We start from the raw sequence: 57671 nt of genomic DNA on the forward strand, positions 1-57671 counted from the left end.
AAGTCATTTACACAAAAATATTGACAGTCCCAAAAGAAGTGCATAGCTTTTCACGTAAAAGGGACAAACTCCCACCTGTCCCTAAAGGTTTATCTTCTTCTACAAAATCTAATCGATATTGCTTTACTGCTTCATTGAAGTAGGACTTAATCATATTCTTTTTATAATTAACCGTCATATAGAATTGCATAACACCAAATTTGACAAATCTATTCATGATTCGCTCAACAATTGGCGTATCCCCAATTGGCACCAGCGGCTTAGGTAAAATCTTTGTATATGGATATAATCGTGTTCCTTTTCCACCAGCCATAATAACTACTGGAATATCAATTTTATTAAATCTATTTAATACACCGTCGATAGTTTCATTCCAAAATATTATATCTTTCACTTTGTTTTTGTCATCTACAACAGGAATGGCATCAATAAATTTAGCTTTCATAATGCCGAACGCTTTTTTCTCCTCACCACATTTAACCACGTATGGATCCGTGTTCATAATATTGGATACTTCCTCATTTAAATCTCCACTTTTCAGTATCCATCTTCTGAAATCACCATCTGTAATGACTCCGCTCAATGTTCGATTTTCATTAGCAACAAGAAGTATTTTCTTTGATGTTACATCTCTTTTTTTTATGGCGTCTTTGATTGATACATCTTCACGTATAATAAGCTGCTCAACATCAACCATGATGATCACTCCTAGCTTGTATAGAAGTTAAACAATTTACTACTGAATCAACCTGCTCCTCAGTAAGGTTTGAACTGCATGGTATATTAATAACATTTTCTACATAATAATTTGCTTTTTCTATTTGATATGCTTGATTATTCTTATATGGTTTTTGTTGATGAATTAATCCCCATATAGGCCTTGTTTGAATGCCTTTATTATGCAAGGAAGTGATTAATTCATCGCGCTTTATCCCATAGGCCTTTCCGTCTACGATTAATGAATAAAACCAATAATTAGGCCTAGTACTATAATTAAATTCCAAAAGCCGTAACCCAGGAATGTCCTGTATTTTTTCTTGATATAAATAATAATTTCTTTCTTTGACCGCAATGAATTGCTCTAATTGTTCTAACTGCGCTAATCCAATTGCAGCTTGTACATTTGTCATTCTATAATTATAACCAACTTCATTATGTGTATAATACAGCCCATCATCCTTGGCTTGGGTGGATAAGTACTTAGCTTTATCCATTAAATTTTGGTTAGCTCCTACTAGCATGCCGCCTCCGCCAGTAGTAATAATTTTGTTACCATTAAAGGAATAGACGCCAAAGTCGCCAACAGTTCCAGCATATTTACCCTTATATTTCCCATCAGTGTAATAGCTGCCTAAGGATTCTGTGGCATCTTCAATTACTTTAATATTATATTTTTGAGCAACATTCATTACTCTTTCCATGTCTAGTAGATTACCAAAAATATGTACTACTAAAATGGCTTTAATTCCTTTACCTGTCTTTCTATTTATAAGCTGACCATTATCTACCTTACATTCCTGTTCAACGAATCTAATTAATTTGTCGGTATCCATGTTTAACGTATCATCACAGTCCATAAAAACAGGATCTGCTCCACAATATGTAACAGGGTTTACAGCCGCGATAAATGTTAATGAAGGTACAATCACTTCATCATTCGGGCCTACATCACTTAATTTTAATGCCAAATGTAACCCTGCTGTGCCACTTTGACAGGCTACCGCTTGTTCAAGATGAAGATAGCTTGCTATACTATCTTCAAATTTATTTATATAAGAACCACCCGTTGATACCCACTCTGTTTCAACAGCATTTGTTACATATTCTAATTCTCTTCCCTTTAAATTTGGGACTGAAAGAGGAATAAACTTTTGTGCCATTGTTCTCCTCCTATATGTTGTAAATGGTTGTTTTATATTTATCTAAATTATGTTTAAAAAACTCGATTGTTTCAGCTAAACCTTGTTCAAAAGAGTATTGAGGCTCCCAATCAGTTAGACGTTTTATTTTCTTATTAGAACCTAATAGTCTATTCACTTCACTATTTTCAGGTCTAAGTCGTTGCTCATCACAGACGATTTTAGCATTTGGATTAATTTGCTTAATCAGCTCTTCGGCAAGCTGACCAATCGAAATTTCTTGTTCCGTTGCAATATTAATTTCTTCACCAATAGTTCCTGTCGATTTAGCTATTTCGATAAAACCCTTTGCAGTGTCCTTTACGAAATTAAAATCTCTTGTCGGTGTTAATGAACCTAATTTAATCTCCTCTTGTCCAGCAAGTAATTGTGTAATAATAGTAGGTATGACAGCTCGCGCTGATTGGCGTGGACCGTATGTGTTAAATGGTCTTACAATCGTAATAGGCATATTAAAACTTCTGTAGAAAGATTCCGCTAATCGATCAGCGCCGATTTTTGTTGCTGAATATGGTGATTGTCCCTGGAAAGGATGCTGTTCATCTATCGGAACGTATTGTGCTGTTCCATATACTTCTGAAGTAGACGTCATTAACAACCTTGAAGTACCTAAATCTCGCGCAGCCTGTAGAACGTTTAAAGTCCCTTTTATATTTGTATCTACATACGTATCGGGAGAATGATAACTAAATGGAATAGCGATTAAAGCAGCTAAATGATATACTTCATCTACTCCCTTCATAGCTTCTTTTACTCCATTTGGGTCCCTAACATCACCTGTAAATACCTCAATTTCACTCATTATTTCTTTAGGGAGTGTGTCTAGCCATCCCCATGAATTAAAGGAATTGTAATAAGTAAAAGCTGTTACTGTATGTCCTTGCTTTACTAATTCTTCCGTTAAGTGGCTGCCAATAAATCCATCAGCACCTGTTATTAATACGTTTGCCATCTTCTCGCTCCTATAATAAATTGTAAGTTGAACACCAAAATCTAAAATTAAATAACCGTGCCAAGAACAGACACGGTACACTTTAACGAACTATATACGGATCAATTAAAGCATTCATACTATGATGCCAATTCTCAAATTGTGGTGTAACATGTTGCTGTATTAAATCCCTTTTGTCATGATTTGATTGCTTTTCAAACCAACTCGACATCAATTGAACCAGTTGTTGGAATGCATTAAATTGTTTCTCTAGCTCCTCTTTCGAATCAGTAAATAGCTTTGAGATCGTTTGATTTCCTCGATTAATTTGTTGTAATGCCGAAATAATATCGGAAAATACCACATCTACTTGTGGAGATACATCATTTATTAAATTACGCTCAATATACTCTAGACCTTCTCCTATAGTTACTAAAAGATCCGTATACTGTTTTATAAAGATTTGTTGTTCTGCTGTCAGGTTATTCAAATACATCACCTATTTCTTTTTATCTAGAAACATTCCATCATAATTACTTACGCTTTTATATGGATTAATATATTTCTTACTAGTTGTTTTCGTCCTCTTTAAACGAGCTATTTCGCTTTTAACATACTTTAAATGCTCATTTAAGTTCTTCTTAATATACTCATCCATAGCCAAGATTTCCTTGCCTTTAACTTGACCTTCTTCAGTTTCTGGACGCTTAATATTTAATAATATTTGTTCACGTTCAGCTAGTAAATGCTGAATTTTTTCCACATGCTCTAAACGTTCTTCTTCGACAGGTTGCCTTTGTAAAAGGTGATATAAAGATAGTGTTATATCGTAAAACCTATTTAACCGCTCCATTATACGTTACCAACTATCCCTTTTTGCTGATTTTTTGTTAATTTTATTACTTCTTTCCACGTATCACGAAACTCAACAACAAATCCTTCTACTTCATCTAAAATTTTTACATCATTTTGCATGTTTGCTTCTAACAAACGATGATTCAAATATTCATATAGCGGCATTATTTGCTTCGTAATTTCATACTCTGGATCCATTGTTATCATTAGTTCACTTACAATGTTTTGTGCTTTTTGAATATACATATTTTTCGATTCATAATTACCTTCTTCTATTCCTCTTTTTGCTAATTTAATAAATTTCAAGCATCCATTATATAGCATTAAAGTTAACTCGCTCGGTGATGCTGTTTGAATAGAATTATTTTGATATTTTTCATGTACCTGTGTTGACATTCCATCATTGCCCCTCTTTAGCCAAATTGCTGCATTAAATACATGGATTGGGAATTCATTTGTTGAATCGCCTTCTCCATTGCAGTGAACTCACGCCAATATCGATTTTCAACTTTTGTCAACCGACCTTCAAAGTCATTCATTTCGTCTTTTAAATCTCTCATCTCTCTGCCCATTGAATAACTAGAATCAACCATGGAAGGCTTTCCGGCTTTGCGTTCAATTTTTTTCATTGTGTCATATGCCGCATCTTGTAATTTATCAGCAATTCCATCTATTTCTCCTTCACCAACAAACAGCTTTGTTACTGATTCTGGATCTTCTGTAAGCGCCGAACGTAATTTCTCTTCGTCGACAACTAGTTTTCCATCACGATTTTCAAAAGATGTGGTAATACCTATTTCTGTTATATTAGAATATTGACCAGAAGTCTTTACTGATTCATACCATTCTACTCTCATTGTAGATAAGGCTCCTCCTAAAATAGGATCATTATATAAAAGACCCTTTTTAGCCTGTTCTTCCCATAGTTCTATCTCTTTTTCATCCATTTCTTTTCGTTGTGCTTCCGTTAATGGTTTAAACTCTCTATTTGGCTTCTCAGAAATACCTTTTTGAACTTCTTCAACAAATTTGTTATACGTGTCTACAAACTTCATAATGCCTTCAACAGCTCCATCAACATCATTCGTTACGTTGATATTAACTGGGTCTGCTGTCACTTTATTCAATTTAAGCTCCATACCATTTATCGTATATTCATTGTCATGTGACGTAATCTCCATTACCCCATTATAGGTAAACTTAGCATCTTGGCCACCATTTTCATTGCCAAGCTGTAACGTATTAGTTAAAAAGTTAACGTTATCGCCTTCAAATGTCATTTCGCTACCTTCAGCATTATAATTACCTGCTTCTGTACGCTCCATCATAATCTTATCTGATGACTCTTCATAGAAAACTCGTACACCAATATCTGCATTGTTCATTTCTTGAAGAACATCATTCAATGATTTATCACCAGTTATTTCAAACGTATGCGACTTCTCTCCGTCCTTCGTATGCGTTTTTATAGTAAATGAACCTTCACTAAAGCCATTAGCAAAATCTTGTTCACTTAACTTACCGTCTGGATCAATCTTTGTAGTCCCTGAAATAGATCCATCACTCACTCGATATGCTTGTGTAGCAAGTTGAGTTACATGAATGCTATAGTTTCCATTTCCAGCATTTGAGTTTGCATTAACAGTAACTGATTCTGGATTCGAAGAACTTGCTATCTTATTGTTATATGAGGATTGATATTTCATTTCCATCGCTAATTTCTCAAGTTCTGCCAGCTGTTTATTTACTTCTCTATAGGCATTTCGTTGCCACGTTAAATACGTTTTCTCTTGCTCCATTTTATCCAAAGGAATTCGCTCTGCTGTCATTAAATCCTTAACAATACTATCAATATCCATTCCTGTTGCTAATCCACCAACGCGCATCACACGCCACCACCTTTATATTTTCTTATCGACTAAAAATCCCATTAATTCTGCCATGGATGCATACAAATCTAGCATTTTCTTAGGTGGGATTTCTTTAATAATTTCTTCTGTATTAGAGTCAATAATTGTTACATAATATTCCTCTAACTTATCATGGAACTCAAACCGAATTTCTGACAATGAAGGTTTCAAAAAATTATTCAGGCTATCCACAATGGAGCGAGCCTCTTCTTTATTTATACCCTTTTCATTGGTTACTTCTTTCTTCTCTTTCACAAACGAGTGATCATCATTCATTGCCTCTGCTGTTGAAACAATAATGTGATCAGCACGCTGCAGGAGGTGTGACCCAGATAACATTTTTCCTATGTCCACTGCCATTAACCCCTCTCATCAGCCCTGTTTATATTTTATATCGGGAACCTATGATGAGTTATTAAGGAAATAAGGTTAAAAAAATGTTTTTTGGTTAAATTCATTCATAAAAAAATCCTTATATACTGGTATGCAGTGGAATTAATGCTCCAGAGCCCCATATATAAGGTGGAATAAGGAATACTTTATTAATCATTCCGTTACGAATGTACTTCATTTTTTAATTCTTTTCTTAGCTCCATAAATTTAGTATCATTCATGATTAATTCGACATGTTCTATTATTATTTGAATTAACTTAAAGAACTCTATAAAAATATATTTCTTATCTTCATTTGTATATTGTTCTTTGTCTAATAGAAATTCAAATACGTTATTAATACGGTTCACGATAAATGAAATTTGGTTTAAAATCACATCTTCCAAAATAGGCATTGATCGAATTGCCTTTAACATTTCAAGCATCTCGATAAGCTTACCATCTGATATATAATCATTTTTACTAAAGCGAACTAATTGAGCTTTAATTCGTCGAAGTTCATTGTGTAACTCATCTAGCTCTTTCACAATAATCGATATTTCATTAAGCGCTTCAGAAGTTACAACTTTAGGATTTAAGTTAAGAGCTACTTCTTCTCTTTGAGTTCTCACTTTAATTTCCTCGTATGATATATAAGGAACATGATCAATTTTCGCACCGTATTTCGCCAGATTATATACACGTACTTTATTTAAATCAAATAATTTTACTAACTGATTAAAGCTTTGCAAAAAGGAATATAATGGATACGTCGTTCCTGACTTACCACCAGCATTGTTATCGATATATAAATCTATGTTTTTATTATTTTTATCCACAAACTCGCCTTCAGCAGCCTCATCCGCATAATACTGATTATTTTCTAGCGCTAAATCTTGTCCTATTAAGTAGATTTCCGAAAACCCTAAATAATACATAACTTGTAGAGTAAAAACCGCTACAGAAGGACCAGAATAAAATGTGTTCAAATCAGGTCTTGCTTTACTCGTAATACCTTCTACAGACTCAGGAACCAATATAGCATCTCCAGTATGGTATTTTAATATATTTGAATTCACAATACTTCCAACAATTAACTTACCATTATATGAATACTCTTTAAAATGCGCTTCGTAATTAATGTCAGCTGAATCAAAGCTGGTCACAAAGTCTGGCGTAATATCATTTTTTAAAAGCAATTTCATTACAGATCCTACAGCAAACACATGAGCACCTTTTTGCAACTCTTTAATTTCTGGAATTAATTTTGAAGCGGAAGGTCCGGCAGATACAAGCACTCCTCGTTGACCTTTAAACTTATCTTTAAATTCTTCAAATAAAGATAAAGAATAGCTATACTTTAAATTTAGTAATGGTTCTATTAACCAGTCTTTTTGAAATAACTGCTGTGTATTTTGGTTCATCTTTAATATTCGTAAGCCGTTCTTCAACTGTGATATGACTTCTTTCAAGAAATCAAGGTCGGTTTTCTCATAGTTTGGATGAATATGTAATTCTATATCTACCCCAATAAACTTAGCCAATATAGATTGAAAGTCTAATATAGGTACTTCTCGATCCTTGGACTGTAAAACAGTAATATGATTAGCATGGACAAGCATTGCTTTTATTTCATCACCTATTACCACTTCACTGTAAGGTTCAATAATGATCATATGTATAATTTTTGATGGATTATTAATGAAATTTTTTACAATTTCACCATTTCCGATGCCTAGCACAATCATTACTTTCACTTGTTCTCTATGGGGATACAAAAATTGATCCATTTCAGAAACGCTATTTGAGATAGAATTTAGCGGCACACGCTTCTTATAATCAGAAAAAACGTTAATAATATTTCCTTCTTGATTAACTTCTCTTGCTATTGTGTATGGCATATAAGTTACCTTTCTTAAAATAGTATGAATAGAGCTGGTATACAATACCAGCTCTATTTTATAGATGTATTCCTCCTAAGAGAAAATACGATATTTTGTTTAAATTAACGTAATAATTGAAGTACGCCTTGTGGCTGTTGGTTCGCTTTAGCAAGCATAGCTTGAGAAGCTTGAGCCAAGATAGAAGACTTCGTTTGTTCCATCATTTCTTTCGCCATATCTACGTCACGAACACGAGATTCCGCAGCAGTTAGGTTCTCAGAAGATGTACCAAGGTTGTTAATTGTATGCTCTAGGCGGTTTTGAACAGCACCTAAGCTAGCACGCTCAGAAGATACATTGCTAATTGCAGCATCTAAATTAGAAAGCGCAGCGTTAGCACCTGTTTGTGAACCAATGTCAATTCCATCTACACCTAAACCAGACGCTGTCATAGTTGAAATAGTTACAGACATATTTTGTCCTATGTTAGCACCGATATGGAATTTACCAGAGAATGAACCATCAAGTAAGTTTTTCGTGTTAAATTCAGTATTCTCACCGATACGAGTCAATTCTTCGTTTAGTGCTGTAATCTCTTTCTGTAACTCTGCACGGTCCTCATCAGTGTTCGTATCGTTGGCAGATTGTACAGAAAGCTCACGCATACGTTGTAGGATTGCTTCACTTTCGTTTAGCGCACCTTCAGCAGTTTGGATTAAAGAAATACCATCTTGAGCATTACGTTGAGCTTGATCCAAACCACGGATTTGTCCGCGCATTTTCTCAGAGATTGCAAGACCAGCTGCATCATCCGCTGCTTTGTTAATACGTAGACCAGAAGAAAGCTTTTCCATAGATTTACTTTGCATGTTGTTTGCTGCAGAAAGTTGGCGGTGAGTGTTAAGAGCCGCAATATTGTGATTAATAATCATATTCCTATTCCTCCTTGAATAATCAGGTTCACGTCCATATGAACCTATGTAAGTATTTAGCCAAACATTTATAAGTCGGCCGCCTTATAAACTTGGCTTCTAGTTGTAATATCGGTTATTGGAGCGGATTGTTTAGTCTTTTTTTGTTTTTTTTAATAGATTTACTAGATCATTTGACACAGTAGTAGCCGCTTGGTTTTCTTGTTCAATTTTCTTGTATATTTCTTTGCGATAGATGTCGATGTCTTTCGGCGCATCGATACCTATCTTTACTTGTTCGCCTTCAACAGCGACTACTTTAATTTCGATATGATCGCCAATTTGAATGGATTCGTTTACTTTACGATTGAGAATGAGCATCAGCATGCACATCCTTTCCATTCGGCATAATAGGGTGCTTCGTTGTGTAGAGGGTGTCAGTTAAAATCATTTGCTTCCCTTTGTTGTTCGTATGGTTCACGATGATAGGTGCTTGTAAATTGGCAGTTGTGCTCGCAAATGGGTCTTGTAGTGTTAAAACGGTGAATACGGTCACTTGCTGCTTCGTTTCAATTTCTAACGAATTTAACGTACTAGCATCAATGGTAAACTCGTAATCCTTAAAGAAAACATATGGATTCGTCACGATTAAGGCTACATTCGCATTTTGCACAGATTGCATCGATTGGTAAATTCCCGCTTCGTCAATCGGCAATAGAATAAACTGCTGTTCTTGTTCAAAGCCTGGTAATCCGCTCGAAAAGTGAAATACGTCATCTTCGTTTATTTCTACTTGACCGAATAATTTCGTTTCAATTTGCATAATACCATCCTTTCTAAATCGTTATTTCAAATCCTTGTGTTCCTTTAAATGTTAAACCTTTGACGTCAAGCTCAACGGATGGATATTGTTCCATTTGCATGAATACATTCCCACGTTCATATGTCAATCTCGGCTGTTGAGGTGTTATTTCAATTACAGGTTTGTTCGGCTCCGTATGGATTTCCGCACTTCCTGGTTCATACTGAATAGACACAAGTTTATGTACAGGTATGCCACCAGGTTGCATATCGAAACGCAAAATGCTATTGCGCTCTGCTTGATTAGCAATCGGGTTCCCGCCGTTTTCAATTCGCATTAACTCATCGCCTTCTTGAGCATCTTTAGCAATTCCTTCAAGTACACTTTGTTTACCAAAAGCAGCAAAATCCTCTGAACGTTTTAATATCCCTTTCAGGTCAAGATTGTGCCACGCATTCGTTTGATCAATCGTTAACTTGGATGGGTGTTGCTTCATCGATTGATCAGCTTGCGGCTGCTCGATACGCATCTCCGCTTGTGGTTGTTCCATTTTCAATGTAGCATTTCGAGTTTGTAAACCGAGTTTCGCATCAGTCGTACGTATTTGCATTTGTGGAAAATTCATACTTCTTCCTCCTCTCTACTAGGAAAGAAAAAGCTACCTGTTTAATCAGATAGCTTATCGTAGAAAATCGACTAATGTAGGTTGAATGATTCTAGAGCCAGCACTCAATGTTGCCCGATGGACACTTTCTTGAATTTTTAAATTCATAATAACTTTAGTGATGTCCGCATCTTCAGCACCCGATAAATTCTTCGTTGCTGTTACTTCATTTAAGCTAACGCGTTTCTCCATAAGTTCTACTCGATTCATACGGGCACCAAGGTCAGCACGAGCATTGACGAAGTTATCCTTATGCTCTTGTAAATCTGCAATGGATTCATCAATGTTTCCTTCTCCAGTCCCTTCTAGACGACCGATGAACGTATCAATATCTTTGAATAAATCCTCTCCGAACACGATAGTAGGATCTGTGTTGACTTGCATTTCAATACCATCAGATACTTCAATCGTAACAGCTTCAGAGTTATCCGAAACTTGAAGGTCAGGGTTTTCCGTAATCGGTTTATTCATCGTATCATTACCGTTAAAAATGTACTTCCCGTTGATTTGTGTATTACCAATATCCTTTAAGTGATCCTTTAATTGACGTACCTCTTCCGCTATATTGTCTAGCTGATCTTGCTCATACGTACCATTACTCGCTTGCACTGCTAATTCGTTTAATCGTTGAATCGTTTGTGTCGCTTCATCTAATGCCGCATCCGTGCTGTCCATCCATTTATGCACTTCACCAATGTTCCGTTCATATTGCTCGACACCGGATAGATTCGAGCGATAATTCATCGCTTGCATAGCTGACACAGGATCGTCGGATGGTTTGTTGATTTTCTTACCAGTTGCAAGCTGCATTTGGTATTGATTCATCTTCGCATAACTATTATTCATATTTCGAAGCATGTTGTTGGATAACATATTCTGTGTTACACGCATGGCTTATTCCCCTACCTTCCTACGCGGCCCATGCCGTTAATAATCTTATCTAATGTTTCATCAATCGTTGTTAAATTACGAGCCGCTGCGTTATACGCGTGCTGGAACTTAATCATGTTAGACATTTCTTCATCTAAAGATACGCCGCTAACAGATTGGCGACGAGTACCTGCCGATAACCTTAGCGTCTCAGAGTTATGTCGTAAGCGTTGTGCCTCAGAAGATTGAATTCCCATTTCACCAATAACGCCTTGGTAATAGCTATCAAATGTCGAATCTGGTTCGCCATCGCCGTCATAATCTAGTTTCTCGTTGCGGACATCTGCTAACAGTTGTGCGTTACCACCATCACCCGAATTCATGGAAGCTGCTGCCGCAATGTTATTCGGGTCGTCTATAATGTCATCAGACACTCGTATGCGATCAGCAAATCCTTCTACATCATCTGGCTCGTCAAAGAAGTTAATCTCTTCATCTGCACCATTTTGTATTTCATTTAGGCCATATCCACCACGATGCACTTCATTAAATGCCTTAGCGAATGTATACGCCATTGTATCAAGTTCATCCATCATATCTGGATATGTACCTACCGCTTCTCCGTCCACATCCATACCATACGTCTCCATCAGCCCTAGTAACTTACCTTCTGAAGCGAAATGTTGAGCCTGCACTGAACTTCCGCCAAGCTCCAATGTACGAACAGAATCCTCATTTCCATCCATATTAATGGATAATTCATTATAGCCGTTTGTTCCATCAACAAGCGGAATACCATTTCCTTCTGCATCAGTAAAAATAGGATTCCCTTCTGCATCCACAAATTCTACTGTGTACGTACCTTCCGTTATGGCGGAGGCTTTATCACTCGTTTGCGTTTCCGTTACTTTTATATTGCCGTAATCCGACAACTTGTCTACTAAGCGATCTCGCTCATCATATAAATCATTCGGCACATATCCGTGTGCTTCTACTTCAGATATTTCTTTATTTACTTCATGAATTTGTTTTGCTAAAGAATTTATTTCGTTTTGAGCAACTTCTAGTTCATTTTTATAGTCATTTCGGATTGAAGTTAAGGAGCCGTATAAAAAATTAAACGTTTCCGCTACTGCAATCCCACGCTGCTTCACTTGCGCTCTAGCTCCAGCATCCTCTGGGTTATTGGCTAAGTCCTGCCACGCCTTCCAGAACTCATCCATCGTTTTTGATAGTCCGAAGTCAGAAGGCTCATTCATTACCTCTTCCATTTTTATAAGCCCTTCTGATCTGGTATGATAGTACCCTACTTTAGAGTTCTCTAATCGGTATTGCTCATCAAGAAACTGATCACGTACACGTTGTACCGATCCAATCTCTACACCGGAACCGACTTGTCCTGGAATTTGCGGACGGTTGCGTGATGCCGGAGGATATGGTCCTGTTTGCTCAAAGTTCACACGTTGTCTTGAATATCCATATGTGTTTGCGTTTGATATGTTATGTCCAGTCGTATATAAAGCAGATTGTTGGGCGTACATACCTCGTATCGATATTTCTAAGCCTTGAAAAGTTGACATCTCCTAACTCCCTCTCCTTACGCTTTGGAATCGAATACAGACGTCTTCGGTGCTTCAGACGCGCTGTTTCGTTGATTGCTATAATTTAAATTCTTCATAGTTGGTTGCAATAAATTTAACGAAAGCTCTATATATTGCAAGGACTGCCTTGTTATTTCTTGATTTAATTGTTCCTGTTGTTTAATTTCAGCAATGAGGGGAACGAAACGATCATAAAACTGCTGCAAAAGTTCATTTTCCTCGCCTTTTACATATGTAAGGAGCGTCGTCAAGGTTGGCTCTTCATTAGATAATTCTTGTGAAGATAACCATTCTTCGACGAGCTGCTGACGTTTCTGTTCTATTTGTGTAATGGCTTGTATATACTTGCGCTCTTTCACAAGAAGAGGTTGCAATGCTGTCGTATCGTCTCCTTGCAAAAGGGTCGTCTTCTCTTTCGATAAACGATAGAATTGTTCGTGCAACGTGTATAGCTTATCCAATGTAGCTATGATAGATGGTATGGACATGCTATATGCCCTCCTTTAGAATTACTTCCAAAATGAAATCATGTTCTTTGCTGTTTTCTTCGCATCTACATGATATTCACCGGATTGCACTTGTTGTTTCAATTGCTCAATGCGATGCTGCCGTGCTTCTTGTACTTTATTGGATTGTTGTAAATGCTTTGCCTTATTCGATATCTCCACTTTATCGTTAATAGAGGGCGCTTGCTTCATGCGCTGCTGTTGTTGCAGTTGCTTTTGATAGGGATTTAAATTGGTGTGGCCTGGTCCGCTTACTTTCATGTCTTTCACCTACTCTCTCGTATAATGTTTCACCGTTTCTTCTACCTCTATTATCGGAAATTGTAAAGAAAAGTTTAATTAATTGTGTCTGTTCCTTGAAGAGATTCCTGAATAATACGTGTTTTGTCTATGCTCGCTTTCTTTATTCGCTTTATGGACTTCTTCAATTTCTTTCTCTCGTTGTAAATCAGATTTTATTTCATTCGTACATGATCGGCACAGCTTACCTTCCTTAATTGGTCCACCGCATTTATAGCATGGATACGTTAAATTAGGGAAATTCCCTGTATGGAGCCGCTTCTCATTGACAAATTTCATAATAACATCTCGACTAACTCCTGTCGCTTCCACTACTTCATCAATGGTGGCCATACGATTTTCTTTTTTGCGAATAAACGTATACACCTTATCGAACATAGCCTCTTCCTCTTGATAACACGCATCACAAACAGACTTGATTCCCTTCACAAATAACACATTACAGTTCGGACAATTTGCTATTTCACCCATAGTTTCTTCCTCCTATACCTCTATATCTATAATGTATATATCGACAAAATAGGTCATTTGTTTAAAGCGATATTATCCACGGATCAATGTAAATGCTTCTACATGAGGACAACCGTTTTGCTGCAAGGTTTCCGCTGCAAATTGTAACGTTCGACCTGTCGTGTATATGTCGTCGATTAGTACGACAGGCTTGTAAAAAGGGGAAGGTTGTTCAAATGGGTTCGCTTGATTCATTCGTTGTTGGCGAGATTTTTTTGATTGTTTTTCCGAACGGATGCGTTGTAAAGGTTGTTCAATTGGAGCATGTAACATCTGCGCAATCATTAACGCTTGATTAAATCCTCGCTCTGCTAACCGCTCTTCACTTAACGGAATAGGGACTAGCACCACTTCTGTTGCTTTATAGTAAGCAGAAAAAACCTCGCTCGCTTTCTCCTCAAATACGTTGCCTAGCACATAATCCCCTCGAAACTTCCACTTTGCCACTACTTCCTTCATCCAGTCATTGTACGAATATACAGAAACATTGCGCTTCAAGCTAGCACCATTTTCATTCCAGCGTTGACAATCGATGCATACTCCTTTTTTCTCCATCGGCCGATAACATTGTTTGCACGTTGCTCCTTTAATCCGTTCGAATTGACTTTCACATAATTCGCACAGCACTCTTTTCTTCACTGGAGCTAGAAATGTGGACCATACAACATTTGGTATGAGCTCTTCATCACACCATAAACAATGCATGCTAGTTCCCTCCTTTACGAGCTCGAATGTTCATCGCCTCTATTTCACTTTTGGCCGCTAGCATTGCTTCCGTCTTGCCCTGATGGAAAAAGACGACATCACCATCTGGGTCTTGCGCACTCCGGCCAGCTCGTCCAGCAATTTGAATCAATGCCGCTTCATCAAATACGTGATGACCAGCGTGAAGAACGGCTACATCAATAGAAGGAAAAGTTACTCCGCGCTCCAATATCGTCGTTGCAATGAGCAAATTGAACTTCTCGTTACGGAAATCAGCAACTTTCTGTTCTCGCTCAGGGTCTTCACTGTGGACGAAAATCGCTTCATGTAGTAACGGCGCTAATTGCTCTGCCATGTTGATGGTTGGTACAAATACAATGACACGCCGCTGCTTCTCGCGCTTAGTGATAATCCATTTTCGAAAAGAGAAAGGTAGTTGACCGTTGACAATGGCTTTTTCTGTATCAAAACTATTCATGAATTGTGGGACAGGTAACGGAAAACCATGATAACGTTGAGGAACGAAAACGGTGGGGAGCTTGTTGAAGGAGGATAACAGCTTCATTTTCCATCTTGGAGTGGCCGTTAAGTACAAAAGGGCAGAATCTGGGCGCTGCGCTCTTTTGGCTACATGTTGCAAATTGCGATCAGCATGGTACGGGAAAGCATCCACTTCATCTATAATCATGACATCAAAAGCATCTGCGTACTTCATTAATTGATGTGTGGTCGCAATGACGAACAACGCTCCTTTATCCACATCCTCAGTTCCACCATACAAGGCGACGATATCCACATGTGGAAAAGCAGCTTGTAGCCTAGGTTTTAATTCACGGACGACATCTGCTCTAGGGGTAGCAAGACAGACGCGTAATCCAAGCGAAAATGCGTGTTCTAATCCAGGAAACAGCATTTCTGTCTTACCAGCTCCACACACTGCCCACACGAGCTGAGACCGCTTTTCCGTTATCGCTTGTACAATCGCTTCTGCACCTTGTTGTTGATAACGACTTAACGTCCCTTTCCAAGTGCAAGCGTTTGCAACTTTCGACCATACTGGTTGGCCACCTGTCCACAGCCACAAGGAAGTGCAGGAAGTAATCCGTCCCATTTCAATACAGACGCGGCAATAGTAACATGGATTACCGCATGGACATGGCCACGGTACGATATGACGTTGCGTTTTGTTGCCACATTTACGGCAAGCCCATCCCCACCAATGCTTTTCCATAGCTGGTATAGTAGTGAGCAAGCCGTTAGATAGGAAATCATGTTTCTGCTTAGGTGTTAAAGGAAGCTGATGTTCTAGCCAAAGCCTGCCAGCTAATTGCTTCGCTTCTGATCGTTCAGACGTTAATAACGTAGAGGGAATCCAATCGAAAGAGGGGGTAAATGAGGATAACATGTGGATAACTCCTTTATTTACTCTTATAATGAAACGCCATGCAACGCTACGGGGAATGCATGACGTTCTATGATGAGGTTATTTTTGATACCAGCCGATGCCTAGGGCTCCTTCACCGAGGTGTGTCCCAATAACTGGTCCGAAATAGCTTATTACAAACTCCACATGTGGATAAGATGCTTGCAATTCAGCCATCAATTTCTCTGCGTCTTCTTCCCGATTGGCATGTATGATAGTCGCCTTCATTGGCTTACCTTCTGCCGCTACTTCTTCAAGTAGACCTTTTACACGCTTCAAGGCTTTTTTACTTGTGCGTATTTTTTCGTATGGAACAATCTTTGTATCGACAAAGTGAAGAACAGGCTTAACTTGTAAGAGACTGCCAACTACTTTCTGTGCTCCGCTTAAACGTCCACCTCGATGTAAGTGCGTTAAATCATCGACCATGAAATAGGCACGAAGCGATTGTTTCATTTCCTTTAGTCGCTGCATAATTTGCTCAGGTGTTGCGCCGTTTTCTGCCATTTCCGCTGCTTCTAATACGTAAAATCCTTGGGCCATGCAACTAATTTCAGAATCAAATACGTGGACTTGTATATCGTCAGTCATTTCTCCAGCACTTACAGTTGATTGGTACGTTCCACTTATACCACTAGATAAATGAATGGCTACAACGGCATCGTAGCTCTGAGAAAGTTGCTCTAATTTTTCTGTGATTATCCCAATAGACGGCTGTGACGTTTTCGGTAAATCATCTGCGCCACGCACCATATCATAAAAATCAGCAGATGTCAAATCTATTTCTTCTCGATACGTTTCATTCCCAAAAGTAACACTCAGAGGAACCATATGGATATGGCAACGCTCCCGGACTTCTTGCGGAATGTAAGCCGTACTGTCCGTTAAAATTGCTGTTTTCATTATATCTTTCTCCTTATTTCTACTTTTCGAATCTATATATACGATGTGGATTGTAGGTGGTTAAACTCTTTTTTTATTTTACAGTAATTGTGGAAACTTTGCATCATGCTATTTCGGTTTATTTAGAAGTGGTGGGAATTTTTTTGAAGGATACACAAATCATGCTCTAGAAAGATTTCTCTTCCTAGAGCATGATTGCTTACTTTTATAATACTTTTACCCAGCCTTTCTTAATCGCTGTTACAACGGCTTGTGTACGGTCGGTTACGCTCATTTTCTGCAATATATTACTTACGTGGTTTTTCACCGTCTTCTCACTTATATAAAGTGACTCTGATACGCCTCGATTACTCTTGCCGTCCGCTAGTAACTGCAACACTTCACATTCTCTACGTGTTAATAAGTGCAAAGGCTTGCGGTATTCAATTGTATGAGTAACTTCTGAAGAATTCTTTGTTGAGTCCTCGGTTAGACGACGATATTCTCTTACTAAGTTATGCGTTACTTTCGGGTGAAGGTATGAGCCCCCTTCGTCAACTACCTTAATCGCCTCAATTAACGTGTCAGAATCCATTTCCTTCAATAAGTATCCTTGCGCACCAGACTTCAATGCGTGGATAACGTAATTCTCATCGTCGTGGATCGATAAAATAATAACTTTCAAGCGTGGAAATTTCTCAAGTAGTTGTGCTGTTGCCTCGACCCCGTTTACTTCTGGCATGTTGATATCCATCACTACTACGTCTGGATTCGATTGTTCCACTAATTCTACAATATTACGAGCGTCGTCTCCTTCTGCTACTACTTCAAAAGAAGGTTCAAACTCTAATATACGCTTCACACCTTCACGAAATAATTTATGGTCATCAATTAATAATAATTTTGTACTCATGTATTAGCATCCTCCCAAATCCATCTCTAGCTTTTATACAATGTGGAGTGATTTCTAGATATCCCCTACTAAATTGTTCTATTTATCTCGTTCCCCAGCATTTAATCCCATTATTTGAAAAAAGTAACCATCTATATTTATTATATAACAAAGGCATTAGAATAAATAGTAATACCTATTCGTAAACATTTATTGGAACTTCAATGTGCACCATAGTCCCTATACCTAATTTCGAATCGATAACTATTTTCCCACTTAACATCTCCACTCTTTCTTTCATACCAATAATGCCAAAAGAATTTTCAGTTTTCTGCGTCGAGTCGAAACCTTTCCCATCATCTCTCACTATAATCGTTACATTGCTTTTATTTATTTCGATTTTGACGTCAATTTTACTAGCTTCTGCATGTTTAATAGCATTTTGCGTTGCTTCTTGTACTAAACGGAAAAAAGCAACTTCATATTTGGAATGCAGACGCTTGTCGCTTCCTAGACTGGTAAAATAAACAACGGTATTATTATACTCTTCTATATTCGCTACGTACTTCTTTAATGTAGGAATTAGACCTAGATCATCTAACGCCATTGGACGTAAGTCATAAATAATTCTTCTTACTTCATACAAGGCCGAGCGCACCATTTTTCGTACGTTCTTAATTTCTTGCAATGCCTCTTCTGGTCCTCTTTCTTGATGGATTCGTCCAATAAGTTCTGATCGTAACATAACGTTTGCTAGCATTTGCGCAGGTCCGTCATGAATTTCTCTTGATAGCCGCCTCCGCTCTTCTTCTTGTGCTTCTATAATTTTCAGACCGAATGCTTGCTTTTCCCTTGCATCTTCAAGCTTTTCTGACACGTCACGAAAGTCTTCATTTAAGTAATGAAGCACGACGGATATTTTTGCACCAAGTGCTTCAGCCCGTTTAAGCGTATCTTCAATTCGACGTAGCCTAAGTTCCAAATCATCTCGTTTGTCACGCAACTGTTTTTCTTGCTCACGTTTAACGGATAATTTCATTTGAATTTGATGAGTATGTTCATAAACTTCATGAACTTCCTCTTCAGAATATTTATCAAAGTATTTGCTTACTTCAGAAAGGCGTTTACGAGAAAGACTCGCTTTCACTTCTAATTCGTCTCGTTCTTCAATGACCATCTTCACAAGCCGCTTCGTTTCTTGTAATTCTGCTACTGTTTCTTCTAGTTCATTTCTCGATTGTTCACCAATATGGAATATTTCATCTTTGCTATTTGTTACGGTCTCAATCATTTCGTTAATAATGGAATCTAGTGCTTTCTCATTGGATTTTCTTTGGGACATATGAACGTCCTCCTCCATATGTTCACATAATTATTCGTTCTTAAAGGGGTAAATTAAGGGGGTTTATGTTTGTAATTTTAGGTTTTTTACTAATTATAAGGATATAGTTAACCTTCTACCCTATCTAGTGAACGTATTGTCGTATCATGCTCTTAACTTTATAATGAAGTGTTAGGAGGGTAAATGCAATGTTAAATAACTATCTTACCGTAAAAGGAGAAGGTTCTGGAGAGCTTATTATTCAGAAGTCTCGCTTTATCGGCTATGTGAAACGAGTGGAAACAGAGGAAGATGCTAAAGCTTTCATTCAGCAAATAAAGAAGAAACATTACGATGCAACCCACAATTGCTCTGCCTATATAATCGGGGAACATGATCAAATTCAGAAAGCCCACGACGACGGCGAGCCGAGCGGAACTGCAGGAGTACCTATTTTAAATGTACTTAAACAAAAGGAATTGAAAGACACCGTTGTTGTGATTACCCGTTACTTTGGAGGAATTAAATTAGGGGCAGGTGGGCTTATTCGCGCTTATTCGAATGCCACGTCAGAAGCACTTGCTACTACTGGTATTGTGAAGCGGCAACTGATGCGCACGATGACCGTTACTGCTGATTACACGTTGTTAGGTAAATTAGAAAATGAACTTCGTGCGAGTACGTACCAAATACAGCATATTGACTATGTAGAGAACGTTCATCTCCATGTATATGTAGAGGAAGGAAAGGAGCAGTCGTTTACGGATTGGATGATTAACTTAACGAATAGCCAAGTAGAGATTACCCAAGGCGACGTTTCTTATATGGAAGAACTCATGCAATAGGACAGGTCGCTAATCCCTGTCCTTTTTGCAACTCCATATATTTCTCACTTGATAGGTAGATTGATAGATGTATTCCTTTGCTCGCTCCATGCATTCCGTTAACGTAGCCGGGCCTGGAACGATAGAAAAACAGGCTGTAAATCGGTCATTCAACTTCGTACGATCACCTGCAAGACTTCCAGATAAAAGGATTGTGGGAACGTTGTGTTCACGAGCCAGTTCCGCTACATAACTGGGCGCTTTTCCATAAGCTGTCTGATCATCACTTTGTCCTTCTCCAGTAATCACCACATCTGCATCTTCAATCGCCTCTTTTAATCCAATCATTTCAGCGACAAGGTTGGCTCCAGAACGAATTTCTCCACCTAACACCATTAAGGCAAAGCCAAGTCCTCCTGCCGCTCCTGCTCCAGGCTGCATCATTAGTGATTGGCTGCATTTCGCCTCAACACATGCACCATAGTGCGCCAACGCTTCATCATACCTACGCACTTGCTCGCTGGTGGCTCCTTTTTGCGGGCCGTACACATAGCTTGCTCCTTTAGGTCCTGTTAGTGGGTTCTCAACATCAGAAGCAATATAGATTACCGATTGATGTAACTTCTCATGGAGGCGGGAGAAATCAACCGTTTGCACATCAAAGAGATCCACTCCATAAATGCCCACTTCATCTCCTTTACAATCGTATGCTTGCATTCCTAAAGCTTGTAGCATACCTAAGCCACCATCATTACTAGAGCTACCACCAAGGGTAATCATAAGATTCGTACACCCTGAATCCAGTGCATGAGCGATCATTTCTCCAATACCATAAGTTGTCACGTGATCCGGATGACGATGTGATGCAGGAACCAGGAGCAGGCCAGCAACATTGGCACACTCTATTACAGCTGTTCCGTCTCGTAACAAGACATACCAGCTCGTGCGTTTTTCCCCTAATGGACCTGTACAAGATACATATACTTTCTCGCCACCTGCACTATACAACATACTTTCGAGGGTTCCTTCTCCTCCATCTGCCATCGGCTTACACACAACGATATCGTTTGGATTACCGGCATGAATGGCTTTCTTCATTTGCTCGCAAACTTGAATCGATGATAAACTTCCCTTATAAGAGTCAGGAGCTAAAACAATATGCAATCCATTCCCTCCAATCTTTCATAGCGCTTCTTTGCTATGAATGAACTACTTTACGTTTTTGTAAAATGGGCTCAAACTGAGATACTGGTAATGGTCTAGCAAAATAAAAACCTTGTAACTCGTCGACTTGCTTTGCTTTTAGAAACTCATATTGCTCGATCGTTTCTACACCTTCAGCAACTACCTTCGTCTCGAGATCATGGGATAGTTGAATAATCGACGATACAATGATGTTATTTTGCCCTTTTCCTTCGTTTAAGCCTTGAATATAACTTTTGTCGATTTTCACTTTATCGCGGTCGATTCTTTGAAAATATTGTAACGATGTAAAGCCTACACCAAAGTCATCAATCGTCATCTTCATTCCAAGCTTTTTTAATTCTTTCGCCAATTGGTTCACTAACGTTTCATTCATAAACGATGTCTCTGTCAACTCCATCTCTAACCACTTTCCGTGGACGTTGTGCTTCCTTAATTCCCCTTTAATCGTGCAAATTAAATGTTGTTTATATAAGTGAACCGGAGAAATGTTAAAGGAAACAGGACATAACGGAAACCCGCGCCTAGACCAATCCTGTAATTGCCGACACACCTCAGCAATAACCCAGTTTCCAATATCAATGATGAAATCGCCTTCTTCTGCAATAGGAATAAATTCACTTGGGGGGATGACACCAAGCTCAGGGTGATTCCATCGAATGAGCGCTTCTGCTCCTTGCAATGTTCCTTGTATGTCGACTTTTGGTTGATAGTGAAGTTCGAATTGATTGAACTTAATCGCATGTCGTAAATCTCGTTCAATCGCAATTTGTTTAAAACAAATCGCATCATCTGAATTAGGATAAAAAAAGTACCTATCCTGTCCAGATTCTTTTCCACGATTACATGCCTTACGTGCGCTTTGCAATACCTCGTCACACGTCTCGCCATCTCGCGGATAAAAACTCACACCAATATTACAACTAATTTGAAGCCTGTACCCTTGTACAGTCATTTCTTTCTTTATTTCATTATGTACTCGTTCACATCTATCAACCATTGCTTCATCACTACCATGCTTAACGAGTGCAACCAGCTCATCATCACTAATACGCGCGAGTATGAAGGGCGCTGGAAATCCTTTTTCTAACCGTCTAGCAATCATCTGAATGACTTCATCTTTCAAAGCATAGCCGAAGGATTCTTTCATCTCTTTCATCCGCTGCACTTCTATTAAAAAGAGTGCCATTGGTTGTTGCTGCATTACTTGCTTTTGAAATGTTTCCTCAAGATAGTAGCCGTTCCCTAATTTCGACAGGCGATCATGTCGAATCGAGTGCTCTAATTTCTGCTCATATAATTTACGATCGGTAATATCTAACATAATCCCCATCAAGGATACCAATTCACCATTTTCATCCACTTTTGGTATCGTTTGATCCTTCACCCATCTCACTTTCCCTGTGGAGGTTACGATGCGATATTCATGGTTAATCTCTTGCCCGACATGTAGTGGTGCTTGCATATCAAGCACGCGCTGCCTGTCATCAGGGTAAATGCATTTTTTCCAAAGAAACGGGTCGTTCTGAAATGCTTCTGTTGGCGTTTCATACAGATGCTGTACCCCTTCCGAACAAAAAGTCACTTGATTGTTCAAGTAATCAAATGCCCACACACCAACGTTTAAACTGTTATAAATGTTGGTAATGCGTTCATTCTGTTTATTTAATTCTTTTCTCATTTGATCATATTCCGTAATATCGTAAACAACACCAAACAAACGCACTACTTGACCTTGCTCCTTAATGGCATAAATGTCTGACTCTATGGTCAAGGTGCGCTCATCATTTATACGCTGTATACGGTATTGCACATGTTGAGCTTCTCCCGTACAAAAAGTATGTTCCACCACTTGCTTCATTCGTTCTTGATCATCAGGATGAATGCGATTAAAAAACCAGTCAGATTCCACTTCTGCTGCTTGCTTGTCATTGAACCCATAAAGGTAGTAATGGTAGGCAGAGCTATTCATCTTATCTTTAAGTACATCATAGTCCCAGCTACCTACTTTTGCGATTTGTTGCGAGTAATACAAATGTGTTTTTTCCATCTGTAGTTCTGCTTGTAATTGGTGCACATCCGTCACATCATGTAGCGTCATTATGACCGATTGCACTTCGCCTTGCACCTTTAACGGAACGTGTTTGACGTCTGCTATTGTGCCGTCGTTTATCGTGATGGTCGTGCATGTTAGCTCGCCATGGATCGCATTACGAAAATCCGCCAATAAAGTAGGTTGGTCACGGTATATCTCATCTATTAAATCCTTTTGATTACACATGACTACTTTTCGCTCTCTATTTAAGATGTATGTCGGTATCGTGGAGGCATAGACATACGAAGCAATCCACTCTATTCCACCAGAAACCTTATGATTATCTGCAATATGCTGCCATAAAGTGTCTTCCTGTTCAACAGAAGATCCCTTCCTTCGTTCCATATTCCATCCTCCATTTGCTAACATAATTGAAATTCAAGCGTGAATAGACTGAATGAATCGGTAATATTCTTTTGGCAATTGGATGCGGTTCCATTTCTTTAACTAGAATACCACCTAGCGTTCCTTCCATTCTTTTTACTATCATACTATGAAAAAAACAGCTACACACTATGATTCTTTGAAAATGAGTCGCTTTTTGTCAAATTGCGCAAATATTACTATGCATATAATGGCTAGTAATGCACCGAAACTATCAAGCAACACATCTCCTACATAAGGCGTGCGATTAGGGGTAATCCCTTGATGTAACTCGTCTAAAGTGGCATACACAACCGTAAGCAGAAACGCCAAAGACATTCGACGCAAGACTTTCTGCTGATTCCGTAACGCTATATAAAAGAAGCAACACAACATATAGAAGCTGACGACATGGGCTCCTTTTCGGACAAAGAATTCAACAAACCCTTCTATTCCAAGCTCTGCAACACTTACCACACTTCGATGATACGTAAACTCCACCCATCCTACATAAGGCTCCAGAAAGGATAAATCCACATAAGAACTTAGAAATGGTTTCATATTCTGTTGCTCATATGGGGTAGAAGAAGAATAGAATAAAACCGCCATCCAACTAATTGGTAACAACCAATACATGTATCTTTTCAATTTATGTACCCCTTTATTTATTTTTGGAGTCGATTTCAAAATTCCAACATCCTTATTGAAATCGTAACAAATCTAGGTGAGTAAGAACAGTTGATTTCCAATTCTGGAGGACGCTTGCTGCGGGAGCGGCCCTCTATCCTCTTCGTGTGCTTTGCTACCTGTAGGGTCTCATAGGTGCTGAAGTCGCCACCTTACATTCCAATCAAGCGGCATAAGTTTCTTCTCTTAAAAACATTCGAACAACACTTACCACATTCGTCTGGATATTCTATTAAACGAAACAATGATGAAACTAGTTATTTTGCCATGAAAAAAACACCAATATTATAGCGATAAGCCAATGTTTTTGTTGATTGTAGCTAATAAGCAAAGAAAGCTATCATTACACTTCCTACTTGCCATGTTACCATCCTATAATTTGTTCTACTTGTTGCTGCTCTTCATTGGAAAGCTCCTGCCACGCCGGCACAGTGTCAAAGTGAAACCCTTGTTTAATTTGGAGGGATGGAAGATCTATGTCCGCATGTAAGGAGAGCATGTCTGAAACCGTCATATTGGTTTCGAGCTCGTTGTACAAATTCGTTAAAGCACTAAGCGTAGACAAGGAAGGGGATTGTAACTGCTTCATTACTTCTTCTAGCGATGAAGATTGTAACGATTGTACTAGTGGGTGCTCCCATATACTTTCATCCATGCGAATGTAATAGTCGATTGGATAGTTTATAGTATTCTCTATTGTTTGGACCAAGTCATTCGTAGGAAGGTCTCCATTTATTTTTTCGATATTCGATACGTAAAGGGTACCTGCTGGATGGAACGTGAGCATCGTTACAGAAGGAGTTGAGTCTGAATGCTCTTCAACCATCACCAAGGAAATAGTGTCCGTTGTTTCCTTTTCTTCAGGAGGGGATTCTTTCTGTATATCTGTCCAGAAATTTTCATTTATCGTTATACCGATAATGAAGATTAAGATCGCAATGCTGAATAGGGATTTTTTAATACGTGTTCTCACGTTTTATCGACCTTTCGCACTTTTTATCATCCATTATAAACAGAAATTTAGTAAATTATACTAAAATAAAATTCATTTCACTATTTAAAACGCTATCATTATCGTTTAGAATGAAGATTATATAAATCGACATAAAGGATGTTGGTAGATATGTTTCGTATACTAGGAAAAAAGAACGAGGAAAAGCAATGTTTTTTCCATCAAAATCATGAGACGGGTATCATAAATATACCGAATGATTTAATGAAACAAGCAAGAATGATTGAATTAACACAAGAAGATTTAGCTACCATTAAGTCCCTGCAACCAATTGTGAAAGAGCACATTCAAGAAATTACGGATGGTTTTTATAACAATATAATGGAGCAACCAGAATTAAAAGCAATTGTTAGCGAGCATAGTACGGTGGAACGGTTAAAAAAGACTCTAACTGTTCATATAGAAGAATTATTCCATGGAGTGTTGGACCAAGCTTTTATGGAGAAACGATACCGCATTGCACTCGCCCACGTGAAGGTCGGCTTACTTACGAAATGGTACATTGCCGCCTATCAGAAAATGCTCACCTTATTAGTTGAAGTTTTTCAGAAGCATATCTTCCGTGCCGATGAACTAGCTCGGGCAATCGCAGCTGTAACAAAGCTCATTAATTTTGAACAACAGATTGTACTAGAAGCGTATGAACAAGAGCATGAGCGTATTCGACAGGAGCATGAAAGTCAGCGAGATCAATTGGAGGTTCAATCGGCTTCCATTGCGGAAGAACTTGCTGCGATATCTGAAGAAACAAATGCTTCTATACAGAGTTTAGTTGGACAATCACATAACGTCTTAGAAATGGCTCATACTGGCATGGAGCTATCGAAAAAAACGCAACAAGCATCACAAGAAGGAAAGCAACAATTAGATTTGCAAAATGACAACATGCAAAATATGAAATCTAGCATGACAGAAATAAGTAGCAATGCGAAGAAATTAAATGAAGTGTCCAAGCGTATTACCGAAGTAATTGACATTGTAAAAGGAATTGCAGAGCAAACAAATTTACTTGCATTAAATGCGTCGATTGAATCTGCACGTGCTGGTGAGTTTGGGAAAGGGTTTGCCGTTGTGGCAGAAGAAATCCGCAAGCTATCCGAACAGACGAAGGAGTCTACCGCTACGGTATCACAGCTCATTCAAGAAGTGCACGAGCAAAGTGATCACGTTACTACATCTGTTGAATCTATTGAACAAGTCGTCACATCTGAGCGAACGATATTAGCGAAGACGGATGAATGTTTCGTTAACATATTAGAGGATACAAACGATACGCTGAAGCAAAACCGAGCGATTGATAAGGAAGTGGAGCAATTACTTGAAGTGATTAAAGGCATTGAGCAAGCTTCTAGTGAAATCGCTGCTTCTGCAGAGAAATTAACGTACAACCTCTAAATAAAAATACGTTAATAAGCACACGATTTAAAATCGTGTGCTTATTTATTATACGAATTGATATAAATGACGTGGCCTTCCTTTTTTGCCGTATTCAGACTGGATATTCACTTCCCCCATCTCTACTAAGTAATGCAAGTAGCGATGTACGGTTTGGTAAGAGACAGGTAATTCTTGCTGTAATTCAGTGATGGTTTTGGGTTCTGTTTGCTTGCGTAAATGGGTTGTAATTTGCCTCAATGTATCTTCATTAATTCCTTTTTCAACAAAGGCGCTTAATTGATTGTCCTGCAGCTTAGCCATCTTTATATTCAATCGAATGCGTGAGATTAAATCAGGGGCTTTAAACGATTTATCTGCAAAATCTGTCGCTCCCGCTTCATTGAACTTTATCGCTGTTTCCATCTGACTATCTTCCGCAATCGCGATGATGGGTACATTCGAATCCTTCTTCCGTAACTCTTTCACCGTTCGCAGGCCATCCCATTCTGGCATATGATCATCCACCATGACCAGTTGATGCTTGCCTGGATAAAATGCATCTGTTCCCTCTTTTCCATTCGAATATTCTTCTACATTCCAACCGCCAACTTTGCACGTTTCTCGTATGGTGAAACGAACATCTTTATTATCATCAATAACCAGAATCATGTCTGTACCTCCTTATAACGTGTTACCAATATACTTTAACACATAAAAGCATAAAATGGCTAAAGTTTTTTAAAAAAATTCATTTTCTCTTTAGAGATGATAGTTATTTCGCTTTGTTGTGTATGAAATATGCGATACAATGTCAGTATTGTACTAGAAGCGGTTTATAAGTAAAGGAGTTAAAAACGATGATTGAGATTACGGCATCGGAAATTCTAGAGTTAAGCGGTTGGCTAACGTACAAACGAGGAGCAAGCTATTATGAAAAAGCAGCCGTTAAAAAGCTTGAACAAGTAAATCATGCCCAAACACCTTTTATACAATTTCATGCACAGGTAGCTGGGAACCGTTCAACACCATATCATGTGCACGTACAATTCTTTAAAGGTTCTGGGAGTTATTTGTCATCCAGTTGTAGTTGTCCCGCCTTTGAAGATGGAATGTCTGAATGCAAGCATATTGTCGCTGTATTAATGGAAATAATGGAGCACTATACTTCCAATAGGTCAGTATGGAAAAAACAACAAACCGCGATGAAAGAACGCATTCCTTCCCTCCGAGAAATACAGGAGGCTACCTCTTTCGTCGATCATCTAATTGAAAACGCAACAACGGAAGACGACGTTATGACGCAACATAAAGAGCCATTACAGATGCAATTTGAATTAAAAGGCTTATCAGCAACATTCTCAACTCCCACCCTATCGATAAAGGCAGGGACCTCTCGATTATACGTAGTCAAAGATATAAGTACATTTATAGAAGCTTGGGAGAACGAAGATGAAGTGTATTTCACCAATCATTATACGTATGATCCGAAGCAGCAAATTATGGCAAAGGAAGATGCTGAAGTATTAACTTATTTAGCACCACTTGTTAAAAGCTTACAATTCTTTCGAGATTATCATCATACTCGTGAGAATAACAAAGAGCTTACCATACCCGAACATTTCATGGAAGGGCTGCTCGAACGGCTAGAATTATGTGAAGATGTACGGGTTAGTCAGCATTCTCAATCATATCCTTACTGTGTCAAACACCACACCTTTCCAGAGACATTTGCATTAGCAAAAGAAGGCAATTATTATGCGTTCATGATTAAAGACAACGGTTTTATTAGCAAACAAATTGCAGATACGTCTTATTTCCTTAAGGATAATATACTTTATAAAGTGAATCATTCTATTCGTTCTACTGTTATTCCTATTTATCGTCATTTGTCACAATCATTAAACCACACACAACTTCTCAAGCAGGAACACGTCGAGCAACTAGCGGGGACACTTTTCCCTGTATTAGAAGCGCACGATTTATTAGAGATAGACCCTGCTATTAAGAATGACCTGAAACGAGAAGAGTGTAAACCAATAATGGAGTTAGATAAGCATGATACAGGTTTACGGGCCCTTTTGCTGTTTCAATACGGCGATGAAGTGATGAATCCTTTCCTCGAAACGGGGCGAGATTCCGAGCAAATGATTGCCCGCAATATGCAAAAGGAACGACACGTCATGCGCTTAATTGAACAAGCGAATTTTCATTGGAATGGGGAAGTGCTTTCTTTACAAGGTAGCTATAATCTAGGTATGTTCTTTTATGAAATTCTACCTGAATTAGAAAAGCATGCAACTGTAGTGAAGTCAGCGGAAGTGGTTGACATGTACCATGATCTCCCTCCTGACATGCCGTTCTCCTTTGATATAGATGAAAGCCATGGTTGGTTCGACATTCGCTTTCCGACAGAAGATATTTCCGATGAGGATATTCGAGCTCTGTTTCAATCATTGAAAAGCCGAAACAATTACTATCAACTCCATAATGGTAAGATTGTAGACTTAGAAGCAGAGGCGTGGTCCAACACCCGCTCCTTAATAGAAGAGCTGCAGTTAGACGAGGAATCATTTGAGGATGGAGTTATCCACTTGCCGAAATACCGAGCATTGCAAGTAGACACTTCGCTGGGAGTTCAACAAAGTGAGGCGTTTGGACAACTCGTAGAAGCCATTAAACACCCAGAAACATCACATGAACAACTACCTAGTTCCTTGCAAGCTGACTTACGTGATTATCAACTACGCGGTTTCCAGTGGCTCCGTTCGTTATCACGACACGGCTTTGGCGGCGTGCTAGCAGATGAAATGGGATTAGGTAAAACGTTACAAGGTCTCTCGTATATATTAGCAGGACGACAAGAACGACCTGAAGCAGATCCATTTCTCGTTGTTGCCCCTTCTTCTCTTATTTATAACTGGGAGCAAGAAGCAGCCAAGTTCACGCCTAGCCTACATGTACGAGTGATAGCAGGTGCCAAGGAAGAACGACGCGAGCAATTAGCAAACTTAGAAGGCGTAGACTTAATTATTACTTCTTATCCTATATTACGACGAGATATTGACTTATATCAGCCGTACTTTTTCCAAGGTGTGTTATTAGATGAAGCTCAATCGTTCAAAAACTACACATCTCTTACGTACAAAGCCGTTCGTTCTATACGTGCTGAAACGGCATTCGCCTTGACAGGGACACCTGTGGAAAATCGTGCAGAAGAGTTATGGACGCTATTCTCCGTTGTAATGCCAGGATTATTATACGATCGCAAAACATTTAAACAGGTGCCACAATCCATGATTAAGAAGAAAATATCACCATTTGTTTTACGTCGCACAAAACGAGAAGTATTAACTGAGCTACCAGACAAAATTCAGACAACGCGCTACACAGAATTATCGAAAGAACAGCGCCAATTGTACGTCGGCTATTTACAGGAGATCCAACAACAAACGAAAACGCAGCTAGAAACTGGTGGATTACAACAAAACCGCATGCAAATATTAAGCAACTTAACCCGTTTACGCCAGCTTTGCTGTCATCCATCCCTATTCGTAGAAAATTACCAAGGAGAATCAGGGAAGCTCGAAGAATTACGAACATTTATACAAGAAGCACATGAAAACGGTCAACGTCTATTGATTTTCTCTCAGTTCACTTCCATGCTTCAATTAATCGCCGACATGGTTGAAAAAGAAGGACTGTCGTATTATTACTTAGACGGCTCCACCCCTTCCCAAGAACGTCTCGCTATGTCGAATCAATTTAACGATGGCGAAAAGGACCTCTTCCTGATCTCCTTAAAAGCAGGAGGAACAGGATTAAACTTAGTTGGAGCTGACACCGTGGTATTATACGACTTATGGTGGAACCCGGCTGTCGAACAGCAAGCAGCAGACCGCGCCCACCGCATCGGCCAGAAGAGCACCGTACAAGTTGTCAAAATGATCGCCCAAGGCACGATTGAAGAGAAAATACAAGCACTGCAAGAAAAGAAACAAGACTTGTTCGACACACTCATTCAATCAGGAGAAGGAAACCTATCCGCCTTAACAGAAGAGGACATTCGAGAAATATTAAGTATATAAAAGAAATCCACTTGGTTTTATGTCAAGTGGATTTTTTATTTAGAAAAATAAGATAATAAGTTTTGATTATTCCGAATACATTGTATAATTTCCTACTATACCATGAGAAGGGAGAAAAAACTTTGAAAGCATTAGAGAAAATCAGCCAGTTTATGGGGAATACGTTTGCCATTTGGGTTATTGCCTTTGCAATTATCGCTTATTTGTTCCCGATTGGATTTACATGGATTGTTCCCTATATCGTGCCACTGCTCGGATTCATTATGTTTGGCATGGGACTATCATTAGCTAAAGAAGATTTTCAAGAAGTGGCTCGCCGCCCAAAAGATATCGCAGTTGGCGTTGGTGCCCAATTTCTCATTATGCCCCTTGTAGCATTTGGCTTAGCAACTTTACTACCGCTATCCGATGAAGTAGCTGCGGGAGTCGTACTCGTTGGATGCTGCCCTGGCGGAACATCCTCCAACGTTATGACGTATTTATCTAAAGGCGACACCGCGCTCTCTGTCGCCATTACAGCCGTCTCCACTTTACTAGCGCCTATTGTCACACCAATTCTCGTCTTCATATTAGCGAGCCAATGGATGCCTGTTTCCGCAAGCAGTTTATTTTTATCCATTGTAAAAATCGTTCTTATCCCTATCGTGCTAGGATTTTTGTTGAAATCATGGCTTGGATCCAAAGTGGAAGCAGGGGTAAAGGCATTACCACTCGTATCCGTCATCTCTATCGTTGCCATTGTCACTGCAGTCGTAAGTATTAATCAAGAACAAATAGCAAAAACAGGCGCTCTTATTTTTGCCATTGTTATGATACATAACATATTAGGCTATGCAATTGGTTACGGATTCGGCAAGTTGTTCGGCATGGACACTACCAAACGGCGAGCAGTTTCCATTGAAGTTGGCATGCAAAATTCCGGGCTCGGATCCACATTGGCGATCGCACATTTGAGTCCGTTAGCTGCCGTACCTAGTGCAATCTTCAGCGTATGGCACAACATTTCAGGACCTATCATTGCAAGTATGTTTCGAAAACAGAAAAAAACCAATCATGCTTCCTCATAAAACGACGAGCACATTTCGTCGTTTTATTTTTTCTTATTGTATTGTTCGTGCCATTGCTGAAATAGACGATAATCCTCTTCTACATGTCTTTGATAAAAGGTCGACCAAACTTGCAGCTCCTTGACAAAACCGTCCTTATCGTCACCTATCGCTTTTAAGATTTCTTCTTCACTATGGTATTCCAGAAGTCCATTATCTATATCTTCATCTGCTCGAGCATGAATTTTGGCTGTGATTTTGCCCATAATTTTCACCGTTTTATCCATATCATCATAATCTTGCAAATGACTCTCCTTTAAATCCTTATCATAAGCCGAGCGCTCTCTCACATAGAAGTCTCGCCCATTCATCGTGAAATACCCTAAATAAGGATCTGCCATATGGTGCATCGCCTTTTGCGTATCCATTACACGCTCCCCTTGATGCTGGTGCAACGTTTCTTCATAAGGAAAAAAATAAGCAGGGATAGGGGTCCGTGCTTCCTTCGCTTCTAAAATAATATCATCAAAGTGAGCATCGTCATGCGTCCCTTCAATTAAAATGTAAAAACGCTTTAAGCCGGTAGAACCAATACCTGTGCCTATCTTCTTCACAATATCTTTAATTTCATAATGCTCTTCGTCGTGAAAATGCTTAGCAGGTATACTTTCTAAATACTGTCCCCAAGCTCGTTTGATTGCTTTAAACTCATTGTTAGAAACAGAGGAAAGCTTGATCTTCTCCCGATTAAACACTCGCTCCCCTTCATCATTAATCATCGTTTGCTTTTCTAATTCATGCGTAGCCTTGCGCTCTTCTAACTTTTTCAGCGCCTTCTTAATCGCACTTTTTGTATGTTCAACCGTAAAACGAGTCGTCACGGGATTTTCCTTACGCTCAGCGAACTTCTTAAGCTGCTTACAATACGCCTTCGCATATCTCGCTACAAAATCATCCTGATTCGATTCACTAAACCCGAGTTGATTTGCAAACAAGCGAATACTTACGACCATACGAAGCACATCATACAAATAAGAACCAAGATATCCCTCATCAAAATCATCTACATCAAACACAATTTCCCCTTGCTCATTCTGAAACGCGCTGAAATTGTTAAAATGCAAATCACCCATAATCCAGGTTGGTTTATCATTGGGAGTATGATAAGAAAAAGGAATATTCGATACATCATAATAAAATAAATACGCACTACCACGGAAAAAGCTAAACGCATCCGCCACCATCTTCTCATACTTCAAACGCCTCGCCGACTGACTTAACTCCATAATTTCCCCATCAAACTGCTCTAAAATGGTCTTTAACCGTTGCTCTCGTAACAAACTTTTCGTATGCATAATCCGGCTCTTGCTCATTTAAATCACCCTCCTCTCTTTATTTTGAAGGGACGGACAAGCATAGTAAAGAGAAATGAAACGAAGTAGAGCGATTTTTGTCGAAAGGAATCTACATTCGTTTCACCTCTGTGACCAGTTCGGCGTTTATGTATGTTTAGTTTCACATGGTAATGAGGTAAGCGTTTCTGCAATGCTTCTTCTTTCCATCAATCAAGCGGAACCCCCTCCGTTATTTACATAAATAGGAATATCCTCCTTCTAAACTATCTTATCCATTTGGCTATCTTACAGAAATATAGTAAACTGTACATTGCTGAATTAGATTCGAGAAGGGTTGATAGTATGGTAGAACCAGGTAGAAATGAACCGTGTCCTTGTGGCAGCGGGAAAAAATATAAGAAATGTTGCAAAAATGTAAAAGTTACTTCTTTTCCTAAGGAGCTTGTAGATGAGGAGCTACATTATTTACTAAATCAATTAAACGAGTTCACACATAGACATTATGGATTCCATATTCCGAGAGTTCCAGTGAAAACAGATCAGAAGTTATACAATCTAATGTCTGTACTGCATACTTCCTTGTTCAGTCCATTACAAGATGGTACACGCATAGTCGATACTTTCATTAAGCAACGGATTAATGACGTGAAACGACCGGCTACGAAAGAGTCGTTCCAACAGTGGACAGATGTACAAATTGGTATTTTTCACGTTGAAGAAAAAATGGATTCCGTTACGCTGAAGATGAAGAACTTATTCACGGATGCTACGACGACTATTTATATGGAAAACAGCCAAGATACTCCTTATTTTGTCGGGATTGTTGGAGCGTGGGGACAGCATCATCGTTTCTTACCATTCTCTTTTCCTATGACTGAAAGTACGTTTAAACGATATAAGGATCCATTGGACCAAGAATATGCCGTAAATTCAAATGGTCGTTCTCTACATCAATATTTCCAAGACACCTTCTTGCATCAGTTATTGCGTATTGCTGATATCATGAAGCATCCAATCAAAGAGGATTTCATGGATAAGTGGGAAGGAAAGCCTGAGCAGCATGAGGTAATGGAGCTGTTTGAGCAACAAGTGGATATGGAAATCTTTTCACAAGAAGAGGTCGATCATATTAAGCAATTCTGGATGGTGTATTGTGATAATCAACAACCGAATATTCGTAAACCAGAAGTATTTGCGGCAACGTTAGAGTACTTCTTTGGAACCGATCCCTTATTCGGAGAACCTCGTAACGTCACACAAAAAGGACTAGGAGCGAAATACGGAGTCAGTGCAAACACGATTTCGAAACGTTCTAGTAATATGTCCACTATTTTTCATGACATGTTCCAAAAAGGGAGAGCACAGTAACCAGAAAGTAGCACCGACTGTTTAGTAGTTGGTGCTACTTTTGTATATTACGCTCGTCTTCCTATTCTTTTAATAAATTATAGACAATCCCTAGTAATCCTAGCAAACTTATTCCCGCCGTGATCACTCCACCTGTGTAGGCAACCCATCCGGACATGAAAATGAGAAATACGATTCCGATCAGGCTCACAATTAGCGCCACCCAATAAAATAGTTTCATCAAAATGGACGACTGACAATATTTCGTCAATGCCAGTGTACATATAAAAAAGATGATATTTAACAACATAACCATACCATTCACCCCTATATTTACATACATTACCACATAAACGTGTAGGCCATTTAAATGTACTGTAAAAGTTTCTTTATTTTTAAAATGGATTAAGAATGTAGCAATAAATCCGATATTAGTGATAAAGGATTGCTACGCATATTGTACCGAAAGATGGCGGAAATGAACATACATATGTAGCAGTAATTTCAAGTAGGGAGGATCCTGTTACAGTGAAGATAAAAGCTTTTTTGAATAAATCATTGCAAAGACAAATTTTAATACCTTTTTTAACCCTTATTATCGTCAGCGGCCTAGCTATGGGTGCTGTTAGTTTTACCTTTAGCGTTTCTCGAACAACAGATGAGCTTTCGCAAAGTGTAAATCAACAAATAATTGGATTAGACGGCTCACTTGATGACTTTTACCAAATTCAAGAAAATATACTAAGAAGTTTCGCTGATAATCCAAAGATACAAAACTATAACGATTTTAAAATGGATACTCTTCAGCTATTTTCTAATACGGAACGAATGAGTGAAGCAATTACTTCTGTATATTTCGCAGCGGAAAAGAATGGCGAAATGATTCACTCTTCAAACGTATCATTGCCTAAAGGTTACAAACCGCAAGAAAGACCTTGGTATACAGAGGCAATCGAGAATGAAGGGAAAGTTATTTGGACAGACCCATTTATCGACCAGGCTACAGATCAACTCATCATTAGCACCGCTACAACCGTCAAGAAGGGGAATGATGTGCAAGGAGTTGTATCATTAAATATTACGCTAGATTCCTTCATTCAATTAATTGATGATGTCCAAATAGGTGAGGATGGGTATGCAGCATTACTTGACTCAAAGGGAATGGTACTTGCTCATCCGAATGAGGAATACGTCAATACCGATTATTCCGGTTCAAGCGCATATAAGCAAATTCAAGCCAATGAAAGTCGTAATGATATTATTCATTACACCGACCAAGGCGATGAGAAAATTATGTCCTATGTCACGAATGATCGAACGAATATTATTTTAGTAGGTACGCTTTACAAATCAGAGTTGATTCAGCAAGCCACGCCGATTCTGATTCCCATTGCGATTAGCTTAGTTATTGTCATTGTTTTGTCCATCATCGTTTCCATTATGACGACACGTCGATTGACGAAACCTATCCATCAATTGCAAGCCAACATGGAAGAAGTGAATCAAGGAGATCTCCGCGTCTCCTTGGTTCAAGACGGACAAAATGAAATCGCACAATTATCTAGCCGTGTTCAAGATATGAAAGAAGGCTTGCGATCCATTATTGAAGATGTCACAAAAACGTCTCACATTTTATCTAGTCAAGGTGAGGAACTTTCCCTTTCCGCACAAGAGGTGAAAAGTGGAAGTGAACAAATCGCCTCGACAATGCAAGAGCTATCCTCAGGAGCAGAAACACAGGCACACAGTTCAAGCCATTTGACCGAGCTAATGGACGAATTCGGCAAACATATCCGCTCTGCCGATGAAAAAGGATCTCATATTTCAAGTTCATCCAAAGAAGTGCTTGCGATGACTAAAGAAGGTAGCATATTAATGAACCAATCCGTTGATCAAATGATGACTATTGACTTGATTGTGAAAGAAGCAGTAGATAAAGTAAAAGGCTTAGACCAGCACTCCCGAAAAATTAATAAACTCGTGGATGTCATCAGCGATATAGCCGAACAAACCAACCTTCTTTCATTGAACGCAGCCATTGAAGCAGCAAGAGCAGGGGAGCACGGTAAAGGATTCGCAGTTGTTGCCGATGAAGTCCGCAAACTAGCTGAGCAAGTATCTGCCTCTGTTGGAGATATTACAAGCATTGTGCAGAACATCCAAAATGAATCGAATTTAGTAGCCAGCTCCCTAGAGATCGGATACGAAGAAGTGGACAACGGCTCCAAACAAATTAAGAAAACAGGGGAAACATTTCAAGTCATCGAGCAATCCATTTCAGATATGGTTGAAAATATCCAACACATTTCAACCAACTTAAAAGAAATAACAGAAAACAGCCAACAAATGAATGAATCCATTGAAGAAATTGCTTCCGTAGCAGAAGAGTCCGCGGCCGGAGTAGAACAAACCGCCGCATCGGCTCAACAATCAAGCAGCTCGATGGAGGAAATCTCATCAAGTATTCACAACTTAGCAAACATAGCCCAAAAACTAACCGAACAAGTAGAAAAATACCGAGTATAATCCATCACAAAGCCCCAGATACGTCTGGGGCTTTATTCATTCTATTAGCCGCAAATGCTCCTTCAATCGCTCAATCACCTCTAGCGCCGAAGCAGATTCCCCCCGTTCCACCTCTCCTATAATATACTCTAGTATATCCCGAATATCATGCTCCTCCACGTCCATCCCCTCCCCCTCATACTATGTATATTCCCCCATTAAGATAAGCGTGCACTTGGTCAGATGGCGATCATGAAACGTGAAAAAGGCGATCCTCTCTGACCAATAGGCGATCGCGAAACGGGAAAAAGCGATCGCGAAACGGGAAAAAGCGATCCTCTCTGACCAATAGGCGATCGCGAAACCGGAAAAGGCGATCCGCTCTGAACAATAGGCGATCGCGAAACCGGAAAAGGCGATCCTCTCTGGCCAATAGGCGATCGCGAAACCGGAAAAGGCGATCCGCTCTGGCCAATAGGCGATCGCGAAACACTCCTAGCCCCATCCGCTTGTAAAAAAGCTGCCGCATCGGCCTAATATATTAGGCGTTGGCGACAGCTTCTTGTTGAATGCTCTTTTTCGCGCGGTGCAGACGTGATTTTACTGCTGCTGGCGAAAGGTGCAGTTTATGGGCAATTTCTTTTTCCTTTAATTGTTCATAGTAATTTAACTGAAAGACCATGCGTAATTTCGGCGACAGCGCTTTTACTTTTCGCTTAATTTTATCTTCTAACAATTTTTGTTCATACGCTAATTCAACTTCTGATACATGGCTTAGGTCTCGTTGGATTGGCATCGGGACTTCGTCTGTTGGCAGCAGTACTTCTTTCTTCTCTCTTCGCAAAACATCAATCGCTGTTCTAGACGTGATGGTACGTAGCCAGGCAGCTGTTTTCACTTCGTCTTTTATCTCCCCTAAATGATGGTAAGCTTTCAGAAAGGATTCCTGCAACACGTCTTCAGCTAAGCCGTGGTCTTTTATTATTTTCAATGCTGTAAAATAAACCGTGTTATAGTGTTCTCTATATAGATCATGAAAGTCTAATTCCATGGCCCTATCCTCGCTTTACGTTTATTCGAAATGCTCTTTTACCCAATCAGGTGCGTTCTCTTCTGAAAAAGAATATGTTTCATACTCATACATATTACTTGATGTAAATAGGAATACGCTATATTCCCCTGAACTTACTGAATTTACTTTTTCAAGGGCCTCTTGTATGTGCCCTTTATCTTTCGTAGTTAACACCTTCTTCCCTTCTTCTTCTAATACATAAGGATCATCGTATTCACTGGCAACCTTCATTACCTCTACATCATCCGCGTGGAGAAATACTTGTTTATAATAGCCTTTTTCTTTTAACCAATTAATTGTATGTTCGTAAGATTGTTTGATGACTATACTATTGTTGTAATATCCGCGATCTTTCAACACAGAAGACATATGAGTTGTAACACCTTGTTCATATTGACTTTCGTTGTAAGATTCGTTATAAACGTCTTTTCGCAAGTTGTTTAATAATTGTTCCATCTCATCTGCATTGTTGAATGAAACGATAGAATTTCCTTCAAATTCAAGTTTCTCAATGTCAGAAACATCTATGCTTAATTCGTTATAATATACTTCCTTGAATCCATCTGTGTTATAGAGCTTTTCCCATTCGGTTTGTATGTCTTCTTTATTCACTCTATATTCACGGTACACTTGATCACCGTTTTCCAAATGATACGCAATAAAAACGGGATGTTCATATTCATGAACAGGACTAGAAACATCTATCGCTTGTTCATGCAAATCAATCGTTGTTGCAATCGTTGCTGGATCTTCTGTCACTAACTCTTTATCCATATCTGTATATATGTAGGAATATCCCCCAACATATACTGCTTTTACATCTTCTTGTTTCGGTACATAGGACTCATAACTGAAGGCATCCACTTGGACCAATCCGAACAACAAGCTGACAACAATACCGTATGCTGCTAATCCTTTTGCATGTTGCAACGAGAAGATGCGCCACGTTTTCACAAGAAGTATTGTCGCGATTACGTATCCAATCGACGCTCCGACGACATATCCAAAAAGAAGCCAGGTAATGCTATAAACTCCACTACCGAATATCACACCACCAAGCAACATGAAACAAAACGTTACACCGTATTTAAATAGTGGCTTTAATTTTGGGATGGCAATAGCTTGTGATGCTGTTTCTAAATGACGGTACCTGTATATGAATAACGCTAACAAGTAAAAAACAATCATTCCGACGACGTATTGAATCATCATCCAACCACTAATCCACTGCTCTTCTATCATCTGAATCCCATTAATGACAGGTGATAAAGAATGATCCAATTGAAATTGAATCGCGGCATAACCGTTAAGGAGAACGTCTAAATTATGTCCAATCAATACATACATCCCATCGAGAAATACTAAGAAGATTCCCGTTAATACCGCTTGAACAGCAGATATCCCTGTTAACGTTCCAATAAACACACTAAATATGAAAATACTTACAACATTCATACTTGTAGCTAGTAGCCAAAAGGCAACATCTCTTAAGCCATAAAAATAATGAACATCAAACATCGTGTGCAACAAAACTTGAATAATACCAATTAAGAAAACAGGCGCTAACAAGAATACAATTCCAGAGATCATATGGTGATGAAATAATTGCTGTCTCGTAACTGGTAAACTATGATTAAAGTCGGCCGCCTTCTTTACATGTAAATAACGAAATAAGAACACAGCCATTAAAATTGGCATGGCAAACATAAATATTGCCTGAATCGGACCGGCGAATTCAACGCTGAATAACCCTTCTTGTATTGGGTATTCAATATACATATCAATATCTTCTAATCGCATTAACATCATGATAGGAAGACAGAAGAATAACCCTACAAAATACACAATGCTAACCCAACCAACATTACGGAAGTCTTGTTTCCATAATTCCTTTTTAAACCAGGATGTTCTCGATTGCATACCCTGCACCTCCCATTTCATAAATAAAAATTTCCTCTAACGTTAACGCTAACCGATCATACACCACAGGATTGTGCTGCTTCATAATAGCCGATATATCCGCCTCTTTTCCGCGAACAATAAGCAAATGCACACTTCCTCGCTTTTCTTGATATACAATGTCAAGCTCCGCCGGCAATGGCTGTTCATCCGTGAAAGCCACCTGCACCTTATGCACATCCGCTTTCAAATCATCTAGCTCCTTCTCCATCAGCACTTCACCTTTATGCAAAATTCCAATGTGATCACATAAATCCTCGACTTCACGCAAGTTATGCGACGAAATCAACACCGTCATTTCTCGCTCCGCAACATCTTGAATAATCAAGTGCTTAATCTTCTTTCGCATAACCGCATCAAGACCATCAAACGGCTCATCTAACACGAACACATCCGGCATTGCTGACAAAGAAATCCAAAAGGAAGCCTGACGCTGCATCCCTTTCGAAAACCGACTTAACTTTTTATTTTCATCCAAATCAAACACTTGCTTTAACTTCTGATAACGCTCTTCATCCCAATTTGGGTACATATCACGGTAGAAATTTGCCATTTGCCTAGTAGAATACTGCGCAAAAAAATACGGGTTATCCGGCAAAAAAATCATCCGACCCTTTATATCTTTATTCTCAAACACATTTTGATCCTCTACACGTATCGTGCCATTTGATTGCTTCAATATACCAGCAATCATGCGCATAAGCGTTGTCTTGCCCGCTCCATTTGAACCAAGCAATCCATAAATTGAGCCTTTATGCACATGAAACGTTACATCACGCAAAATCTGTTCCTTCTCAAACTGTTTATCAATATTGTTTACACGAATCATCTCACTCGCCTCCTCCAACTTCTGTAATGAGAGCTTTTAACTCCTCTTCCGTAACCCCTAAATACAAAGCCTCCGCCAATAGTTTTTTTAATTGTTCCATAACCTTCTCTCGCTTCTCCTTATTCTCCGTAGTATAGGTCGGTGAGACAAAACTCCCCCTTCCCTTCAATGAATAAATATAACCTTGCGACTCCAGCTCCCGATACGCCTTCTGAATCGTATTCGGATTAATCATCACCTGCTTCGCCAAATCACGAACCGAAGGCAACTTTTCATCCTCCTTCAGCACGTCATGAATAATGAGCTCCTTCAACCGCTCAACCACCTGCTCATAAATCGGATTCCTGTCCCTAGGATCTATTTCAAACATATACACACCTCCTAGACCATAAGGCCCCAACTGTATTAACTGTATTAGTATTTATAGTACACTTAAAGTATATATCAGTCCACAGGAAAAAGTAAAGCACGAATTTCTGAAGAACGCGAGCGACTCCTCTACGAATGCGAGCGACTTCCTACGAACACGAGCGACTTTCCTACGAATGCGAGCGACTCCTCTACGAATACGAGCGACTCCCTCGAACGCGAGCGACTTCCTACGAATGCGAGCGACTCCCTACGAACACGAGCGACTTCTCTACGAACACGAGCGACTCCTCTCTGAACACGAGCGACTTCTCTACGAATGCGAGCGACTCCTCTACGAATGCGAGCGACTCCTCTCTGAACACGAGCGACTCCTCTCTGAACACGAGCGACTTCCCCCGAACACGAGCGACTCCTCTCTGAACACGAGCGACTTTCCTCCGAACGCGAGCGACTTCTCTACGAATGCGAGCGACTTTCCTACGAACACGAGCGACTTTCCTACGAACGAGAGCGACTTCTCTACGAACACGAGCGACCCCTCTCTGAACACGAGCGACCCCTCTCTGAACACGAGCGACTCCTCTCCGAACGAGAGCGACTTTCCTACGAATGCGAGCGACTCCTCTCTGAACGAGAGCGACTCCTCCCCGAACGCGAGCGACTTCTCTACGAATGCGAGCGACCCCCTCGAACGAGAGCGACTCCTCTCTGAACGAGAGCGACTCCTCTCCGAACACGAGCGACCCCCTCGAACGAGAGCGACTTTCCTACGAACGAGAGCGACTCCTCTCCGAACACGAGCGACTCCTCTCTGAACACGAGCGACTTCTCTACGAATGCGAGCGACTCCTCTACGAACGCGAGCGACTTTCCTACGAACGAGAGCGACCCCCTCGAACGAGAGCGACTCCTCTCTGAACGAGAGCGACCCCCTAATAGGATTTGGCTAACTTAGCAATATTTTTTATGAAAATTTGGTGGGGTTAGCAGGATTTCCTCGAAAGATGTAGAATGGTTCATTTGGTTAGAAAGGAGTGTGCGATGATTATTAAATCGAATGATAAGCCGCCGTTGTATTTGCAGCAGTTGGAGGCTTTGATGCGTAGGGTTTCTTCTCAACATCCGAGCTATCAGAAGATTTCTGATCGTTATCGAAATTTTTCCGCTGGGTATGCTGGGGAACGGGCTTTGAATTATCCGCTGTCTTTGTTGCGTTTTTCTCCTCATTTTGTTTTCTTCGATTTACGCCTTCAAAATGCTAATCTTTCTTTTTTTCAAATGGATTGTGTTGTTATTACGCCTTATGTTGCTATCATTATAGAATCGAAAAATGTGGCTGGGGATGTGTATTTTGATCATCGGTTTCGGCAAATGATTCGGAAAGATCAAGATGGGACGATGGCGATGCCGGATCCGATTGAGCAGGTGGAAGGGCAGCGTTTGCAATTACTAGAGTGGCTTGATCAACGTGGTTATCCTCGTGTTCCTGTCGAGAAGTTGGTTGTGATGACGAATCGGAACGCGGTGCTGCGATCTAGTGATAGCCATGAGGATGCGCTGAAGTATGTTGTACGATTGGATTTTCTGACAAGTAAATTGGAGCAGATTCTAGTTCCTTATATAGAGCGGATTTTGCCCAAAAAAGAATCTACCCAGTTATGTGATGATTTCCTCGCGCAGCATAAGGAGTACTTCCCTTCGATTCTACCTCCATTCCATTTAACTCAAGATGATATTGTGAAAGGGGTCATCTGCGTGGCTTGCGGTGCTGTGCCAATGGCTAGATGCTACGGGAAGTGGCAATGCCCTGCATGTCAAGCTACGTCAAAAAAAGCACATCTTTCTGCTTTGAAAGATTATGCCTTGTTGATTCGCTCTTGGATCTTTAATTATGAAGCGCAGCAATTTCTGCAGATTGATTCGCGTCATACGGTGAAACGGTTAATGCAAGGAGCTCATTTATCAATGGACCGTCCTTATGTATTACGTGAAACAATAAATTTCTCCATATAACCCCACAACTTGCTTATTTTCGTAAATTATAGTGTAAGATTCTGTCACACCAGCGTATGTTTAAATCTTATGTACTTCCCCTATCAATGACATAAGCCTAAGCTAAGAAGTCCCTATCACACAGGTAGGGACTTCTTAATAATATTGCTCCATTCGAGAGGAGAAAACGGGTACGTGCCGGCGAACTTGTTGTACTTGTTCTAATTGTAATGTGGCGGTTATCGTTTCTTCTTCTGTTATACTTCCTTGTCTAATATGTTCTCCATTAGCATCAATGACGAGGGAAGTGCCACTAAATTCCGTCGCTTCATAACTCCCACAACTGTTGCTAGCAACTACATAGAGCTGATTCTCGATTGCGCGTGCGGTTTGGAGAGCAATCCAATGGTTTCGACGAGCGAGCGGCCATTGCGCTACTATGAACACCACTTCTGCTCCTTCAAGTGCGAGCTTTCTTGTTAGCTCTGGGAAGCGTAAATCGTAGCATATGATAAGGCCCATTTTCACACCTCCTAATTCGAATGTGTGTGCATGCTGTTTACCGCCTGTTAAGTAAGCCGGCTCCTTTAGCATCGGTACGAGATGAATTTTGTCATACGTATAGACGACATCTCCTGTTTTGGATACGACACACGCATGGTTATACACGTGCCCCTCCACTTTATTGGCAAAAGATCCACCAACAATGGCTACCTCATACTGACGAGCTAGTTGCTGCAAAAAAGACGTCGTCGGCTCCCCATTCACGTCGGCGATGTTGTCAAGTTCAGGCAATGTATAGCCCGTTGTCCACAGCTCAGGCAAAACAACGATATCATAGTCTTCCTTGCATAATATTTCTTCCAGCCATCGCTTCACTTTCGCATGGTTTGCCTCTACATTTCCAGGAATGACCTCCATTTGGTAAATCGCTATGTTCATCGACTACCTCCTACTGAATTTTCTGACTTATATATATTCATTGTAATCGACCAATCTGCATGAAGCAAAAAGGATGCTCCGTATTAAAGCACCCTTGTCTTTATTTCATTCCTAAATATTCTTCTAATGTTAACCCGCTTTCTTTCACTTTTACTGCTAAATCCGTTCCTAAATAACGTAGATGCCACGGCTCATAAATGTATCCCGTTATGTCTTCTTTTCCTTTCGGGTAGCGAACAATAAAGCCGTACTTGTGTGCATGGTTTGCCATCCATTTACTTGCATCCGTATATTCAAACCATTGATCCTCTTTCCCAACTTCTCCAACATCAAAGGACAAACCAGTTTGGTGCTCTGATTCACCAGGTTTCGCGCTATATCGGTTCGCCGCTTCAATACCATTTCGTTCTGCATAATTATTAAATAGATTTACTTGATAGTCATACGAGCGATACGTACTAAAGGCCACTAGCTCATATCCAGCTTTCTCTGCATCTTTAGCCATTTCATTAAACGCGTTACGGGCTTCTGTACTTTCACCAGGTGCATAATCTTTAGGCAACGGGTGTTCTTTGCTCGCAATTAACACACCCTTCACATATGTCGGTGAGGAGGGACCTGCTTCTTCGTTCAGCTTTTCTTCTGAAGCTTGCTTAGATAAATTAGAACCTTTGACAAATGCATGGTCGTCTTGATAAGTAAAACGGTACCAATGATTATCTGTTTTTCCTGTTACTTTAATGGACTCATCTTTCACCAACTTACCGACGACTTTATAGGAGGTGCCGGGACCTTTTCGAACCTTAAGTACATCTACATTTACATACATATCTTCATCTGCTTTAGATACTCGATATTCTTTCTTTTCTTTTTTCTTCTTCTCTTTCTTTGCTTTTTCCCGATCTGCTATCAACTGAAAATTATTGTCTTTCTTCACAATGTCTAACGTATTTCCTGAATTATTTCGTGCAACAACAACCGCCTCTGGATCATTGTATTGCACCAAATAAAAGATAAGACCAGCTGTAATTGCTAGACCTATCACACTAGCTACAATCGCTTGGCCCCATTTTCCTTTCATCATATAAACTTCCTCCATTTAATTTGCTACTAACGCTTCTACTAAAATACTAAGCTTGTGTGTCACTATTTTCAACCGAACCTATTTCCACTTATCCATTCTAGCACGATTTCCCTTTGTGTTAGGCACATTCCGACAAAAAATATAGAAAAAAATCCCCCTATTTCCCGGGAAATTACTCGAAGCCTGTCATAATTAAAAAAAATAGCCACTAGCAATGTAGTAGGCTACTTCTTGGTTCCAAACAAAGATTGGAACCATGATTTATGTTGAATTCGCTCTGGCATATCTCTCATTGCGGTTTGTCCTGCTTCAAGCAAAGCGGCATTCTCGATTAGGGTATGCTTCTTCTCCACACCGTGTTGCTTCTCGATTATATCTAAAGCACGCTTTAAGTTGTACTTGTTGTTTCCCTGTTGATTACCGCTCCCTATAAAGTGAGCAAGGTTATGTTCGATCATTTGATGCGCGAATTTCTGCACCTCTTTCCCGAATTCTCCACATATGCTGCCAGATTGGATTTGTACATAAGATCCATACTTCACCAACTTATATAGTGTGTCTGGATGGTCTCTCAATTGTTTGTTTCGTTCTGCTTGGACAATAATTGGATAGTAACCAGCGATTTGTAGCTCATATAGCTTATCGCTCGTATCGTAAGGGATATGTGCATGTGGCATTTTAACCATTACATAATTAGTTCCAGCGATTGTTGGAACGTTACTACTCTGTAACTCTTCTATCAGTGCATCACTTAATCGTACCGTTTGCCCAGCTATCACTTTTATCGCTATATGCTGCTTCTCTAACAACTGTTCAAACGCATTTGCAGATTGACGCAGTACATGCATATCATTCTCCATAACACCACTATTCTCAAGTGGTGTCGCAACAATCGTATGAACACCATCTAGGTACGCTTTTTTAGCGATTTGAACACTATCACGCTTCACTTGAGAACTCGCATCATACCTTGGTAGAACGTTACAGTGCATATCGATCAATTTATTCCCCCCTCAGAATATAGGTCTATTATATCATTTTCAAAGAAAAATGTTAAAAAAAATTCACTTTTGACGAGGGGGTGTAATGCAGTACCCATTTTTCCTAATGAATCAACTGATAATTCCAACCTCTTGCGTTTAGCCACTTTTCAAAATCTTTCTGCATACCTTTGCTTAGCGTCCCTGTTATCACTTTAGGAACCCCTTGAACAAAGTCCACATCCGCCCACCAATGACGTTCCATAAAATAGCGAGACAACATTTCTATTTTCCCTGGATTTAAGTCTGTGATTTGAATGCGTGCTTGATCCGCTTGTTTTAACGTTAACCCTAAATAGTCGGCAATTCCATCTGCAATAGCTACGCCGGCCTTTGCTAGTTTCCGTTTGTCACTTAGGATTTCTATATCAACCGTTGAATCCATAAAGCCCATTTCTAACAATACAGCCGGCATAGTAGATTCCCGTAACATGTGGAAGTTCGCCTTCTTCAAGCCGCGATCTCGTAAGCCATATACGTTCAATACGCGTTGGTGAAGCTCTTCTGCTAATCGCTCGGCATAAGGCCAATTCCCAATGTACGTATATGTTTCAGTTCCGGTATGATTCCCCCATTTTCCCATGTATGCATTGTGGTGAATGGAAACAAGTATATCTGCACCAAAACGATTTGCCTTATCTGTCCGGCGATTAAGAGATACATCTTCTTTTCCAGTTGGATCATCAAGCCTAATAACCTCTACCGCATCGTATTGCTTTAATCGGTTCATGCAAGCTTTACCAACTTCTTGATTGAACAACCATTCTTGCTTTCCATCTGGCGTTCGCTTCCCTTTCGTGTATAAGCCATGCCCATGATCACACGCTACTCGTTTCACCATCTTTCATCCTCCCTTTATCAATTCATTCACTTCTATAATCGCACGGAGAAAACAGTTAGGTGTCTATCTATAAAAAAATAGACAGGAAGAAAGCATCTCCCTGTCTTGCCTATCATCTATTCAGCTGAAAGCATGCCATGAACTTTCTGCACCTCGGTATCAGGCACCACTAAATAATAAATGCCACCGATGTTCTGACCGCTTCCTTCCATTTGATAAGATTCTTGATTTTTCAACACTCCGCGGTAATCAAGTGCAAGCTTCTGCATTTCAGAGAATTTCAAGTTCGTGCTTACATTTTGACCAAGCACATCTAAAATATCATTTATCTTATTTACAGAAGAGAAACTAGCACCTTTCTCAATAATACCTTGTACAACGAGACGTTGACGCTCCGTACGTCCGAAGTCACCACGCGGGTCTTGCTTTCTCATTCGAACAAATTCAATTGCTTCACTACCACTCAAAGAGATAACACCTTCTGCATACACTTTGCCGCTTTTACCTGTCCATTGGAATGGATTGTCCACCTGAATACCGCCAACGGCATCTACTAAGTCTTCCAATCCTTCCATATTCAGCTTCACATAATAATCTAATTCAATATCTAAGAAATTCTCGACCGTATCGATAGCCATGTCCTTACCGCCAAAGGCATACGCGTGATTAATCTTATCTTCCGTCCCTCTACCAACTAATGTCGTACGAGTATCACGTGGAATACTAACTAATGTCATCTGTTCGTTCTCTGGCACAAGTGAAAGAACCATTAGCGCATCTGATCGCCCACTGTCACCGGCACGCTCATCCACCCCCATTAATAAAATGTTCAGCGGTTCTTTCTTCTTCATCTTCTTCTCTCCAACTTTTGTATCAATTGATGACACCGGCTCATGCATCTCTTCATCCACTGTTTGTTTTACATCAGAATAAACGGACCACATGTAAGCACATCCACCTAGCACTAGTATTAATAGTGTAACTAAGAGGATTTTCCACCATTGTTTTTTCTTCTTTTGCTGTTTTTTCGCTTGACGAGAAGCCAATCCCAACACCTCATTCCATAATCTATATACTATTCTATCATCTTTATCCGACAAATTAGTGCAAGAAACCACATTGCTCCGATAATTTTACAATACATTAATTGGATTTGTATAGTTACATTTTGATTACAAGTGCATTCATTCGTGAGACTATAGTAATAGACGTATGGATGGGTAGTTAGGTTTCACTTTTGTATAGATTCGGAATTCCCCTATCCCCTTCATGAAAAATAGAGCTGTCCACTAAAGAACAGCCCCTTCGGTTAAAATGTTGCTTTTTCTACCACGTATTTGTTCACGATATCTAAATCTACTTCATAGCCAATACCAGGTCGTTGCGGAACCATAATGGTACCATTATGCACTTCCACTAATGGAGATATGACATCCTCTTCCCAATAACGATCAGATGAAGCAGTGTCACCTGGATAAGTAAAGTTTGCTAAAGTAGCAATCGCAATATTGTGCGCTCTACCAACACCAGACTCTAGCATCCCCCCACACCATAAAGCAATGCCATGTTCTTTACATAAGTCATGAATGCGCTTCGCTTCTGTTAATCCCCCAACTCTACCAATCTTTACATTTATAATTTTACAGCTTCCTAGTTCGATTGCTTGTCTCGCCTCTCGATAACAATGAATACTTTCATCCAAACAAATAGGCGTGCTAATTTGTTGCTGTAATGTAGCATGATCAATCAAGTCACCAGAAGTAAGCGGCTGCTCAATCATCAATAAGTTATATCGATCTAACTCTTTCATTATATGCACATCATCGAGCGTATACGCTGAGTTTGCATCCACCATTAAAGGTAAGTCAGGGAAGAACTTTCTTATTTCCTTCACTACACTTACGTCTCGTCCGGGTTCAATCTTTACTTTAATACGCTTATACCCTTCATCCACATTTTTCTTAATTGATTGTAGTAAGTCTTCTGTATTCTCTTGAATCCCTAGACTAATTCCAGATTCAATATGTTGCTTGCTCCCGCCTAGAGCTTTCGCTAAAGTAGTTCCTTTCGATTTAGCATATAAATCCCATATAGCACCTTCAACAGCTGATTTCGCCATATAATTCCCTTTATACGCTTCGAATTTTGGGAACACTTCATCTGGATGATTCATTTGTTGATGAACAACCAATGGTATTAAACACTCTTTCATAAAAATCCATGCTGTATTTGTATACTCCTCAGAATACAGCGGGAGGCTTGAAGTTACACATTCTCCCCACCCTGATAAGCCATTTTCATCTTTCACTTCCACAAGAATAAATTCTCGATCATATTGTGTGCCAAAACTCGTAGTAAATGGTGATTTCATTTCCATTTTCATTTTGTACATGATTACTTCTTGAATAATAAACATTTAAACTCCCCATCCTATCATGACAGCAATAGTTAAATAGATTACTCCTATAACCATCCAAATTAAAAACAAAGGAAAAACGAAACGAATCCACTTCACCCAAGAAATACCTGCAATCGCCAAGTTAGCCATTAAAATACCTGAAATAGGTGTGATTACATTCGAGAAGCCATCTCCTAATTTATAGGCTTGAACAGCTACTTGCCTCGGAATCTCCATAATATCTGCTAGTGGCGTCATAATTGGCATTACAATTACTGCTTGACCACTTCCTGATGAAACAAATAGATTAAAGGCAGCATTTGCTATAAACATGGCAATAGCACCGCCAACGTTGGAGAATGGTTCCATCATAGTCGCCATTCCTTGTACAACTGTATCAAGTATTTGTCCATTTTCTAAAACTACAACAATCGATCTCGCCATCCCTATAATTAATGCGCCATAAACCAAGCCTTTACATCCTTCAAAAAACTCATAAACTAAATCATTCGGGGAAATACGAGCGATAATTGCTGTACCAACTGCAATAATAAGAAACACAGCAGCCATTTCATTTAATGACCATTCATATTGAAATACACCAAAAACATAAATAGCAATCCCAATAGATAACCAAGCAATCACAAGTTTATGCAAACCAGTTAAGTTTGGAGTACTCTTGTCTATATCTTTTTCCTCCACTTTAGGAAAACGATCCTCTCCCAATACACTTTTCTCAGGGTTTCTTTTTACTTTATTGGAATACCAAACAATGTATAGTATCGTTGCCAAAAGAACCGTCATATAAATCAAAACTCGGTAGCCTATCCCTGAAAAAAGCGGAACTTGAGCAATTTGCTGTGCCGTTCCAGTCGTTAACGGATCTAAAAAAGCGGTATTAAACCCTGCATAAGCACCAAGATAAATAATAGCAACTCCGACGATAGCATCTAATTTCATTGACCTAGCCAATATGATGCCGATTGGTATAAAAGCTATAACAGCATTCACAATAATGCCCAAAGTTCCAAAAATCGAGAACAACGTACATACAATAGCAATCAATACCCATTCTTTATCCTTAGTCTTTTGAATCGTCTTCATAATGAGTGCGTCTATTGCACCGGTAGATTCAATTACAGCAAAAGCACCCCCAATAATGAGAACTAAGAAAATTAATGGAGCTGATTGAACCGTCCCTTCTTGAATTGCCCGAAACAATTCTATAACACCAGTCGGACTTGATTCTGTTTGTTGATAACTATTTGGCACCACTGTCGTAATATCGTCTTCTGTTACTCGCTCAAATGTGCCAGCTGGTATTAAATAGGTAGCACATGCAGCCAAAAATAATATAAAAAATAATATGACATATGCATCTGGTAAAGCCATCTTTTTCTTATTTGGTTGTGTATTCGTCTCTGTCTTCACGTATTTCCCTCCTTGTTTTTCTGATAATTCTTAATTTGCAAACTATTATAATGTAGTATATACTTTATTTCAATAGATAATAAAGTAAAAACTTTATAGGAGCATGGATTCATGAGGAAATCGTATATTCAACTTACAGAAGAGAAATTTGCACAATTGACCAAAGGGCTTAAAAAAGTGGCGGAATGCTTATTAGCGGATCCAAAAATTTTCGCTATTCATCCCGTGAAAAAAGTTGGGGAATACATCGGAGTAAGTGAAGCAACCGTCATTCGTTTTTGTAATGAGATTGGCTATAGTGGTTATCGTGCATTGCAGCAAGAAGTCCATCACCACTTACTCAACTCATATCAGGCACCCGAATTAAATACTCAATCTCCATATGAACATAGCATGCAAACCGATCTCCTATTATTACAAAATACAATTTCTCAATTAGATGGCGCTTTACTACAACAATTTGCCGATACGATCCTCTCTAAAGAAAAAGTATTAATTGTAGGTTACTATCATTCATTTACTTTAGCGCACTGGTTGTATTTCAACTTAAACTTAACAATAGGTAACGCAGAATTATACCGACCTGAAGTAGACACTGGCTTATTAAATCATCTCTCAGATAAGGGGTGCGTCCTAGTTATTTCTTTCTATCGCTATGCCATGGAAACAATACGAATCGCACAAGAAGCAAAGAAGAAAGGCATAACGGTTCTAGGTATTACAGATTCCAAAGTATCTCCTATCGTTGAACACTCTGACATAGTCCTACCGATTCAAACAGGAAGAGAGAATATATTTACTAAAGGTCCTGTGACACTTTCGGTAATAAATGCCATACTTCAAGAGATTATTCATCATTCTAAGTTCTCAACCATTAACGAAACATATAAATTCTTTGTGAAAGGTGGAAGTCAAGGATGAAATTATTCACAGATTCTATTTATCCAAATGTGTTAAACACCTTTGAATACTTACATGCAAATGGTGAAATAAGCTGGGAAGAGGTACAAACGACGAGTTACATTCAATCCATTCTTGAACAACACGGATGCGAGACAATAACCTTTAATGATTGTACGGGAGTCATTGGAAAGTATGGATCATTCGACAAGAACTTACCAATTGTAGCTATTCGCGCTGACATGGATGCATTATGGCAAGAAGTGAATGGAACATTTCAACCGAATCATTCCTGTGGTCATGACGCGCATATGTCCATCGTACTAGGTGTATTATGGTCCTTAGAGCAGCTTCCTAATATAAAAGAACAAGTAGCCATTAAATTTATCTTTCAACCGGCTGAAGAAACAGGAACTGGAGCACTAAAGATGGTGGAAAAAGGCGTAGTGGACGATGTGGATTATTTATATGGTATTCATTTACGACCATTCCAAGAAACAGAAGACGGAAGAGCCACACCGATGATTGTACACGGAGCAACTCAATCGATTGAAATGGATATTCAAGGTCATGACGCTCACGGAGCAAGGCCACACTTGAATAAAAATGCTATCAATATTGGAATGCAAATTGTCAATGGGATAAATGCTATTCGGCTAACTCCTAACACGCCACATTCTGTCAAAGTAACGAGATTTCAAGCAGGTGGAAAGAATACTAACATTATTCCTGGACGAGCGCACTTAGCTTTAGACTTACGTGCACAAACAAATGAATTAATGGCGGAACTTATAGAAGAAGTGAAACAAGTTGTAGAAGGCGTTAAACACCAAACACATACACATATCGAGTTTAAGCCTACGCACGGAATTGCAGCAGCCGTTACGAACGAAGAGGCTGTTTCCATAATGAAAGAGGCAATTTGTGAAACGTTAGGTGAAGAGAAGGTTGACCCACGCTTAGTTTCACCAGGAGGGGACGATTTTCATTTTTACACGATTAAACGTCCGAACATTAAAGCTACCATGCTTGGATTAGGGTGTGATTTACAACCAGGACTACATCATCCGCAAATGGAATTTAACCATAAGTCTATGATACATGGAGTCAAGATATTAACCAATGCCATCTTCCAAACATACAACCTACCACTCCCTTAATCTAAAAGAAAAACCAAGAGCGCTACTATCACTCTTGGTTTTCTTGTTACTTCCTATTATTATGCGCCCCAGCCGATTAAGACACCGATGGTTAGGAACACTGATCCAATAGCCATCCACATAAGGAATAGTGGGAAGACGAATCGAACCCATTTGACCCATGATACGCCTGCGATTGCTAAGCTGGCCATCAAGATACCGGATACTGGTGTAATCACGTTGGAAAATCCGTCTCCCATTTTGTACGCTTGCACGGCGACTTGACGAGGGACTTCCATCATATCTGCTAGTGGTGTCATAATTGGCATGACGATAACGGCTTGACCGCTTCCTGATGCAACGAATAAGTTAAATACTGCGTTGGCAATAAACATAGCGATGGCACCACTAATGTTAGAGAATGGCTCCATCATAATTGCCATGCCGTTAACGATTGTATCAAGGATTTGACCGTTCTCTAGTACGACAACGATGGATCTGGCCATACCGATAATCATTGCGCCATATACGAGCCCTTTACAGCCTTCGAAGAATTCCTTCACGAGTTTATTTGGAGAAATGCGGGCAATAATAGCTGTACCGATAGCAACCATAATAAATATTGCCGCCATTTCATTTAAAGCCCAATCATACTGGAAGACACCAAATACGTACAAGCCGACACCGAATGTTAACCAAAGCAGTACGGCGATATGCTTCCCATTTAAGTCAGGTGCTGCTTCTTCCAAATTCTTTTCCATCATTTTCGGAAAGCGATTCTCTCCTAGCACACTTTTCTCAGGAGATTTCTTAATCCGATTGGCATACCATGTAATATATAGAATCGTAGTTAATAGAATCGTAATGTAAATAATGATTCGATAACTAATGCCAGAGAAAAGCGGTACTTGGGCAATTTCTTGTGCCAATCCTGTTGATAGTGGGTCAAGAAATGCGGTGTTAAATCCAGCGTACATACCGAGGTAAATGATCGAGACACCGACGATGGCATCTAGTTTCATTGACCGAGCAATGATAACACCAATTGGTAAGAAGGCAATTACAGCGTTGACAATAATGCCCAGCGACCCAAAAATGGAGAACAGCGTACTTACAATCGCGATTAGCAACCATTCTTTATTCTTCGTTTTATTAATTGTTTTCATAATTAAAGCGTCAATCGAACCTGTTGATTCAATAACTGCAAATGCTCCCCCTATAATTAACACGAGGAAGATTAAAGAAGCGGACTGAACCATCCCTTCTTGAATGGATCGGAACAGTTCCATGATTCCAGTTGGATTGGATTGTACATATTCGAAACTACCAGGTATAACCGTCGTCACGTCATCTTGTGTTACTCTTTCAAAGGTCCCCGCTGGAACGATATACGTTGCACAAGCAACTAAGAACAAGATGAAGAATAAAATAACATACGCATCAGGCATTACCCATTTACGTTTCTTTGTGTGATGATGTGATTTCGTCGTTTCTGTATTCATTTCATACTCCCTTTTACGTATATGATTCATCTATGTTGACATTATTTTTCTATTATACCATATACATTCTATCGAGAAATATGATGAATTTTTGCCTGCACGACCTAGCCTTCCATCGTTTTGCCGACATATTCAAGCAAAACGGTTTCACTTCTTAATTTCTGCTTGGCTAGGCGCGCCCAATTCTTCACTGCATTTATGGATACTCCTTCCTTCCTAGCAATATCCTTTACCGCTAGGTCTTGGAGGATAAAACCGTTAAACCATTTCATTTGATTAACGGTTAAGACGCTTTGAATATGCGCATATAGAAATGGATCGAACGCATCTATTTCCATTTCAACAGTTGCTTCATCACGACTTTTTTCCATTATTTCTTCTGTCTGCGCTTGCTTACGATTTCGAGAACGAATAAAGCTAATGAGCCGATTTCTTATAATGAAATAAACGTAAGGCGATAGCTTCCCCTTCTCTTCATCATACGTTTGCGCCACTTCCCATAATGCTAGCAGCCCTTCTTGATAAAACTCGCCAAACGGATCCATAATTCCTAGCCGGTGAATCGTGCGATGAATCATCGGATGATAATCTGCCACGAGCTGTTCATATTCTAATTGTGTCACGACTTCCTCATTCTAAAAAAGCGCGCTTCTTTGCTTATTCCGCGGTATCTTCAGCGTATCGAAAAAGGAACCCGCTTTCATCTATAGATACGTGACGTATGACCCAATTAAATGGGACATATCATCACCGAAACGTCCTATTCAACAGAAGTGAACAAACCGTATATACAAAATTAAGGAGAAAACGGACACCTTTCATAAATATTACAATAATGTATATATAGTTTTAATTTTTTGTTAAGTAATGGTATGAATGTTAACTATTATGTATAATAAGGTTTGGAAAGGGGACTAATCTATCATTGGATGATTAAATTTCTCCTTCTTTTCTATTATGTTATGGACTTTACATTACGGAAATGAATGAACATCTATGAGTCTTTAGTAAGTTCAATAACACCGCTCATCATCCCATTGAATCATGAAAGGAGGGTAGTATGATTCATTTCGCTCGTTGTCAACAGTAGTAGTAATGATTGTAGTAACATGAAGAAGGAAAATGAAGGGAGAAATTCATTATGATAATGGATGGAAATCACTACCGTTCAAAGGAAGAGCGTGGATTAATAGGACCGAACACGATGATGATTGTTGCTTCACCGCAAGAAACGTATCAAACGAAAATCACCGATAAAGTAGAAGGTGATATCTATGTATCAGCTACCCCTCAAGAAGTAATCTTATCCGCATGCTTAGAAGGCTTCTCTGATTATGAAGGACGACGATTAGCAACAATCAATCGAACAGAATATAAGAAGAAAGTACCCATAGCCATTCATCCGCAACAAGATATCTTTGCGTTCCCTACACAATCATCGAAACAACCTAATTGTGTATGGCTATTTGCTTCACATATTAAAGACATAGCTGAAAATGGAACGAAACATGTGATCATCCATTTTCAAAATGGGACAACGACTCAACTCCCCGTCTCAAAGTATGTAATTAAGAAGCAAATGGAACGAACAAGTTATTGTCGCTTTCTTTATCAGCAATTATACGATAAGTAAATGAACGAAAAAAAGAAGCCAACGACTAGCCATTAATCGTTGGCTCCTTCTTATTGTAACCAGTGTTCATGTCCATACCATGCTAATGAATGCTTCTCGGCATATTGTATTGCCGCTGCCGACCAATTATCATCTCTCGGTATACTAGTAGGATGCTCAAGCAGAACTGCCACTTCCGGATTTGCTGAAATGGCCTTCTGAATAAGCTTCTCTATGTGTGCTCTTGAAGCATGCAAGCCGATATGAATAAGCACATCGTTATACAGCATGCTGAAATGGGCATCTTCTGCGAAAGTGTTGCGCAACGCTTTCGCTTGATCATACTGCTCACACTCTAAATAAAGCCTTATTAATTCATAACGAATTCCTTGGTTATCATTTGTATTCGCTTCAAGTATATCTTCTAACACATGAATCGATTGCTCTTCCATCCCAAACATTTCATATAAATCTGCTAAACCAGCAAGTGCTCGCAAATAAGGACGCGCAGACAAATGCCCCCATAAACTGCCCATTTCCTCTTGTAAAAAGACTTCTCCTACACGCTCTTTCGCTGCACGTATGGCTGTTTGGCTATATTTCAGCGCCTGTTCATCATCCTCTTCATAAAAAGCCTTCACCGTATTGGCATCACTATTATACGGATCTAGTTGCAACGCCTGCTCAATCAAATTAAGACGGACATCACTAGCTTGCTCCATCGCCTCATACACGAGTAGCTGCGCCTGTTGTTGCTTCGTTTCCGGTTCAAACGACGCTTCCACATACTTATCTAATAAATCTCTAAGCTGTTGTTCATCTTCTATATCCCCATGACTGTTGAGCCTCTCTGTTACTTCATACGTCGACCGTTCAGCTAACGGAAACAACACTGTCGAAGGCAATATATCATCCGTAACCATACCTTCAGAAAAGCTATCATCTACTATTTGCTGTTCCATAGCGAAAAAGGCTGGCCAAATTTCATCTAAATCAGCTAAGCGTTTTCCAATACTCGTCACACTCACGCCATATTTATCGGCTATCTTTTTTTGCGTACATTGTTCTCTTACACCGAAGAGCGGACTGTCGCGAATTAAATATTCTAAAGCAGCTGCATATATTCCCATCTTCTTTCCTTTAATATTATAATTCAGGCAATACATAAGCCAGTAACGTTCGGCTTTGGCGATAACATCCCTACGATGAGCGAGACCACTGTGCATGCGAAACAACGCTAGTACCTCCTGATAGCGCGCATCCCTTTCCAATTCTTTCATAGCTGCCATCGTATCTACTGGTTCTTCTACAAATTGAGTAATAATATCGATATAACGACTAACGACTACCTCTTCAAAGCTAGACGAATCTGTCTGTTCATGCAACGATTGTGCAATTTCCA

General features: G+C 39.5%; 55 protein-coding genes (1 of these 55 running past the window's edge). 10 read left to right on the top strand and 45 right to left on the bottom strand.

From position 1 onward, the window contains the following. Positions 1 to 7: 7 nt before the first annotated feature. The 23 genes from N784_RS09770 to N784_RS09880 all read right to left on the bottom strand — a co-directional run bounded on the left by N784_RS09770 (position 8) and on the right by N784_RS09880 (position 19278). On the bottom strand, positions 8 to 697 hold the full coding sequence (locus N784_RS09770) for a sugar phosphate nucleotidyltransferase (RefSeq protein ID WP_052127242.1): 690 nt from the start codon (positions 695 to 697) through the stop codon (positions 8 to 10). Continuing rightward, positions 690 to 1880, bottom strand: a complete 1191-nt coding sequence (locus tag N784_RS09775; RefSeq protein WP_036834525.1) for a LegC family aminotransferase — start codon at positions 1878 to 1880, stop codon at positions 690 to 692. Before N784_RS09775 ends, N784_RS09770 begins: the two co-directional genes overlap by 8 nt. A gap of 10 nt (positions 1881 to 1890) precedes the next feature. Next, entirely contained in the window at positions 1891 to 2871 is a 981-nt protein-coding gene (locus tag N784_RS09780; protein ID WP_036834527.1) for an NAD-dependent 4,6-dehydratase LegB, read from the bottom strand. 82 nt (positions 2872 to 2953) lie between these two features. Next, positions 2954 to 3340 (bottom strand): hypothetical protein, encoded by a 387-nt coding sequence (locus N784_RS09785; protein WP_036834528.1) that lies wholly within the window; start codon positions 3338 to 3340, stop codon positions 2954 to 2956. Between the two features lie 9 nt (positions 3341 to 3349). Further along, entirely contained in the window at positions 3350 to 3703 is a 354-nt protein-coding gene (locus tag N784_RS09790) for a hypothetical protein (RefSeq protein WP_036834529.1), read from the bottom strand. Then, positions 3703 to 4101: a flagellar export chaperone FliS gene (gene fliS / locus N784_RS09795; protein WP_036834530.1), complete on the bottom strand. Its 399-nt coding sequence runs from the start codon at positions 4099 to 4101 to the stop codon at positions 3703 to 3705. The genes N784_RS09790 and fliS overlap by 1 nt, the downstream gene beginning before the upstream one ends. Positions 4102 to 4118: 17 nt before the next feature. Next, complete coding sequence (locus tag N784_RS09800; RefSeq protein ID WP_036834531.1) at positions 4119 to 5591, bottom strand: flagellar hook-associated protein 2; 1473 nt, start codon at positions 5589 to 5591, stop codon at positions 4119 to 4121. Between the two features lie 15 nt (positions 5592 to 5606). Further along, positions 5607 to 5969, bottom strand: coding sequence for a flagellar protein FlaG (flaG, locus tag N784_RS09805; RefSeq protein WP_036834631.1), 363 nt, complete (start codon positions 5967 to 5969; stop codon positions 5607 to 5609). Positions 5970 to 6169: 200 nt separating this feature from the next. After that, on the bottom strand, positions 6170 to 7888 hold the full coding sequence (locus tag N784_RS09810) for a motility associated factor glycosyltransferase family protein (protein ID WP_198134417.1): 1719 nt from the start codon (positions 7886 to 7888) through the stop codon (positions 6170 to 6172). A 104-nt stretch (positions 7889 to 7992) separates the two neighbouring features. Further along, positions 7993 to 8802, bottom strand: coding sequence for a flagellin N-terminal helical domain-containing protein (locus N784_RS09815; RefSeq protein ID WP_036834535.1), 810 nt, complete (start codon positions 8800 to 8802; stop codon positions 7993 to 7995). Positions 8803 to 8934: 132 nt separating this feature from the next. Then, positions 8935 to 9162, bottom strand: coding sequence for a carbon storage regulator CsrA (csrA, locus tag N784_RS09820; RefSeq protein WP_036834537.1), 228 nt, complete (start codon positions 9160 to 9162; stop codon positions 8935 to 8937). After that, the gene (gene fliW, locus N784_RS09825) at positions 9143 to 9604 is read right to left on the bottom strand and encodes a flagellar assembly protein FliW (RefSeq protein WP_052127243.1); all 462 of its coding nucleotides are present in this window, start codon (positions 9602 to 9604) and stop codon (positions 9143 to 9145) included. The genes csrA and fliW overlap by 20 nt, the downstream gene beginning before the upstream one ends. Before the next feature lie 13 nt (positions 9605 to 9617). Continuing rightward, positions 9618 to 10208, bottom strand: a complete 591-nt coding sequence (locus N784_RS09830; protein ID WP_052127244.1) for a DUF6470 family protein — start codon at positions 10206 to 10208, stop codon at positions 9618 to 9620. A gap of 54 nt (positions 10209 to 10262) precedes the next feature. Then, the gene (gene flgL, locus N784_RS09835) at positions 10263 to 11138 is read right to left on the bottom strand and encodes a flagellar hook-associated protein FlgL (RefSeq protein ID WP_036834541.1); all 876 of its coding nucleotides are present in this window, start codon (positions 11136 to 11138) and stop codon (positions 10263 to 10265) included. A gap of 11 nt (positions 11139 to 11149) precedes the next feature. After that, positions 11150 to 12697 carry a flagellar hook-associated protein FlgK gene (gene flgK, locus N784_RS09840; protein ID WP_036834542.1) on the bottom strand — a complete coding sequence of 516 codons (1548 nt, stop codon included), beginning with the start codon at positions 12695 to 12697 and terminating at the stop codon, positions 11150 to 11152. Positions 12698 to 12714: 17 nt separating this feature from the next. Further along, positions 12715 to 13206 (bottom strand): flagellar protein FlgN, encoded by a 492-nt coding sequence (locus tag N784_RS09845; RefSeq protein ID WP_036834545.1) that lies wholly within the window; start codon positions 13204 to 13206, stop codon positions 12715 to 12717. Between the two features lie 21 nt (positions 13207 to 13227). Beyond that, a complete protein-coding gene (flgM, locus tag N784_RS09850) occupies positions 13228 to 13485 on the bottom strand; it encodes a flagellar biosynthesis anti-sigma factor FlgM (protein ID WP_036834546.1) in 258 nt (85 codons plus the stop codon). A 78-nt stretch (positions 13486 to 13563) separates the two neighbouring features. Continuing rightward, positions 13564 to 13995 (bottom strand): TIGR03826 family flagellar region protein, encoded by a 432-nt coding sequence (locus N784_RS09855; protein ID WP_036834547.1) that lies wholly within the window; start codon positions 13993 to 13995, stop codon positions 13564 to 13566. A 72-nt stretch (positions 13996 to 14067) separates the two neighbouring features. Next, positions 14068 to 14739, bottom strand: a complete 672-nt coding sequence (locus N784_RS09860; protein ID WP_036834548.1) for a ComF family protein — start codon at positions 14737 to 14739, stop codon at positions 14068 to 14070. Between the two features lies 1 nt (position 14740). Then, on the bottom strand, positions 14741 to 16144 hold the full coding sequence (locus tag N784_RS09865; protein WP_036834551.1) for a DEAD/DEAH box helicase: 1404 nt from the start codon (positions 16142 to 16144) through the stop codon (positions 14741 to 14743). Positions 16145 to 16222: 78 nt separating this feature from the next. Further along, a complete protein-coding gene (locus N784_RS09870) occupies positions 16223 to 17065 on the bottom strand; it encodes a DegV family protein (RefSeq protein WP_036834553.1) in 843 nt (280 codons plus the stop codon). A gap of 205 nt (positions 17066 to 17270) precedes the next feature. Beyond that, entirely contained in the window at positions 17271 to 17957 is a 687-nt protein-coding gene (locus N784_RS09875) for a response regulator (protein ID WP_036834555.1), read from the bottom strand. Positions 17958 to 18132: 175 nt separating this feature from the next. After that, the gene (locus N784_RS09880; protein WP_036834556.1) at positions 18133 to 19278 is read right to left on the bottom strand and encodes a sensor histidine kinase; all 1146 of its coding nucleotides are present in this window, start codon (positions 19276 to 19278) and stop codon (positions 18133 to 18135) included. Between the two features lie 188 nt (positions 19279 to 19466). Here N784_RS09880 and N784_RS09885 point away from each other — a divergent pair, with 188 nt between their 5' ends. Then, complete coding sequence (locus N784_RS09885; protein ID WP_036834558.1) at positions 19467 to 20102, top strand: YigZ family protein; 636 nt, start codon at positions 19467 to 19469, stop codon at positions 20100 to 20102. 9 nt (positions 20103 to 20111) lie between these two features. Here N784_RS09885 and N784_RS09890 read toward each other — a convergent pair whose 3' ends face one another. The 4 genes from N784_RS09890 to N784_RS09905 all read right to left on the bottom strand — a co-directional run bounded on the left by N784_RS09890 (position 20112) and on the right by N784_RS09905 (position 25402). Next, entirely contained in the window at positions 20112 to 21245 is a 1134-nt protein-coding gene (locus N784_RS09890; RefSeq protein ID WP_036834559.1) for a glycerate kinase, read from the bottom strand. Positions 21246 to 21279: 34 nt separating this feature from the next. Beyond that, positions 21280 to 23724: a GGDEF domain-containing phosphodiesterase gene (locus N784_RS09895; RefSeq protein WP_036834561.1), complete on the bottom strand. Its 2445-nt coding sequence runs from the start codon at positions 23722 to 23724 to the stop codon at positions 21280 to 21282. Positions 23725 to 23892: 168 nt separating this feature from the next. Next, positions 23893 to 24390, bottom strand: coding sequence for a VanZ family protein (locus tag N784_RS09900; RefSeq protein ID WP_052127245.1), 498 nt, complete (start codon positions 24388 to 24390; stop codon positions 23893 to 23895). A 403-nt stretch (positions 24391 to 24793) separates the two neighbouring features. Further along, a complete protein-coding gene (locus N784_RS09905) occupies positions 24794 to 25402 on the bottom strand; it encodes an LCP family protein (RefSeq protein WP_036834563.1) in 609 nt (202 codons plus the stop codon). 150 nt (positions 25403 to 25552) lie between these two features. Here N784_RS09905 and N784_RS09910 point away from each other — a divergent pair, with 150 nt between their 5' ends. Then, a complete protein-coding gene (locus N784_RS09910) occupies positions 25553 to 26836 on the top strand; it encodes a globin-coupled sensor protein (protein ID WP_052127246.1) in 1284 nt (427 codons plus the stop codon). Positions 26837 to 26884: 48 nt separating this feature from the next. On the opposite strand, the gene N784_RS09915 is transcribed toward N784_RS09910, so the two are convergent. After that, positions 26885 to 27487 (bottom strand): response regulator, encoded by a 603-nt coding sequence (locus N784_RS09915; RefSeq protein WP_036834568.1) that lies wholly within the window; start codon positions 27485 to 27487, stop codon positions 26885 to 26887. 188 nt (positions 27488 to 27675) lie between these two features. On the opposite strand from N784_RS09915, the gene N784_RS09920 reads away from it, so the two are divergent. Further along, positions 27676 to 30903 carry a DEAD/DEAH box helicase gene (locus N784_RS09920; protein WP_036834569.1) on the top strand — a complete coding sequence of 1076 codons (3228 nt, stop codon included), beginning with the start codon at positions 27676 to 27678 and terminating at the stop codon, positions 30901 to 30903. A gap of 122 nt (positions 30904 to 31025) precedes the next feature. Then, the gene (locus N784_RS09925) at positions 31026 to 31970 is read left to right on the top strand and encodes a bile acid:sodium symporter family protein (RefSeq protein ID WP_036834573.1); all 945 of its coding nucleotides are present in this window, start codon (positions 31026 to 31028) and stop codon (positions 31968 to 31970) included. Positions 31971 to 31993: 23 nt separating this feature from the next. Here N784_RS09925 and N784_RS09930 read toward each other — a convergent pair whose 3' ends face one another. Continuing rightward, a complete protein-coding gene (locus N784_RS09930; protein ID WP_036834577.1) occupies positions 31994 to 33322 on the bottom strand; it encodes a DUF2252 domain-containing protein in 1329 nt (442 codons plus the stop codon). Between the two features lie 324 nt (positions 33323 to 33646). Here N784_RS09930 and N784_RS09935 point away from each other — a divergent pair, with 324 nt between their 5' ends. Next, positions 33647 to 34672, top strand: coding sequence for a YecA family protein (locus tag N784_RS09935; protein WP_036834578.1), 1026 nt, complete (start codon positions 33647 to 33649; stop codon positions 34670 to 34672). Positions 34673 to 34733: 61 nt separating this feature from the next. Here the strand turns inward: N784_RS09935 and N784_RS09940 are convergent, their stop codons facing one another. After that, positions 34734 to 34967, bottom strand: coding sequence for a hypothetical protein (locus N784_RS09940; protein WP_036834579.1), 234 nt, complete (start codon positions 34965 to 34967; stop codon positions 34734 to 34736). A gap of 212 nt (positions 34968 to 35179) precedes the next feature. On the opposite strand from N784_RS09940, the gene N784_RS16930 reads away from it, so the two are divergent. Beyond that, positions 35180 to 37177: a methyl-accepting chemotaxis protein gene (locus N784_RS16930; protein WP_084600223.1), complete on the top strand. Its 1998-nt coding sequence runs from the start codon at positions 35180 to 35182 to the stop codon at positions 37175 to 37177. Positions 37178 to 37213: 36 nt separating this feature from the next. On the opposite strand, the gene N784_RS17090 is transcribed toward N784_RS16930, so the two are convergent. The 5 genes from N784_RS17090 to N784_RS09965 all read right to left on the bottom strand — a co-directional run bounded on the left by N784_RS17090 (position 37214) and on the right by N784_RS09965 (position 41386). After that, complete coding sequence (locus N784_RS17090) at positions 37214 to 37336, bottom strand: hypothetical protein (protein ID WP_269745332.1); 123 nt, start codon at positions 37334 to 37336, stop codon at positions 37214 to 37216. 361 nt (positions 37337 to 37697) lie between these two features. After that, positions 37698 to 38207, bottom strand: coding sequence for an RNA polymerase sigma factor (locus N784_RS09950; RefSeq protein WP_036834580.1), 510 nt, complete (start codon positions 38205 to 38207; stop codon positions 37698 to 37700). 21 nt (positions 38208 to 38228) lie between these two features. Continuing rightward, positions 38229 to 40148 (bottom strand): DUF6449 domain-containing protein, encoded by a 1920-nt coding sequence (locus N784_RS16000; RefSeq protein WP_052127247.1) that lies wholly within the window; start codon positions 40146 to 40148, stop codon positions 38229 to 38231. After that, the gene (locus tag N784_RS09960) at positions 40123 to 41016 is read right to left on the bottom strand and encodes an ABC transporter ATP-binding protein (RefSeq protein WP_036834583.1); all 894 of its coding nucleotides are present in this window, start codon (positions 41014 to 41016) and stop codon (positions 40123 to 40125) included. The genes N784_RS16000 and N784_RS09960 overlap by 26 nt, the downstream gene beginning before the upstream one ends. Position 41017: 1 nt before the next feature. Then, a complete protein-coding gene (locus N784_RS09965; protein ID WP_036834584.1) occupies positions 41018 to 41386 on the bottom strand; it encodes a GntR family transcriptional regulator in 369 nt (122 codons plus the stop codon). A 1043-nt stretch (positions 41387 to 42429) separates the two neighbouring features. Between N784_RS09965 and N784_RS09975 the strand changes: the two genes are divergently transcribed. Then, a complete protein-coding gene (locus tag N784_RS09975; protein ID WP_036834587.1) occupies positions 42430 to 43401 on the top strand; it encodes a nuclease-related domain-containing protein in 972 nt (323 codons plus the stop codon). Positions 43402 to 43536: 135 nt separating this feature from the next. Here the strand turns inward: N784_RS09975 and N784_RS09980 are convergent, their stop codons facing one another. From N784_RS09980 to N784_RS10010, 7 genes are all read right to left on the bottom strand, one after another. Further along, positions 43537 to 44322, bottom strand: a complete 786-nt coding sequence (locus tag N784_RS09980) for a carbon-nitrogen family hydrolase (protein ID WP_036834589.1) — start codon at positions 44320 to 44322, stop codon at positions 43537 to 43539. A 100-nt stretch (positions 44323 to 44422) separates the two neighbouring features. After that, entirely contained in the window at positions 44423 to 45406 is a 984-nt protein-coding gene (locus N784_RS16005; RefSeq protein ID WP_052127248.1) for a D-alanyl-D-alanine carboxypeptidase family protein, read from the bottom strand. Between the two features lie 224 nt (positions 45407 to 45630). Then, entirely contained in the window at positions 45631 to 46398 is a 768-nt protein-coding gene (locus N784_RS09990) for a tyrosine-protein phosphatase (RefSeq protein WP_232306007.1), read from the bottom strand. Between the two features lie 112 nt (positions 46399 to 46510). Next, positions 46511 to 47287: an N-acetylmuramoyl-L-alanine amidase gene (locus N784_RS09995; RefSeq protein WP_052127249.1), complete on the bottom strand. Its 777-nt coding sequence runs from the start codon at positions 47285 to 47287 to the stop codon at positions 46511 to 46513. Between the two features lie 116 nt (positions 47288 to 47403). After that, entirely contained in the window at positions 47404 to 48333 is a 930-nt protein-coding gene (locus N784_RS10000; protein WP_232306006.1) for an LCP family glycopolymer transferase, read from the bottom strand. Positions 48334 to 48596: 263 nt separating this feature from the next. Further along, positions 48597 to 49703: an o-succinylbenzoate synthase gene (gene menC, locus N784_RS10005; protein WP_036834593.1), complete on the bottom strand. Its 1107-nt coding sequence runs from the start codon at positions 49701 to 49703 to the stop codon at positions 48597 to 48599. Beyond that, positions 49704 to 51077, bottom strand: coding sequence for a YfcC family protein (locus tag N784_RS10010; RefSeq protein WP_052127257.1), 1374 nt, complete (start codon positions 51075 to 51077; stop codon positions 49704 to 49706). Between the two features lie 150 nt (positions 51078 to 51227). On the opposite strand from N784_RS10010, the gene N784_RS10015 reads away from it, so the two are divergent. Together N784_RS10015 and N784_RS10020 are read left to right on the top strand one after the other, a co-directional pair. Further along, positions 51228 to 52037 (top strand): MurR/RpiR family transcriptional regulator, encoded by an 810-nt coding sequence (locus N784_RS10015; RefSeq protein ID WP_036834596.1) that lies wholly within the window; start codon positions 51228 to 51230, stop codon positions 52035 to 52037. Further along, positions 52034 to 53176: a M20 peptidase aminoacylase family protein gene (locus N784_RS10020; protein WP_036834597.1), complete on the top strand. Its 1143-nt coding sequence runs from the start codon at positions 52034 to 52036 to the stop codon at positions 53174 to 53176. The genes N784_RS10015 and N784_RS10020 overlap by 4 nt, the downstream gene beginning before the upstream one ends. A 59-nt stretch (positions 53177 to 53235) precedes the next feature. Here N784_RS10020 and N784_RS10025 read toward each other — a convergent pair whose 3' ends face one another. Both N784_RS10025 and N784_RS10030 read right to left on the bottom strand, forming a co-directional pair. Beyond that, positions 53236 to 54657 (bottom strand): YfcC family protein, encoded by a 1422-nt coding sequence (locus N784_RS10025; RefSeq protein WP_036834598.1) that lies wholly within the window; start codon positions 54655 to 54657, stop codon positions 53236 to 53238. 104 nt (positions 54658 to 54761) lie between these two features. Next, positions 54762 to 55280 (bottom strand): RNA polymerase sigma factor, encoded by a 519-nt coding sequence (locus N784_RS10030; protein ID WP_036834600.1) that lies wholly within the window; start codon positions 55278 to 55280, stop codon positions 54762 to 54764. 518 nt (positions 55281 to 55798) lie between these two features. On the opposite strand from N784_RS10030, the gene N784_RS10035 reads away from it, so the two are divergent. Beyond that, positions 55799 to 56290 carry a competence protein ComK gene (locus N784_RS10035; RefSeq protein ID WP_052127250.1) on the top strand — a complete coding sequence of 164 codons (492 nt, stop codon included), beginning with the start codon at positions 55799 to 55801 and terminating at the stop codon, positions 56288 to 56290. Positions 56291 to 56340: 50 nt separating this feature from the next. Here N784_RS10035 and N784_RS10040 read toward each other — a convergent pair whose 3' ends face one another. After that, positions 56341 to 57671 carry the 3' portion of a tetratricopeptide repeat protein gene (locus N784_RS10040; RefSeq protein WP_036834602.1) on the bottom strand. The gene runs 568 nt beyond the window's last position, so 1331 of the gene's 1899 nt are visible here — the last part of the coding sequence; the start codon falls outside the window, past its right edge; the stop codon is at positions 56341 to 56343.

It is taken from the genome of Pontibacillus litoralis JSM 072002 (assembly GCF_000775615.1).
GTDB classification, from domain to species: Bacteria; Bacillota; Bacilli; order Bacillales; family BH030062; genus Pontibacillus; species Pontibacillus litoralis.

Excerpts from the sequence above, each read along its gene's own strand:
- N784_RS09915 (WP_036834568.1), bottom strand. The coding sequence starts at position 27,487 with ATGATTCTGGTTATTGATGATAATAAAGATGTTCGTTTCACCATACGA.
- N784_RS16000 (WP_052127247.1), bottom strand. The coding sequence starts at position 40,148 with ATGCAATCGAGAACATCCTGGTTTAAAAAGGAATTATGGAAACAAGAC.
- N784_RS10035 (WP_052127250.1), top strand. The coding sequence starts at position 55,799 with ATGATAATGGATGGAAATCACTACCGTTCAAAGGAAGAGCGTGGATTA.
- N784_RS09875 (WP_036834555.1), bottom strand. The coding sequence starts at position 17,957 with ATGAGTACAAAATTATTATTAATTGATGACCATAAATTATTTCGTGAA.
- N784_RS16005 (WP_052127248.1), bottom strand. The coding sequence starts at position 45,406 with ATGATGAAAGGAAAATGGGGCCAAGCGATTGTAGCTAGTGTGATAGGT.
- N784_RS09995 (WP_052127249.1), bottom strand. The coding sequence starts at position 47,287 with ATGGTGAAACGAGTAGCGTGTGATCATGGGCATGGCTTATACACGAAA.
- N784_RS09935 (WP_036834578.1), top strand. The coding sequence starts at position 33,647 with ATGGTAGAACCAGGTAGAAATGAACCGTGTCCTTGTGGCAGCGGGAAA.
- N784_RS09895 (WP_036834561.1), bottom strand. The coding sequence starts at position 23,724 with ATGGAACGAAGGAAGGGATCTTCTGTTGAACAGGAAGACACTTTATGG.
- N784_RS09790 (WP_036834529.1), bottom strand. The coding sequence starts at position 3,703 with ATGGAGCGGTTAAATAGGTTTTACGATATAACACTATCTTTATATCAC.
- N784_RS09770 (WP_052127242.1), bottom strand. The coding sequence starts at position 697 with ATGGTTGATGTTGAGCAGCTTATTATACGTGAAGATGTATCAATCAAA.
- N784_RS10010 (WP_052127257.1), bottom strand. The coding sequence starts at position 51,077 with ATGGCTTTACCAGATGCATATGTCATATTATTTTTTATATTATTTTTG.
- N784_RS09815 (WP_036834535.1), bottom strand. The coding sequence starts at position 8,802 with ATGATTATTAATCACAATATTGCGGCTCTTAACACTCACCGCCAACTT.
- N784_RS09885 (WP_036834558.1), top strand. The coding sequence starts at position 19,467 with ATGTTAAATAACTATCTTACCGTAAAAGGAGAAGGTTCTGGAGAGCTT.
- N784_RS09950 (WP_036834580.1), bottom strand. The coding sequence starts at position 38,207 with ATGGAATTAGACTTTCATGATCTATATAGAGAACACTATAACACGGTT.
- N784_RS09860 (WP_036834548.1), bottom strand. The coding sequence starts at position 14,739 with ATGCATTGTTTATGGTGTGATGAAGAGCTCATACCAAATGTTGTATGG.
- N784_RS10025 (WP_036834598.1), bottom strand. The coding sequence starts at position 54,657 with ATGAATACAGAAACGACGAAATCACATCATCACACAAAGAAACGTAAA.
- N784_RS09865 (WP_036834551.1), bottom strand. The coding sequence starts at position 16,144 with ATGTTATCCTCATTTACCCCCTCTTTCGATTGGATTCCCTCTACGTTA.
- flgK (WP_036834542.1), bottom strand. The coding sequence starts at position 12,697 with ATGTCAACTTTTCAAGGCTTAGAAATATCGATACGAGGTATGTACGCC.
- N784_RS09920 (WP_036834569.1), top strand. The coding sequence starts at position 27,676 with ATGATTGAGATTACGGCATCGGAAATTCTAGAGTTAAGCGGTTGGCTA.
- fliW (WP_052127243.1), bottom strand. The coding sequence starts at position 9,604 with ATGCAAATTGAAACGAAATTATTCGGTCAAGTAGAAATAAACGAAGAT.
- N784_RS09800 (WP_036834531.1), bottom strand. The coding sequence starts at position 5,591 with ATGCGCGTTGGTGGATTAGCAACAGGAATGGATATTGATAGTATTGTT.
- N784_RS09855 (WP_036834547.1), bottom strand. The coding sequence starts at position 13,995 with ATGGGTGAAATAGCAAATTGTCCGAACTGTAATGTGTTATTTGTGAAG.
- N784_RS10015 (WP_036834596.1), top strand. The coding sequence starts at position 51,228 with ATGAGGAAATCGTATATTCAACTTACAGAAGAGAAATTTGCACAATTG.
- csrA (WP_036834537.1), bottom strand. The coding sequence starts at position 9,162 with ATGCTCATTCTCAATCGTAAAGTAAACGAATCCATTCAAATTGGCGAT.
- flgM (WP_036834546.1), bottom strand. The coding sequence starts at position 13,485 with ATGAAAGTAAGCGGACCAGGCCACACCAATTTAAATCCCTATCAAAAG.
- menC (WP_036834593.1), bottom strand. The coding sequence starts at position 49,703 with ATGTTTATTATTCAAGAAGTAATCATGTACAAAATGAAAATGGAAATG.
- N784_RS09780 (WP_036834527.1), bottom strand. The coding sequence starts at position 2,871 with ATGGCAAACGTATTAATAACAGGTGCTGATGGATTTATTGGCAGCCAC.
- N784_RS09880 (WP_036834556.1), bottom strand. The coding sequence starts at position 19,278 with ATGTCCCAAAGAAAATCCAATGAGAAAGCACTAGATTCCATTATTAAC.
- N784_RS09810 (WP_198134417.1), bottom strand. The coding sequence starts at position 7,888 with ATGCCATACACAATAGCAAGAGAAGTTAATCAAGAAGGAAATATTATT.
- N784_RS09940 (WP_036834579.1), bottom strand. The coding sequence starts at position 34,967 with ATGGTTATGTTGTTAAATATCATCTTTTTTATATGTACACTGGCATTG.
- N784_RS09990 (WP_232306007.1), bottom strand. The coding sequence starts at position 46,398 with ATGCACTGTAACGTTCTACCAAGGTATGATGCGAGTTCTCAAGTGAAG.
- N784_RS09975 (WP_036834587.1), top strand. The coding sequence starts at position 42,430 with ATGATTATTAAATCGAATGATAAGCCGCCGTTGTATTTGCAGCAGTTG.
- flgL (WP_036834541.1), bottom strand. The coding sequence starts at position 11,138 with ATGCGTGTAACACAGAATATGTTATCCAACAACATGCTTCGAAATATG.
- N784_RS09980 (WP_036834589.1), bottom strand. The coding sequence starts at position 44,322 with ATGAACATAGCGATTTACCAAATGGAGGTCATTCCTGGAAATGTAGAG.
- N784_RS09830 (WP_052127244.1), bottom strand. The coding sequence starts at position 10,208 with ATGAATTTTCCACAAATGCAAATACGTACGACTGATGCGAAACTCGGT.
- N784_RS09960 (WP_036834583.1), bottom strand. The coding sequence starts at position 41,016 with ATGATTCGTGTAAACAATATTGATAAACAGTTTGAGAAGGAACAGATT.
- N784_RS09870 (WP_036834553.1), bottom strand. The coding sequence starts at position 17,065 with ATGAAAACAGCAATTTTAACGGACAGTACGGCTTACATTCCGCAAGAA.
- N784_RS09910 (WP_052127246.1), top strand. The coding sequence starts at position 25,553 with ATGTTTCGTATACTAGGAAAAAAGAACGAGGAAAAGCAATGTTTTTTC.
- N784_RS09845 (WP_036834545.1), bottom strand. The coding sequence starts at position 13,206 with ATGTCCATACCATCTATCATAGCTACATTGGATAAGCTATACACGTTG.
- N784_RS09965 (WP_036834584.1), bottom strand. The coding sequence starts at position 41,386 with ATGTTTGAAATAGATCCTAGGGACAGGAATCCGATTTATGAGCAGGTG.
- N784_RS10020 (WP_036834597.1), top strand. The coding sequence starts at position 52,034 with ATGAAATTATTCACAGATTCTATTTATCCAAATGTGTTAAACACCTTT.
- N784_RS09930 (WP_036834577.1), bottom strand. The coding sequence starts at position 33,322 with ATGAGCAAGAGCCGGATTATGCATACGAAAAGTTTGTTACGAGAGCAA.
- N784_RS09775 (WP_036834525.1), bottom strand. The coding sequence starts at position 1,880 with ATGGCACAAAAGTTTATTCCTCTTTCAGTCCCAAATTTAAAGGGAAGA.
- fliS (WP_036834530.1), bottom strand. The coding sequence starts at position 4,101 with ATGTCAACACAGGTACATGAAAAATATCAAAATAATTCTATTCAAACA.